Annotated in this window: 56 protein-coding genes (1 of these 56 running past the window's edge); all 56 read left to right on the top strand. The window is 40.3% G+C overall.

What is annotated here, in order from left to right:
- Window positions 1–735: the 3' portion of a flagellar assembly protein FliH gene (gene fliH, locus HF078_RS17715; RefSeq protein WP_169292345.1), read on the top strand. Its footprint begins 36 nt before the window's first position; the window shows 735 of its 771 coding nt (coding positions 37–771); its start codon lies beyond the left edge, outside the window; its stop codon occupies window positions 733–735.
- A 2-nt stretch (window positions 736–737) separates the two neighbouring features.
- Entirely contained in the window at window positions 738–2,051 is a 1,314-nt protein-coding gene (gene fliI, locus HF078_RS17710) for a flagellar protein export ATPase FliI (protein WP_481748029.1), read from the top strand.
- Window positions 2,052–2,060: 9 nt separating this feature from the next.
- Window positions 2,061–2,510 (top strand): flagellar export protein FliJ, encoded by a 450-nt coding sequence (gene fliJ / locus HF078_RS17705; RefSeq protein WP_169292344.1) that lies wholly within the window; start codon window positions 2,061–2,063, stop codon window positions 2,508–2,510.
- 7 nt (window positions 2,511–2,517) lie between these two features.
- Window positions 2,518–3,093, top strand: coding sequence for a MotE family protein (locus tag HF078_RS17700; protein ID WP_169292343.1), 576 nt, complete (start codon window positions 2,518–2,520; stop codon window positions 3,091–3,093).
- A 23-nt stretch (window positions 3,094–3,116) separates the two neighbouring features.
- Entirely contained in the window at window positions 3,117–4,313 is a 1,197-nt protein-coding gene (locus HF078_RS21225) for a flagellar hook-length control protein FliK (protein ID WP_169292342.1), read from the top strand.
- Window positions 4,310–4,963 carry a flagellar hook assembly protein FlgD gene (gene flgD / locus HF078_RS17690; RefSeq protein ID WP_169292341.1) on the top strand — a complete coding sequence of 218 codons (654 nt, stop codon included), beginning with the start codon at window positions 4,310–4,312 and terminating at the stop codon, window positions 4,961–4,963. The genes HF078_RS21225 and flgD overlap by 4 nt, the downstream gene beginning before the upstream one ends.
- Before the next feature lie 42 nt (window positions 4,964–5,005).
- The gene (locus tag HF078_RS17685) at window positions 5,006–6,487 is read left to right on the top strand and encodes a flagellar hook-basal body complex protein (protein WP_169292340.1); all 1,482 of its coding nucleotides are present in this window, start codon (window positions 5,006–5,008) and stop codon (window positions 6,485–6,487) included.
- Window positions 6,488–6,527: 40 nt separating this feature from the next.
- Complete coding sequence (locus tag HF078_RS17680; protein WP_169292339.1) at window positions 6,528–6,746, top strand: flagellar FlbD family protein; 219 nt, start codon at window positions 6,528–6,530, stop codon at window positions 6,744–6,746.
- Complete coding sequence (gene fliL, locus HF078_RS17675) at window positions 6,733–7,164, top strand: flagellar basal body-associated protein FliL (RefSeq protein WP_169292338.1); 432 nt, start codon at window positions 6,733–6,735, stop codon at window positions 7,162–7,164. The genes HF078_RS17680 and fliL overlap by 14 nt, the downstream gene beginning before the upstream one ends.
- 37 nt (window positions 7,165–7,201) lie before the next feature.
- Window positions 7,202–8,200 carry a flagellar motor switch protein FliM gene (gene fliM, locus HF078_RS17670; protein ID WP_169292337.1) on the top strand — a complete coding sequence of 333 codons (999 nt, stop codon included), beginning with the start codon at window positions 7,202–7,204 and terminating at the stop codon, window positions 8,198–8,200.
- Window positions 8,190–9,422 (top strand): flagellar motor switch phosphatase FliY, encoded by a 1,233-nt coding sequence (fliY, locus tag HF078_RS17665; RefSeq protein WP_169292336.1) that lies wholly within the window; start codon window positions 8,190–8,192, stop codon window positions 9,420–9,422. Before fliM ends, fliY begins: the two co-directional genes overlap by 11 nt.
- A gap of 18 nt (window positions 9,423–9,440) precedes the next feature.
- Window positions 9,441–9,803 (top strand): response regulator, encoded by a 363-nt coding sequence (locus tag HF078_RS17660; protein ID WP_169292335.1) that lies wholly within the window; start codon window positions 9,441–9,443, stop codon window positions 9,801–9,803.
- Window positions 9,804–9,814: 11 nt separating this feature from the next.
- Window positions 9,815–10,486, top strand: a complete 672-nt coding sequence (locus tag HF078_RS17655) for a flagellar biosynthetic protein FliO (RefSeq protein ID WP_169292334.1) — start codon at window positions 9,815–9,817, stop codon at window positions 10,484–10,486.
- A complete protein-coding gene (gene fliP / locus HF078_RS17650) occupies window positions 10,483–11,148 on the top strand; it encodes a flagellar type III secretion system pore protein FliP (protein WP_169292333.1) in 666 nt (221 codons plus the stop codon). The genes HF078_RS17655 and fliP overlap by 4 nt, the downstream gene beginning before the upstream one ends.
- Before the next feature lie 13 nt (window positions 11,149–11,161).
- A complete protein-coding gene (gene fliQ / locus HF078_RS17645) occupies window positions 11,162–11,431 on the top strand; it encodes a flagellar biosynthesis protein FliQ (RefSeq protein ID WP_010193366.1) in 270 nt (89 codons plus the stop codon).
- Window positions 11,432–11,435: 4 nt separating this feature from the next.
- Complete coding sequence (fliR, locus tag HF078_RS17640; protein WP_169292332.1) at window positions 11,436–12,212, top strand: flagellar biosynthetic protein FliR; 777 nt, start codon at window positions 11,436–11,438, stop codon at window positions 12,210–12,212.
- On the top strand, window positions 12,213–13,301 hold the full coding sequence (flhB, locus tag HF078_RS17635) for a flagellar biosynthesis protein FlhB (protein ID WP_169292331.1): 1,089 nt from the start codon (window positions 12,213–12,215) through the stop codon (window positions 13,299–13,301).
- A 30-nt stretch (window positions 13,302–13,331) separates the two neighbouring features.
- Entirely contained in the window at window positions 13,332–15,371 is a 2,040-nt protein-coding gene (gene flhA, locus HF078_RS17630) for a flagellar biosynthesis protein FlhA (RefSeq protein ID WP_169292330.1), read from the top strand.
- Entirely contained in the window at window positions 15,368–16,513 is a 1,146-nt protein-coding gene (gene flhF, locus HF078_RS17625) for a flagellar biosynthesis GTPase FlhF (protein WP_169292329.1), read from the top strand. The genes flhA and flhF overlap by 4 nt, the downstream gene beginning before the upstream one ends.
- The gene (locus HF078_RS17620; protein WP_169292328.1) at window positions 16,510–17,391 is read left to right on the top strand and encodes a MinD/ParA family protein; all 882 of its coding nucleotides are present in this window, start codon (window positions 16,510–16,512) and stop codon (window positions 17,389–17,391) included. The genes flhF and HF078_RS17620 overlap by 4 nt, the downstream gene beginning before the upstream one ends.
- Window positions 17,392–17,417: 26 nt before the next feature.
- On the top strand, window positions 17,418–18,500 hold the full coding sequence (locus HF078_RS17615) for a protein-glutamate methylesterase/protein-glutamine glutaminase (RefSeq protein WP_169292327.1): 1,083 nt from the start codon (window positions 17,418–17,420) through the stop codon (window positions 18,498–18,500).
- A gap of 11 nt (window positions 18,501–18,511) precedes the next feature.
- Complete coding sequence (locus tag HF078_RS17610; RefSeq protein WP_169292326.1) at window positions 18,512–20,545, top strand: chemotaxis protein CheA; 2,034 nt, start codon at window positions 18,512–18,514, stop codon at window positions 20,543–20,545.
- A gap of 240 nt (window positions 20,546–20,785) precedes the next feature.
- Window positions 20,786–21,235 carry a chemotaxis protein CheW gene (locus tag HF078_RS17605; RefSeq protein WP_169292325.1) on the top strand — a complete coding sequence of 150 codons (450 nt, stop codon included), beginning with the start codon at window positions 20,786–20,788 and terminating at the stop codon, window positions 21,233–21,235.
- 10 nt (window positions 21,236–21,245) lie between these two features.
- The gene (locus HF078_RS17600) at window positions 21,246–21,863 is read left to right on the top strand and encodes a chemotaxis protein CheC (protein ID WP_169292324.1); all 618 of its coding nucleotides are present in this window, start codon (window positions 21,246–21,248) and stop codon (window positions 21,861–21,863) included.
- A complete protein-coding gene (locus HF078_RS17595; RefSeq protein WP_169292323.1) occupies window positions 21,863–22,363 on the top strand; it encodes a chemotaxis protein CheD in 501 nt (166 codons plus the stop codon). Before HF078_RS17600 ends, HF078_RS17595 begins: the two co-directional genes overlap by 1 nt.
- Before the next feature lie 37 nt (window positions 22,364–22,400).
- Window positions 22,401–23,165 (top strand): FliA/WhiG family RNA polymerase sigma factor, encoded by a 765-nt coding sequence (locus HF078_RS17590; protein ID WP_169292322.1) that lies wholly within the window; start codon window positions 22,401–22,403, stop codon window positions 23,163–23,165.
- A gap of 64 nt (window positions 23,166–23,229) precedes the next feature.
- A complete protein-coding gene (locus tag HF078_RS17585) occupies window positions 23,230–23,706 on the top strand; it encodes a hypothetical protein (RefSeq protein WP_169292321.1) in 477 nt (158 codons plus the stop codon).
- A 158-nt stretch (window positions 23,707–23,864) separates the two neighbouring features.
- Window positions 23,865–24,572, top strand: coding sequence for a 30S ribosomal protein S2 (rpsB, locus tag HF078_RS17580; protein WP_060665922.1), 708 nt, complete (start codon window positions 23,865–23,867; stop codon window positions 24,570–24,572).
- Between the two features lie 109 nt (window positions 24,573–24,681).
- On the top strand, window positions 24,682–25,563 hold the full coding sequence (tsf, locus tag HF078_RS17575; RefSeq protein ID WP_169292320.1) for a translation elongation factor Ts: 882 nt from the start codon (window positions 24,682–24,684) through the stop codon (window positions 25,561–25,563).
- 281 nt (window positions 25,564–25,844) lie between these two features.
- On the top strand, window positions 25,845–26,567 hold the full coding sequence (gene pyrH, locus HF078_RS17570) for a UMP kinase (protein WP_169292319.1): 723 nt from the start codon (window positions 25,845–25,847) through the stop codon (window positions 26,565–26,567).
- A gap of 2 nt (window positions 26,568–26,569) precedes the next feature.
- Window positions 26,570–27,127, top strand: coding sequence for a ribosome recycling factor (gene frr / locus HF078_RS17565; protein ID WP_060665925.1), 558 nt, complete (start codon window positions 26,570–26,572; stop codon window positions 27,125–27,127).
- Between the two features lie 129 nt (window positions 27,128–27,256).
- Window positions 27,257–28,030, top strand: coding sequence for an isoprenyl transferase (locus HF078_RS17560; protein ID WP_169292318.1), 774 nt, complete (start codon window positions 27,257–27,259; stop codon window positions 28,028–28,030).
- A gap of 18 nt (window positions 28,031–28,048) precedes the next feature.
- A complete protein-coding gene (locus HF078_RS17555; RefSeq protein WP_169292317.1) occupies window positions 28,049–28,840 on the top strand; it encodes a phosphatidate cytidylyltransferase in 792 nt (263 codons plus the stop codon).
- Between the two features lie 38 nt (window positions 28,841–28,878).
- Complete coding sequence (gene dxr / locus HF078_RS17550; RefSeq protein WP_169292316.1) at window positions 28,879–30,030, top strand: 1-deoxy-D-xylulose-5-phosphate reductoisomerase; 1,152 nt, start codon at window positions 28,879–28,881, stop codon at window positions 30,028–30,030.
- 13 nt (window positions 30,031–30,043) lie between these two features.
- The gene (gene rseP / locus HF078_RS17545) at window positions 30,044–31,303 is read left to right on the top strand and encodes an RIP metalloprotease RseP (RefSeq protein WP_169292315.1); all 1,260 of its coding nucleotides are present in this window, start codon (window positions 30,044–30,046) and stop codon (window positions 31,301–31,303) included.
- Window positions 31,304–31,962: 659 nt separating this feature from the next.
- Entirely contained in the window at window positions 31,963–33,648 is a 1,686-nt protein-coding gene (locus tag HF078_RS17540; protein ID WP_169292314.1) for a proline--tRNA ligase, read from the top strand.
- Between the two features lie 133 nt (window positions 33,649–33,781).
- Entirely contained in the window at window positions 33,782–38,083 is a 4,302-nt protein-coding gene (locus tag HF078_RS17535; protein ID WP_481748030.1) for a PolC-type DNA polymerase III, read from the top strand.
- 758 nt (window positions 38,084–38,841) lie between these two features.
- The gene (gene rimP, locus HF078_RS17530) at window positions 38,842–39,312 is read left to right on the top strand and encodes a ribosome maturation factor RimP (protein WP_010193320.1); all 471 of its coding nucleotides are present in this window, start codon (window positions 38,842–38,844) and stop codon (window positions 39,310–39,312) included.
- An 89-nt stretch (window positions 39,313–39,401) separates the two neighbouring features.
- Window positions 39,402–40,526 carry a transcription termination factor NusA gene (nusA, locus tag HF078_RS17525; RefSeq protein WP_168863763.1) on the top strand — a complete coding sequence of 375 codons (1,125 nt, stop codon included), beginning with the start codon at window positions 39,402–39,404 and terminating at the stop codon, window positions 40,524–40,526.
- Between the two features lie 22 nt (window positions 40,527–40,548).
- The gene (gene rnpM, locus HF078_RS17520; protein ID WP_010193317.1) at window positions 40,549–40,836 is read left to right on the top strand and encodes an RNase P modulator RnpM; all 288 of its coding nucleotides are present in this window, start codon (window positions 40,549–40,551) and stop codon (window positions 40,834–40,836) included.
- Window positions 40,829–41,128: a YlxQ family RNA-binding protein gene (locus HF078_RS17515; RefSeq protein WP_169292312.1), complete on the top strand. Its 300-nt coding sequence runs from the start codon at window positions 40,829–40,831 to the stop codon at window positions 41,126–41,128. The genes rnpM and HF078_RS17515 overlap by 8 nt, the downstream gene beginning before the upstream one ends.
- 17 nt (window positions 41,129–41,145) lie before the next feature.
- Window positions 41,146–43,296 carry a translation initiation factor IF-2 gene (infB, locus tag HF078_RS17510; protein WP_169292311.1) on the top strand — a complete coding sequence of 717 codons (2,151 nt, stop codon included), beginning with the start codon at window positions 41,146–41,148 and terminating at the stop codon, window positions 43,294–43,296.
- Complete coding sequence (locus HF078_RS17505; protein ID WP_060665935.1) at window positions 43,293–43,571, top strand: DUF503 domain-containing protein; 279 nt, start codon at window positions 43,293–43,295, stop codon at window positions 43,569–43,571. The genes infB and HF078_RS17505 overlap by 4 nt, the downstream gene beginning before the upstream one ends.
- A 13-nt stretch (window positions 43,572–43,584) precedes the next feature.
- The gene (rbfA, locus tag HF078_RS17500) at window positions 43,585–43,950 is read left to right on the top strand and encodes a 30S ribosome-binding factor RbfA (RefSeq protein WP_060665936.1); all 366 of its coding nucleotides are present in this window, start codon (window positions 43,585–43,587) and stop codon (window positions 43,948–43,950) included.
- A 295-nt stretch (window positions 43,951–44,245) separates the two neighbouring features.
- Entirely contained in the window at window positions 44,246–45,157 is a 912-nt protein-coding gene (truB, locus tag HF078_RS17495; protein ID WP_169292310.1) for a tRNA pseudouridine(55) synthase TruB, read from the top strand.
- A 49-nt stretch (window positions 45,158–45,206) separates the two neighbouring features.
- Window positions 45,207–46,178, top strand: a complete 972-nt coding sequence (gene ribF, locus HF078_RS17490; RefSeq protein WP_169292309.1) for a bifunctional riboflavin kinase/FAD synthetase — start codon at window positions 45,207–45,209, stop codon at window positions 46,176–46,178.
- A gap of 102 nt (window positions 46,179–46,280) precedes the next feature.
- The gene (gene rpsO, locus HF078_RS17485) at window positions 46,281–46,550 is read left to right on the top strand and encodes a 30S ribosomal protein S15 (protein WP_010193305.1); all 270 of its coding nucleotides are present in this window, start codon (window positions 46,281–46,283) and stop codon (window positions 46,548–46,550) included.
- 270 nt (window positions 46,551–46,820) lie between these two features.
- Window positions 46,821–48,938: a polyribonucleotide nucleotidyltransferase gene (pnp, locus tag HF078_RS17480; RefSeq protein ID WP_169292350.1), complete on the top strand. Its 2,118-nt coding sequence runs from the start codon at window positions 46,821–46,823 to the stop codon at window positions 48,936–48,938.
- Between the two features lie 145 nt (window positions 48,939–49,083).
- Window positions 49,084–50,049: a polysaccharide deacetylase family protein gene (locus HF078_RS17475; protein WP_169292308.1), complete on the top strand. Its 966-nt coding sequence runs from the start codon at window positions 49,084–49,086 to the stop codon at window positions 50,047–50,049.
- A 30-nt stretch (window positions 50,050–50,079) separates the two neighbouring features.
- Window positions 50,080–51,324, top strand: a complete 1,245-nt coding sequence (locus tag HF078_RS17470; protein ID WP_169292307.1) for a M16 family metallopeptidase — start codon at window positions 50,080–50,082, stop codon at window positions 51,322–51,324.
- 80 nt (window positions 51,325–51,404) lie between these two features.
- Window positions 51,405–51,650: a YlmC/YmxH family sporulation protein gene (locus HF078_RS17465; RefSeq protein WP_010193298.1), complete on the top strand. Its 246-nt coding sequence runs from the start codon at window positions 51,405–51,407 to the stop codon at window positions 51,648–51,650.
- 556 nt (window positions 51,651–52,206) lie between these two features.
- Window positions 52,207–53,103 (top strand): dipicolinic acid synthetase subunit A, encoded by an 897-nt coding sequence (dpaA, locus tag HF078_RS17460; RefSeq protein ID WP_169292306.1) that lies wholly within the window; start codon window positions 52,207–52,209, stop codon window positions 53,101–53,103.
- A 2-nt stretch (window positions 53,104–53,105) separates the two neighbouring features.
- Window positions 53,106–53,705, top strand: a complete 600-nt coding sequence (locus HF078_RS17455) for a dipicolinate synthase subunit B (protein ID WP_010193296.1) — start codon at window positions 53,106–53,108, stop codon at window positions 53,703–53,705.
- Window positions 53,706–53,857: 152 nt separating this feature from the next.
- Window positions 53,858–54,901, top strand: a complete 1,044-nt coding sequence (asd, locus tag HF078_RS17450) for an aspartate-semialdehyde dehydrogenase (protein ID WP_169292305.1) — start codon at window positions 53,858–53,860, stop codon at window positions 54,899–54,901.
- A gap of 165 nt (window positions 54,902–55,066) precedes the next feature.
- The gene (gene dapG, locus HF078_RS17445; protein ID WP_169292304.1) at window positions 55,067–56,338 is read left to right on the top strand and encodes an aspartate kinase; all 1,272 of its coding nucleotides are present in this window, start codon (window positions 55,067–55,069) and stop codon (window positions 56,336–56,338) included.
- The gene (dapA, locus tag HF078_RS17440) at window positions 56,331–57,203 is read left to right on the top strand and encodes a 4-hydroxy-tetrahydrodipicolinate synthase (RefSeq protein WP_169292303.1); all 873 of its coding nucleotides are present in this window, start codon (window positions 56,331–56,333) and stop codon (window positions 57,201–57,203) included. Before dapG ends, dapA begins: the two co-directional genes overlap by 8 nt.
- Window positions 57,204–57,671 lie beyond the last annotated feature (468 nt).

Raw genomic sequence — 57,671 nt, 5'->3', positions numbered from 1 at the left:
GGAAATACGGAATCTGTTTCTATAAAAGTTGCTCCTATTTTCAACAAAAAACAATCGGAAACGAAAGCGGAAACAGTACTTGGTCATAGTATAGAATCCATCAATCATGCCATAGAAAAAGCAAATCGGGAGGCCGCCTACATTTTGGAACAGGCAGCCTTAGAAAGACAAAAAGCCGTAAAGACAATTGAAGAGGATAAGAAAGCTTGGGAATCAGAGAAAGAGCTCTTTATGCAAAAAGCGTATAACGAAGGACATGAACAGGGATTTCAAGCAGGTGAAAAACAAGCACAAGCATTATATGAAGAGCGGCTTACTGAGGCTAACCGCATAATTGACCTGGCTAAATTGCAGTACCACGAAAAACTTGACAGCTCAATCGAGTCCATCGTCATGCTTAGTGTAAAAGTAGCAGAAAAAATTATTGGATCTTCCTTGAATTCAGATCCTTCCACTTTTACGAAATTGGTTCAGACAGCGCTTAAAGAAGTCAAAGAAAAAGAGGAAATAAAAATCTATGTAAGTCCTAGCCAATACCCAAATCTACTGATGAATAAACAAATATTGCAAAATATCATCAATAGCCAATATGAACTTATTATTTTTCCTGATGCGGAATTACAAGATGATGGATGCTGGATTGATTCTACTGCAGGACGAATTGATGTTTCTATTGATACGCAGTTGAAAGAAGTAAAAGAACATCTTTTGCAACTTGTGAGAGTGGAGTTGTAATCATGTTGACCGTAGAAGATTTGCTGAAAGAAATAGATACAATGAATACGTACAGGCGTTACGGAAAAGTAAAAAGAGTAATCGGTCTTATGATTGAATCTAAAGGGCCTGAAAGCTCCATTGGGGATGTATGCAATATCATCATCCATAAAAAGAAAAAAAGAATCGTTCAAGCAGAAGTTGTCGGCTTCAGGGACGACCACGTTATTTTAATGCCTTTTACAGATATTCAGGATATTGGGCCTGGGTGTATGGTGGAAGCGACAAATAACCCTTTAGAAATAAGAATCGGTGAAGAGTTAAGGGGCATGGTACTGGATGCAATGGGCAAACCATTAAATCCAGAAGAGGAATTACCTGTTGGCTTAGGTAAATACCCAACAGACCAGGCGCCACCAAATCCAATGACTCGGCCATCTATTACAGAAGAGTTGGAAGTGGGAGTAAAAGTCATAGACGGCCTGCTTACAGTCGGAAAAGGTCAGAGGGTAGGAATCTTTGCGGGTAGTGGGGTAGGAAAAAGTACACTTCTTGGCATGATTGCACGAAACACGCATGCAGACATTAATGTGATCGCACTCATTGGGGAACGAGGCAGAGAAGTTCGGGACTTTTTGGAACGTGACCTTGGGCCAGAAGGATTAAAAAGGTCCATTGTTATTGTAGCCACATCCGATCAACCAGCTCTTATGCGAATAAAAGGTGCATATACAGCAACCGCCATTTCAGAGTTTTTCCGAGATATGGGCTATAATGTCATGCTCATGATGGATTCTGTAACAAGGGTAGCAATGGCGCAGAGAGAGGTTGGCTTGGCTGTTGGAGAACCTCCGACTACCAAAGGTTATACCCCAAGCGTATTCTCCATGCTGCCTAAGTTGTTGGAAAGAACCGGTACAAACCAATTAGGCTCTATCACAGCATTTTATACTGTGTTAGTGGACGGTGATGACATGAATGAGCCAATAGCTGATACGGTGCGAGGTATTTTAGACGGCCATTTCGTATTAGATAGAGACCTAGCCAATAAGGGACAATATCCAGCTATTAACGTATTAAAAAGTGTGAGTCGAGTAATGAATCATATCGTCGATCATGAACATAAAAGAGCAGCCGAATCCATGCGGGAAAAGCTATCGAAATATTACCAAGCAGAAGATCTCATCAACATTGGTGCGTATAAGCGCGGCAGCTCCAGAGAAATTGATGATGCCATTCAAACCTACCCGGCCATCATTAACTATTTAAAACAAGAAGTTGATGACAGTTGGAAGTTTGCTGATACAAAAAAAGAACTAACAAACTTAATGAAGTAGGTGCTAGGCATGTCTGTTAGAAAAGGACGTTTAGAGAAACTGTTGGTAGTGAAAAAAGCCGAGAAAGATCAAGCGAGTTCTGAATATCAAACAGCCATTTCACAGTTTGAAACGGAAGGACAAGCCTTATACGAACTTTTAAAGAAAAAAGAGCAATTAGATGAATCACTTCAAGTCAGCCTTCAAAGCGGAATACCAATAGAAACACTTAAACAGCAACAATTTTTCATGGATAACTTGGAAAAAAACTTGCTACACCAACAAAAAAAAGTAAGTCATGCGAGAGCTTTCATGAATCTTAAAGAAGAAAAACTGAAAGAACAATCGGTGGAATGTAAAAAATATGAAGTGTTGGATACCAAAGAAAAACTTTACTGGAAGCAAAATGATCTTAAAGTGGAGGCAACATTTATAGACGAACTCTCCATTCTTCAATATTCGCAACACACGAATAGGTGAATAAACGATGAAAAAAGAAAAACAATCAGAAGAAGTAGAAGAAAAATATTCATTTCTGCAAAAGCTATTATACTTGTTTATCATTCCGCTCCTTTTCACTCTTGTCATTGTATTGGGTTATCTGACGTACGAAGGGAAAAATGTATTTGAAGTTGCCCAATCTTTTCTCCCAGCCAAGGAAGAAGTGATGACAACTGAGAAAGAAAAAAAGGAAGAAGAAGGGGCGTCACCAAAACAAAATGACAACTCCAATTCCTCTCAAGAAATCATTCTCTTAGAAAGGCAAGTAAGTGAAAAGGAGAGAGAGATTACAAAGCTTGTTGCAAGTCTTGAAGAAGCGAATAGTAGAATAGAAGATTTAGAGAAACAACAACAAGAAATAAAGTCTTCAACCAAAGAGCTGGCAAAGCTATATGAAGGTATGTCTACGAAAAAAGCGGCTCAAATCATGATGGAACTGGATGAAGAAATGGCACTTCTGATCTTAAATGAATTAAGCACATCGAAAACATCTTCTATATTAGGACAACTAGAACCAAAACAGGCAGCAAGATTTACGGAACTACTGGCCGATAATGAATAGGTTTTTAGAAAGGAATGAAAGAAGTGAACTTTTTTGTAACAGGTGAAGCTTCTGCTTCTGTCGGATCAAGCAATAAAATGACTATCGACGGAGTGAAAAAATCAGAGCAACTTACCGAAAACACATCGGACAGTTTCCGTTTTATTTTGTCTGAAAGTCTCCTTTCCACCATGTTGTCACTTTCAAAGCCTAATAGTGACATGGTAGAGGATGAAAATGCCACCATTGAGAAAATGATTAAAGAAATGGATGAAACCTTGACATTGCAGCTTGCGTTGCTAAATGAACTTCAAGAATGGCGAAATATGGAGTCAGATACACCTTATACAAAAGAACTTCCAAAAGAATACTTCCATCTATTAGAAGATGTAATGGCGATGATGTCACTCTTTGCTAATCTAGACGGTAATTCTCAAGGGAAAATAGATAAACAGTTGATTCAACCATTCACTCAAGTTTCAGAAAGAGTGATGATGTTTATAAAAAGCTACATGACGTCAGTTGATGAAAAGACAGAACTGCAATTAACTACTAAAGAACAGTCAAATGTACAGGATCTTTTAAAGGCAATAGACTCCAAATTGGGGAAGGTGGAACAGGTGATAAGGGCAACGCAACAAGCCTTACAACCAACCACATTTGATTCGTCTACTACCAAAACAGCTTTTGTGCCAAATAATGAAACGTTTCTACAAAACGGTCCTGTTACCATAAACATGTTGCAACAACCAAAACAGGCAACTATTCAATGGGTTGTAGATACAACAACAAATGAGGTTGCACGTGAACAGTTGATCCAAAAGCTAGAAGGTATTTTGTCTAAAACAACGACAAAACTAGTAAACGGTAACCAGTCGATGACAATAAGATTGGCCCCGGAACATCTTGGAACATTACATATTAAACTGCAAGAAACCCAAAACGGCTTAGTCACAAAATTGATTGTACATTCCAAGTCTGCTGCTTCGCTTCTTGAAAGTGGAATGACCAATTTAAAACAAACTCTTGCCCAAACGAATGCGAGTATTGACAGAATTGAAGTCGTGTTTTTAGATCATGATCAAAAACTAACTCAACAGCATAAAGGAACAAATGAAGAAAATGCTCAAGCTAAGCAATCTTTTAAGCAGGATAAGCAACAAGACGATTCCGATCAATCTTTTGAAGATGTCCTTTTAGAAGAATTAGAAATAATAATCCCTGAAGGTGAGAGAACATGACAAATACTATTTCATCTGATCTTTACATTCAGAACCGTCCGGTGGAATTATCCAAACAAAACAATGTAATGGGAAAAGACGATTTTCTTCGACTACTTATTGCCCAATTACAAAATCAAGATCCTTTAAATCCGATGGAAGACAGAGAATTTATAGCCCAGATGGCAAACTTCTCATCCCTTGAACAAATGGCGAACTTGAACAAGAGCATGGAAGGTTTTATAGATACCCAGAATAAAATGAACGTACTCTCCTTGCAACAGTATCTAGGGTCAGAGCTTACATGGCAGCACACATATATGGTGGAAGACGAACCATTTGTCGAAATGAAGAACGGTACGGTCACAAGTATCTCCATGCAAGATGGAAAAGCTAGATTAATTATGGACGATGGAAGTCAGATCACCGTAGAGCAAATCACAAAGGTGAATCAGTCTGGTGATGTTTCTCAAGGCGGAAACGCTTCTCTATTATCAGCAAGTCATCTGATAGGTAAAAAAGTTACCATAAGCTTAGGAGAAGAATCCTATGAAAACGTCTTGGTGAACTCTGTACTGACAAAGGATGGAAAAATCCATCTCACTGTCACTGATGAGCGCTTGTCAGATAAAAAGATACCTCTAGAAGCCATCCAACAAATTACACAATAAAGAATATTGGTAGAAAAGAAAGCAAAATAAGGGGGAAAAAACATGCTACGTTCCATGTATTCAAGTATCGGCGCACTAAGAAACTTTCAAACTAAATTAGATGTGATCGGAAACAACATCGCAAATGTAAATACCTACGGGTTTAAAAAAGGAAGAGCCACTTTTCAAGAGATGATGGTACAACAATTATCAGGTGCAAGTGGCCCAGCGGCAGGTAAAGGTGGAGTTAATGCGAAGCAAATCGGCTTAGGATCCATGATCAGTACAATAGATACTATCCAGACTCAAGGGTCTCTTCAAACTACTGCACGACCACTAGATTTGGCCTTATCCGGTGATGGTTTTTTTGCAGTAGCCTCCATTGCAGACGTGACAAGAGTGAATGTGGATAGCGATACTGCTTACGGGGACAACAAAATCTTAGGTGGGGCGATTAACAATGCAGTTGCTATGAACTATACAAGGTCAGGTAACTTCTACCTTGATAATAATGGCTACATCGTGAACGCTAACGGTATGTACATGATTGGCGAAACAGGGGAGAAGAGAATTCCAAATGATCAAATCATGGCTGCATCCAACGCTGCATTGAATTCTGGTGAGATTTTCTTCGATGAATACAGAGACTTCAGAAATGATACGAACAAATACCTTGATCTTGCAATGAAATTCCTGGAGGCACAAAGGACATTTGAAGATGCTGAAAAGGCGAATTTGGAATCTGGAGGTACTGATCCTCAGCTGGCAGCGGCCGCAACGGCAGCCGAAACTGCTAGAGATAATGCAGCAACCCAGTTCAATGATTTTAATAACGATATCTATGAAGGTCAAAGAGCCGCATTTACAATTTCAGCTCAAAACATGAACAATGGAATTGATAGTTTCATAGGTGCAACTGGCGAAATAGCATACAGAATGATAGACCCTGTTGTCCAGGATCCGACCATTCCAATTCCTAATGGGGCAACAGCCAATATCAATGACCTATCGAATCTCGTCAGCTATGCACAGTCTGTAAAAACCAGTCTTGACACAGCTTTCAAGACTTTCGAGAATTTCATCGCTAAAGCGGAAATGATCCAGCAACCTACATGGACAGATTCATTGAGCGGCAGTCCTGGGCTGATTCAAATTCCGCCTAATGCACGAAGCTTCAGTATTTCCGGTGATGGAAAAGTGAACTTTATCGATCAATTCGGAGACTTAAAAGTTGCAGGTCAGCTAATGTTAGCAAAGTTCCCAAATGATGCTGGATTAGAAAGAATCGGGGAAAACCTGTTTCAACAATCGAACAACTCAGGGACAATGGATAAAAACGGTGACGGAATTCAACTTGAAGAAATGTTCAGACCTGGTGACAATGGGGCTGCATCTATTATTTCCGGGACGCTCGAAATGTCCAATGTAGATTTATCTGAAGAATTCACGGAGATGATTACAGCTCAAAGAGGGTTCCAAGCGAACACGAGAATCATCACGACATCAGATGAAATACTTCAAGAGCTCGTCAACCTGAAACGATAAAGGGGGAAGGGCTAAGTGGGAATAACTTGGCCCGATAGATATGATAAAGCTAACTAAACTCAATGGTCGTCCATTTGCGGTCAATGTTTGGTTGATTGAACAGGTTGAAGAAACACCAGATACGATGATTACCTTAAATAACGGTAAAAAAGTGATAGTGAAAGAGAGTATGGAAGAAGTGATTCTGTATTGCAAGGAGTTCTATGCTCACATGCATCATGGAACACATTTGGAGGGTAAAAAAGATGTTTCGCAATAAATTACTAAATATCATGATCATTATCCTTCTTGGTATATCACTTATTGGAGTAGTTGCACTCGTTACAGTGGATAAATTTTATGCGGATAAATCAACAGAAGATCCCACCATTGATGAAATCATTAAATACTCCGTTGATTTTGAAGAAATAACAACAAATTTACAAAGTGGCGGCTATGTACGTTTGAAAATGAAAGTCCAAACGGATAGCAAAAAAGCAACGGAAGAACTATTGAAAAGAGATTTCCAGGTGCAAAACATCGTAATACACGAAATTGCCAACAAGACAGCTTCAGATTTTGAAGGTGGAAAAGGTCTGACTATACTGGAAGAGGAAATTCAACTAAAAATAAATGAAGTGATGCAGGACGGAGAAATCGTGAAAGTCTATACAACCTCCTTTCTTCTTCAAAACTAATCACCAAGAGAACGATGTAAATTAGGAGGTGATGGATATGTCGACAGAAGTGATGTCACAAAGTGAAATTGATGCGCTTCTTTCAGCCTTATCAACAGGGGAAATGAACGCCGAGGAGCTAAAAAAGGAAAATCAGGAGAAAAAGGTTAAAGTTTATGACTTTAAAAGGGCACTTCGTTTTTCCAAGGATCAAATCCGTAATTTAACGAGAATACATGAAAACTTTGCTCGATTATTAACGACCTACTTTTCTGCACAACTTAGAACTTACATACAAATCAGTGTTGCATCTGTTGATCAACTACCGTATGAAGAGTTCATTCGTTCGATACCTAAAATGACGATTCTGAATGTATTTGAAGTAGCTCCACTTGAAGGAAGGGTAGTCCTTGAAATAAACCCAACCATCACCTATGCAATGCTTGACAGGCAACTTGGGGGAAAAGGGACAGGAGTTAACAAAGTGGACAGTTTAACAGAAATAGAAACAAGACTTATGACAACCCTTTTTGAGGGAGCCATTGAGAATTTCGGCGAGGCTTGGGATACAGTAGCCGAAATACAGCCGTTTCTCTCGGATCTAGAAGTGAACCCACAGTTTTTGCAATTAGTTTCTCCGAATGAAACGGTAATAGTCATATCTATGAATATTACCATCGGTGAAGTAACCGGGATGATTAATATCTGTATTCCACATGTCGTTTTGGAACCGGTGATTCCGAAATTATCTGCTCACTATTGGATGGAAGAAAAAAATAAAGTGAGGCAAGATCACGAGATAGCAACTCTCGAAAAAGCAATCCGGGCAACCTCATTAACGATAACGACTGAATTGGGAAATTCAGAGATATCATTTTCTGATTTATTAAATATAACCATTGGCGATGTACTCCCATTACAACAGAAAATAGATGAGCCTATCATTGTCAAAGTGGACAATAAACCTAGTTTTTATGCACAGGTTGGTCAGGTAAAGAAAAACATGGCCGTACAAATATTAGAAAAAATCAAGGAGGGATATGAGGATGATGAGTGATGGAATGTTATCTCAAGATGAGATAGATGCGTTGCTTCGAGGAACAGATAACAACAATGAAGAACCCCTCTTTGTTGATCTAAATATTGAAGAATATCTATCTACAATGGAACAGGATGCGCTTGGTGAAATTGGAAATATATCATTTGGCAGTTCGGCAACCGCTTTATCTACTTTATTAAATCAAAAAGTCCAAATAACCACCCCAAAGGTGTCGCTGATAGAGAAAAGCAGCTTGGAAAGTGAATTTCCCGACCCATATGTAGCCATAAAAGTGAGTTATACAGAAGGTTTTTCAGGTTCTAATATACTAGTAGTAGAACAAAGAGACGCTGCAATCATCGCAGATCTAATGCTTGGAGGGACAGGTGAAAACCCCCAAAGTGACTTTGATGAAATTCATCTGAGTGCCGTTCATGAAGCGATGAATCAAATGATGGGGTCTGCAGCAACTTCCATGTCGACAGTATTCGCAAAAAAAATTGACATATCACCACCATCTGTTATGTTGATTGATTTTAAAGCTGGAGATGGAACTGCGGAGATGCCGGAGGATGAACTATTAATCAAAGTGGCATTTTCCATTAAGATTGGCAAATTAATTGATTCATCCATTATGCAAATACTTCCTTATCCTTTTGCAAAAAAGTTAGTGGAAGAGCTGTTACACCGTGATGATGACACGAATCAATCTCCACAAGTTAATCAGCAAGCAGAAACAGGAACAAATCAAGCGAGCGGAACCTCCTATGAACAGCGTGATCAATCAACAACGTCTGCTACAGCAGATTATTTTCATAAGGAGGAAGAACCCTACGTTGCAGCAACTCCACAAAGAGAACATGCATATGCAGGTGGGCATGAAAGACCTAGCAGTCCTGCACCAAGACCGCAGCCAGCTGTTAATGTGCAACCTGCAGTCTTCACTAGTTTTGAGACCACAGCTGTGGAGGAATCTGAACCTAATAACTTAAATATGCTACTGGATATACCTCTTCAGGTTACGGTTGAATTAGGAAGAACGAAGCGTTCTGTCAAAGACATCCTTGAATTGTCAACAGGCTCCATTATCGAACTGGATAAGCTTGCAGGGGAACCGGTGGACATCCTTGTCAATAATAAACTTATCGCGCAAGGTGAAGTGGTCGTGATAGATGAAAGTTTTGGAGTAAGAGTAACAGATATTGTAAGTCAATCAGATAGAATCAGAAAACTTCGATAGAATCTAGGGGGAAATAACATGAGTAAAAGAATTTTAATAGTTGATGATGCAGCATTTATGAGAATGATGATAAAGGATATCCTGACTAAAAATGGCTATGATGTTGTCGGTGAAGCGGCTGATGGAATGCAAGCTGTAGAAAAGTACAAAGAACACCACCCAGATTTAGTGACAATGGATATCACCATGCCAGAAATGGATGGTATTACTGCACTTAAGGAAATTAAATCGATCAATCCGAATGCAAAAGTCATCATGTGTTCTGCAATGGGGCAACAAGCAATGGTCATTGATGCAATCCAGGCGGGTGCGAAAGACTTCATCGTAAAACCTTTCCAAGCGGATCGAGTGATTGAAGCCATCCACAAAACTCTTTCCTAGAGGTGTCTGTTTTGTATGCCAACAAGATTTTACGTAGTTTACTAGTTGTGGTTTTTCTCTTCTTACAACCGATGTCAGTATTTGCAGAAGGAGAAGAAGGTCTGAAGAACAGTGTGTATGACCAGTTACAAGACCAAAAACCACATACTGATGAAACAGAAGGAGACCCAAAAGCTCCTTCTTCAAATCAACAAGAATTACTGGAACAAAAGCCGCCATCCGTTTCTATGTTTGATTTTATCCAAATGATATTCGCCCTGCTATTTGTACTGGCATTGCTTTATGGAGCTTTGAAACTAATCAATAACAGAAATAGGTTAGATAGTGGTCGTTCGGTTGAAAATATTGGTGGGACAAACCTCGGAAACAACAAATCTCTTCAACTTGTAAAAGTAGGAAACAGCGTGTTGGTTGTCGGGGTTGGAGACTCCATTAATCTTTTAAAAGAAATTACAGATGAACAAGAACGTGAACAACTGATTCAGTCCTATCGTGATCGCTCAGAGAATCTCGCAATTAATACCGATAGGCTATCAAGTTTGGTGGAAAAGCTTAAAGGAATGAAGAAAACTAAAAGTAAATCGAGTTTTTCATCAGTTTTACAAGATCAATTAGGGCAATTATCTAAAGATCGGAAAACGAAGTTGACGGAAATGGATGATAAGAAGGAGTATGGACAATGACGGAATTCGTGGAACTATTTAGTGGAAATGAAGCGTCGACCGTCTCCACATCCGTGCAACTATTATTATTACTGACTGTTTTCTCTTTAGCACCAGCGATACTTATACTGATGACGAGTTTCACGAGAATCATCATTGTATTATCGTTTGTCCGAACATCCCTTGCAACCCAATCGATGCCGCCAAACCAAGTCTTAATAGGCCTTGCTTTATTTTTGACGTTTTTTATTATGGCACCAACCTTTTCACAAGTGAATGATCAGGCACTTCAGCCTCTTTTCAACGAAGAAATTACGCTCGATGAAGCATATGAGAAAGCGAGTATCCCTTTAAAGGAATTCATGAGTAAACACACAAGACAAAAGGACCTGGCATTATTTATCGATTATGCAGGAATGGAAAGACCAGAAACTATTGAAGATATACCTCTTACCGTTCTAGTCCCTGCGTTTGCTATTAGTGAATTGAAAACCGCCTTTCAAATTGGCTTTATGATTTTTATTCCCTTTCTTGTGATCGACATGGTTGTCGCAAGTGTTTTAATGAGTATGGGGATGATGATGTTGCCTCCAGTTATGATTTCATTGCCGTTTAAAATTTTATTATTCGTCCTTGTTGATGGTTGGTATTTAATTGTTAAATCTTTATTGCAAACATTTTGAATGAGGTGTAAAAATGAGCCCGGAATTTGTAATATCTATGGCAGAGCGGGGAGTATATACGATTCTATTAATTAGCGCTCCTCTTCTGATACTGGCTTTAGTCGTGGGCTTGATTGTAAGTATTTTTCAAGCAACTACCCAAATCCAAGAACAGACGCTAGCATTTATACCTAAAATTGTAGCGGTATTGGTGGGATTGGTTGTTTTTGGTCCGTGGATGCTGTCCAATATGCTTTCCTATGCATTGGAAATTTTTAATAATATTCACAGGTATGTGAGTTAGTCCCATGCTAGAATGGGTGAACTATTTTCCGGCATTTTTATTAGTTTTAACAAGAGTGACAGCATTTTTTGTTACGCTTCCTCTCTTTTCTTATCGGAACGTTCCTTCTACTTTTAAAGTGGGTCTTGGATTTTTCTTTGCACTCGTCATGTCCTTTTCCATAGACCTTCCGATTGTCGGTATTGATGGAACGTATATTTTGCTGGTCATAAAAGAGTTGATGGTAGGTTTGCTGATAGGCCTGGTAGCTTATATGGTTTTATCTGCTATTCAAATAGCAGGTGGTTTTATCGACTTCCAAATGGGCTTTGCGATTGCCAATGTTATAGACCCGCAAACAGGCGTACAAAGTCCAATCATGGGACAGTTTTTCTATATTTTTGCCCTGCTGCTCCTTTTATCAGTAAACGGGCACCACTTAATGATGGATGGGATATTTTACAGCTATGAATTAATAGAGATCACGCAACCATGGATACCTCTTGGGGAATCACAAGTGTTTGAGTTTATCTTAAAAACAATTAACACGATGTTTGTCATTGCGCTTCAACTTGCCATTCCAATCGTCGGCGTTCTATTTCTCGTGGATGTGGCACTTGGGATCGTTGCTAGGACAGTTCCGCAACTTAACGTTTTCGTGGTGGGTCTTCCTTTAAAGATTGGAGTAAGTTTTATCACGATTATATTTTCTCTCACCATACTTTTCACACTGTTTTATAAGCTCTTTGAACTCATGCTTCATACGATGAGAGGCTTAATGGAATTGCTTGGGGGTTTTTAGATGACTAAATGGGTCAGGTTAGACCTGCAATATTTCAGTGGTGAAAAGACCGAGAAAGCTACACCGAAAAAGAAGCAGGATACAAGAAAAAAAGGACAGGTTGCTAAAAGTGCCGATGTGAATACTTCCTTCGTTTTAATTTCAGTCTTCCTCTGTCTGTTGGCTATTGGCCCATGGATGAAGGTAGAGATCTTAAAACTTTTTGAACATTCCTTCCGAGTTTATTTGCTTGAGGAAGTGACTGTCCAAAAAGTTCATATGATATTTTTGGAATTGATCATGCAATTGGTTTGGATCATCGGGCCGGTTATGCTTGCTGCTTTCCTTGGGGCTGTTATTGCTAATTATCTACAAGTTGGTCCTTTATTCTCAACAGAAGCAATTCATATGAAACTAAATAAGCTAGATCCTATTCAAGGTTTTAAACGGATCTATTCTGTACGGGCCATCGTCGAATTTGTTAAGTCTATGTTGAAAATAGTTTTTGTTGGGGTCATCACTTTTTCTATTTTGTGGATGAGTTTAGAAGAAGTGCTGATACTTTCCCAAAAGAATTTACATGAGGCGTTTTCCTTTTTAGGGAGCTTGACCGTACGAATGGGGTTATTTGCTGGAGGAGCTTTACTGTTTTTATCCATTTTCGATTATTTGTATCAAAAATATGATTATGAAAAGAACATCCGAATGTCCAAACATGATGTGAAGGATGAATATAAAAAAGCGGAAGGTGATCCGCTTATCAAATCTAAAATCAAGCAAAAACAACGGGAAATGGCGATGCAAAGGATGATGCAGGACGTTCCTCAGGCAGATGTTATCATTACAAATCCAACCCACTACGCTATTGCATTGAGATACGATGAAACTAAAGGAGATGCTCCAATCGTTCTTGCTAAAGGAGTAGACTTTGTCGCCAAAAAGATTAAAGAGAAAGCAAAAGAACATAACATTGCCACAGTAGAAAATAAACCGCTAGCAAGGTCTCTTTATGCACAAGTTGAAATAGGAGATGCCATTCCAGAAGAATTCTTTCAGGCGGTTGCAGAGATTCTGGCATATGTTTACCGATTACAAAATCAAGTGAAATGATGGTTGGAAGAAAAGGAGAGATAGAAGTCTATGTCAGCTAGAGATTTATCCGTATTACTTAGTGTCATTCTAATTATTGCCATGTTAATTATTCCTTTTTATCCATGGATGCTAAGTATTTTTATCATTATTAATATCTCCCTTGCTCTGATTGTTCTCTTAACAACCATGAATATCCAAGAGCCGTTGCAATTTTCGATATTTCCTTCCTTACTTTTACTACTAACACTGTACAGGTTAGGTCTAAACGTTTCTACGACAAGATCCATTCTGAGTGAAGGTACTGCGGGTACTGTTGTAGAAACGTTTGGAACATTCGTTGTAGGTGGCAATGTCGTCGTCGGACTTGTTGTTTTCATTATTTTGGTGGTCATACAGTTTGTGGTTATTACGAAAGGCGCAGAACGTGTCTCCGAGGTCGCTGCACGTTTTACGTTGGATGCAATGCCTGGTAAGCAGATGAGTATAGATGCAGACCTGAACGCAGGAATGATTTCGGAACAAGTTGCCAAAGAAAGACGTGAAAAAATTGCAAAAGAAGCGGACTTCTACGGAGCGATGGACGGAGCCAGTAAGTTTGTGAAGGGAGACGCCATTGCAGGGATCATCATCGTATTCATCAATGTTATCTTCGGTATTGTTATCGGTATGGCGCAGATGGGATTAAGTTTTGCAGAATCTGCCCAAAAGTTTACTCTTCTTACAGTCGGTGATGGAATTGTCTCTCAGATTCCTGCCCTTTTAATAGCAACTGCTACTGGTATCGTGGTGACAAGGGCAGCATCAGAGGGGAATCTTGGTGGAGATATTACTAAACAATTGTTTGCCTACCCGCAGATGCTTTATGTGGCTGGTACCACCATTCTTCTGCTGGGAATTGCCACTCCTATAGGGCCGTTGCTAACCGCACCAATTGCTTCTCTTATCATTGTTGGCGCATACATGATTAGTAAAAAGCAAAAAGAAGATATTGTGGTGGAAGAGGAAACAGAAGAGGAAGTTGTGACAGATGAGCTGAGAAGTCCAGACAGCGTAGTCAATCTTTTATCTGTCGACCCGGTTGAATTTGAATTCGGGTATGGGCTGATCCCATTAGCTGACTCCAAGCAGGGAGGAGACTTGTTGGATAGGATCGTCATGATAAGACGGCAACTAGCTCTTGAGCTGGGGTTAGTCATACCTGTTGTTCGCATAAGGGACAATATTCAGTTACAACCCAACGAGTATCGTTTGAAAATAAAAGGGAATGAAGTTGCTAAAGGCGAGCTATTGCTTGATCACTACCTTGCAATGAGCCCCGGAATGGACGATGACAGTATTGAAGGGATTGATACGATAGAACCCTCCTTTGGTCTTCCTGCTAAATGGATAAGCGAAGATATGAAAGATGAAGCAGAAATGTACGGCTACACCGTTGTTGATCCTCCTTCTGTGGTATCAACCCATATTACAGAAAAAATGAAACAACATGCCTATGAGCTACTTGGAAGGCAAGAAACAAAACAACTTGTCGACCATTTGAAGGAAAGCACCCCAATTTTAGTGGAAGAGGTAACACCATCACCACTTTCCATTGGGGACGTACAGAAAGTTCTTGCCAAACTATTGAAAGAAAATGTGTCGATCAGGAACCTGCCTATTATTTTTGAAACGTTGGCAGACTACGGAAAAATGTCAGCAGACACTGACCTTTTAACTGAGTATGTAAGACAAGCACTAAGTAAACAGATAACCAATCAATATGTTGTAGGAAATGAGACGTTTAAAGTCGTTACATTGGCAGGCAGGGTGGAAAAACTTATTGCTGATCACATACAACAAACAGAACATGGAAACTTCTTATCACTTGATCCAAACGTATCAATGGAAATTGTCCAAAAAGTGGGAGAGCAGATGGAACAGTTCTCTGTTTATGAGCAGTCGCCAATCCTTTTATGCTCGCCGGCTGTCAGAATGTATGTGAAGCAAATGTTAGATCGATATTTGCCGCAATTACCTGTTCTATCTTATAACGAGTTGGAAGCAAGCATAGAAGTACAAAGCATCGGGGTGGTGAATGTGGAAGGATGAAAGTAAAAAAATATAAAGCTGAGAATATGCAACAGGCAATGCAACTGGTTCGTCTTGAATTAGGAGATGATGCAGTCATCCTTAATTCAAAAGCAGTCAAAACATCAAGATTTTTTGGGCTCCTTTCCAAAAAAGGAGTGGAAGTGATTGCTGCAGTGGATGAAGAACCATCAAACCAAATGGTGAAAACTAAGAATGCAACCATGCGACCAAAGACGGAAATGCGCGATTCCAAGGAAACCATTTCTTCTCCAACATCAAAGGTAGAGCAGGATAAACTTTTTGACAGTATACAGGAAATGAAGAAGATGATGAAAAGCTTAACGAAAGAAAAGCAGAGGGATCCTTTGCTGCCAGACTTCTTCTTCCAATTGGAAGAAAAACTCTTAAAAACTGATATTAACGTAGTACAGGTTGAAGAGATAATGGATAGATTGCACGAGAAGTGGTTGGAAAATAGAACATTGTCTTATAAATCTATGTTGGAGCTAGTAGAAGCGGAAGTGTTTCAGTCATTGGAAGAGGTATCGTTTGACCATAATCCTTACAAAAAGAAATTCATCTGCCTCGTAGGCCCAACAGGTGTAGGAAAAACAACGACATTAGCCAAATTGGCTGCTAACGCTGCCCTTAAAAAAGGAAAATCCATCGGCTTCATTACAACAGATACATACCGTATCGCAGCAATTGAACAATTGAAAACATACGCTAGCATATTAGAAGCACCCATTGAAGTCTGTTATTCTGCAGAAGACTTTTCAGCTGCCAAAAACAAGCTATCCCATTTGGATGTCGTCTTCATAGATACAGCCGGAAGAAACTTTTTAAACGAACGTTTTGTAGAGGAATTGAAGGAAGTACTCCATTTTAAAGAAGAAATGACCACATTTTTGGTTTTATCTCTTACTTCTAAATTGTCTGATATGAAAAAAATAACGGATCAGTTTTGGAATGTAGGAATCCACCAATTTATTTTTACAAAAAAGGATGAAACAACCTCTGTAAGTTCCATGTATGAGATTTCTAGGGTTTATAAAAAAGGGGCTGCGTTTGTAACAGACGGCCAAAATGTTCCTGAAGACCTTATTCCATTCACAAAAGAACTGATGGTTCGCTCCATCATGGAGGAAATTCAAGAATGAACGATCAGGCAAGAGCATTAAGGGAACAAGTAAAAAAATCAAAGAGACAGCCTGAAGAAGAAATCTCGATAAAAAAAGAAACAAGAGCCATTGCAGTGATGAGCGGAAAAGGTGGGGTGGGCAAGTCGAACTTCTCTTTGAACTTTTCCTTAACCCTTCAGAAAAAAGGCTATAAGGTATTACTTTTTGACATGGACATAGGTATGGCCAACATAGACATACTGCTGGGAGTAACTCAAAGATATAGTATTCTGCACCTTTTTGAACGTAACCTTTCTCTAGAAGAAATTGTTCAGGAAGGTCCAGAAGGATTATCTTATATTGCCGGTGGTTCCGGCTTAAAGGAAATTTTCCATTTTGATGAACAAAAACGAAACCATTTTCTCTCTCAACTGCAACGATTGTCCTTTCAATTTGATTACATTATTTTTGATATGGGTGCAGGAATTACAAGTGAAAGTTTACAGTTAATCTTGGCATGTAATGAAATAATCCTGATTTCAACATGTGAACCTACTGCTATGACGGATGCTTACTCTGCCATGAAATTTATTCACAACCACGATCAAAGTATACCTTTTCAATTGGTTGTCAATCGTTCAGTAAGTCCTAAACATGCGATAAGTACCGCTCTAAGGCTACAATCTGTCACTCAACAATTCTTAAACAGAAACCTTTCCCATTTGGGGTCGTTGCCTGACGATAAATATGTGACGTTAGCTGTAATGGAACAAACTCCATTTGTATTAAGATTTCCCAACAGTCATGTAAGTCGTGCCGTCCGTGACATTGCGGTCAACTACTTACATGGACGTGATACAACTGTCATCAAGAATACGAACACATTTATACATAAGCTTCGACGACTGTTCGGTTAGGTTTATGGGAGAGGAAGGGTTGTAACATGAAAAAAGTGAGAGTACTTATTACAGATGACTCCATATTTATGAGAAAGCTGTTATCCGATCTGCTAGAGAAACATCCCGAGATAGAGGTAGTAGCTACCGCTAAAAACGGAAAAGAAGCTATTAAGAAAATAAAAGAGTATTCTCCAGATGTTGTCACCCTGGATGTAGAGATGCCCCAAATGAATGGCTTGCAAGCATTAGAGGTCATTATGAGGGAACATCCGGTTCCTACAATAATGCTATCAAGTACAACATCGGAGGGTTCCTTAAATACAATCATTGCAATGGAACAAGGCGCAGTTGATTTTGTTGCTAAACCATCCGGTGCCATTTCGCTAGATATACACAAAGTGAAAGAAGAACTCATCAACAAAATACTGTTGGCGTCCAAATCAAACCTGACACTTTTCAAGCAACCTATTAAAAAAGAGAAGGAAATACTTTCCTCCCATAATATTTATAGTAAAATAGACCTATTAGGAAGACAACGTAAGGTTGGGGATGCATTGGTCTGTATCGGGACCTCCACTGGTGGACCTCGGGCGTTGCAAACACTCCTTTCGACGCTTCCAAAATCTTTTCCAGCACCGCTTTTTATTGTGCAGCACATGCCAAGACATTTTACCAAGTCACTTGCTGATAGACTTAACACCATGTGCAATATCACAGTACTTGAAGCCGTACATAATCAAAAAGTAGAAATGGGAACCGCCTATATCGCACCTGGAGATTTTCATATGGAAGTGATAAAGCGTGCTGGAAGCCTCTTTATTCACCTTCATGATGCTCCGCCTAAAAGAGGTCATCGTCCTTCTGTAGACATGTTATTCCAATCTATTAGCACACTGGAAAACTACCAAAAAATTGCCGTGATACTTACAGGAATGGGGAATGATGGGACAGACGGATTAAAGCAGATAAAGGAAAGAGGGGCTACAGAAACTTTGGTACTTGCTGAGTCTGAAGAATCATGCATCGTATATGGTATGCCAAGGGCCGCAATACTATCAGGTATGGTAGATGAAGTACATCATTTGAAAGATATGTCAAAGAGAATTAACCAATATATTTTGTCATAGGGGTGCAATGAATGGACTTAAACCAATATTTAGATATTTTTCTAGAAGAGAGCAAAGAACATTTGCAAACTATTAATAATCAGCTATTAGAGTTGGAGAAACACCCAGCAAACATAGAGATTGTTAACGAGATATTCAGATCTGCTCATACTCTTAAAGGTATGTCTGCAACAATGGGGTATGAGGATCTGGCCAGTTTGACTCATCAAATGGAAAACGTACTTGATCTTATCCGTAATGAAAAATTGAACGTCACCACCAACCTGTTAGACATCGTATTTCGTTCCGTTGAATACTTAGAGGAGATGGTGCTTTCTATTTCAGAAGGCGGAGACGGTAAAAAAGATGTCAGTGAAGTGGTTTCCCTTCTTGTAAAAATTGAGAAGGGGGAAGCATTCTCCTTGCCAACAAAGTCTGCTGCTCAAACAACTTCAGAACATTCATATGATTCTTATGAAGTTACCATCTTGCAACAATCCGAGGACCAGGGATACACCCCATATGAAGTAACGATAACTTTAAGACCAGATTGTCTATTAAAAGCCGCAAGAGTGTTTATGGTTTTTGAAGTGGTAGAGGGTATGGGAGAAGTAATCAAATCTTACCCTTCCGTCGATCTTCTAGAGGAAGAGAAATTTGAAGAAAGCTTCCAAATTACAATGGTAACAAAAGAAGAAGTAAGTACTATAAAAGAAAAGATAATGAAGGTATCGGAGCTTGAAAAGGTAACGGTTAATAAGCTAGATACGCAACTTCTTGCCGCGTTCGACTCTGCAAGCTCAGTAGAAGTTGCAGTGGAAGAAGTGACAACAGCACAAGTAGAAGTGGCTGCAACAACAGCTGTATTGGAAAAAAAGGAAGACAAGCCGACACCAGTCAAGGCAACACCAGGATCCAATAAAACAATTCGAGTCAGTATTGACCGATTAGACGGATTAATGAATTTGTTTGAGGAACTTGTAATAGACAGAGGTAGATTAGAACAAATCTCTAAAGATCTGAATGAACCTGAATTAATTGAAACAGTGGAGAGAATGTCCCGAATCTCTAATGATTTACAAAATATTATCTTAAACATGCGTATGGTTCCAATAGAAACAGTCTTTAACCGTTTCCCTAGAATGGTAAGACAATTGGCGAGAGACCTTGGGAAAAAGGTAGACATTAATATTATTGGAGCGGAAACAGAACTTGATAGAACAGTGATGGATGAAATAGGAGATCCACTTGTTCATTTATTACGCAACGCAATTGACCATGGCATTGAGACACCTGAGGTTAGAAACCGTAATGGAAAGCCAGAAGAAGGAAAAATAACGCTCAAAGCATATCATAGCGGAAATCATGTTTTTATTGAAATCATGGACAATGGTGCCGGTATCTCGAAAGAAAAAGTTCTTAATAAAGCTATCAGTAAAGGGGTCATTTCTCAACAAGAAGGGGAAAGGTTAACCGAACAAGAAGTATATCAACTTATCCTTTCTTCTGGTTTTTCCACCGCAGAAGTAATTTCTGATATATCAGGTCGCGGCGTTGGACTTGATGTTGTGAAAAACACGATAGAGTCATTAGGCGGAAAAATCACCATTGATTCTCTTGAAGGTGTAGGCACAACATTTTCCATCCAGCTCCCGTTAACGCTCTCCATCATTTCCGTTTTATTAACGGAAATAGAGAATGAAAAATATGCAATTCCTTTATCTTCTATTATAGAGACTGCCATCATTAAAAAGGATGAGATCCTAACAGCACATAATCAGGAAGTCATTGACTTCAGAGGGAAAATCGTACCTGTCGTCTACTTAGAAAAAGTCTTCCAAGTGCCAAAAGAGCAAGTAGAACGTCCAGATTTTTATTCACTTGTTTTAGTGAAAAAAGGCGAAAAAATAGCCGCGCTAGTGGTTGATTCCTTCATCGGACAACAAGAAGTTGTACTGAAGGGTCTAGGACAATACCTAAACTCAACCTTCGCAATCAGCGGAGCAACCATCCTTGGCGACGGCCAAGTAGCCCTAATCGTAGACTGTAACGCCTTAATTAAATAAAAACCCTAGCTGTTGATTGGAGCAAATGGCGAAGACTCCTCGAAAATGCTACGCATTTTCTTCGTGCGAAGAATCGCTGTCGAAGCCTTCCTTGTCCTGCGGGAGAGAAGCGGCAATGTTGAGACCCCTGAAGCGTTGTGAGGAGTCTCAAGGTCGCCCCGCGGAAAGCGAAGCCATTTTCGGAAATCAACAGCGGTATTAAACGATACCATTTAATAAAATGAACAGGAGGCAACACTGATGGAGGCAACCGAAAAGAAATTAAAGCTAATCGTATTCGAACTCCAAAAAGAAGAATACGCAATACCAGTCCAACAAGTACGTTCCATTGAAAAACTTTTGCCAATCACACGTGTTCCCAACGTCCCTCCCCATATAAAAGGAGTCATTAACCTAAGGGGCGTCATCACTCCAATAGTGGACTTGCGCACAAGATTCAACCTTGAGGAAAAACTGGAAACAGATGCTTCTCGCATCATCATCACCGTAGTAGATGAGCATGAAGTAGGATTTATTGTAGATGCTGCCAATGACGTAGTGGATATCACAGAGGAGGCAATCGAACCTGCACCCGAAGTGGTAGGCTCTGTAGAAAATAAATACGTTCAAGGTGTAGTGAAAATCGACAAAAGACTATTCGTATGTCTAGATCTAAATGAAATACTGCAACTAGATCAACTCAAAGTTTGAGGCCGTATAGATGAATAAATTTAACGAATTAGATCTTTTAAAAGAGTTAGGAAATATAGGTGCAGGCAATGCAGCAACCGCATTATCCCAACTGCTTAATAAAGAGATAAATATGAATGTCCCCTTAGCAAAAATTGTTTCTTTTAATGAGATGATGGAATTGATGGGTGGATCAGACAGACCTGTAGCTGCAGTCTTTTTAAGGATGGAGGGCGAATTATCTGGAAGCTTGTTCTTTGTTTTATCTTTGGAAGATGCGACAAAACTGATAAACCAACTGATACCTGAGAAACAGATAAGTGTTGATGAACTTTCTTCACATGAACTCGGCCTTTCCGCTTTGCAAGAGTTGGGAAATATAGTATCTGCACATTATTTGACTGCGTTATCTGAGTGCATCGGGCTTAGTGTTACACCTTCTGTCCCAGAAGTCACCATTGATATGGTTGGAGCAATTGTCGTAACTGGACTTTTGGAAATCTCCCAAGTCAGTGACCATTCCATTTTTATTGATACAGAATTGACGGAAACAACAGATAGCCAAGTCGATAAGACGAAAGGCCATTTTTTCCTCATTCCTTATCCGGATTCATTTGAAAAAATAGTGGCAGCGTTGGGTGAAGGATAATGATGAGTGTAGAAGCAGTCATCAAAGTTGGTATTGCAGAAATGGGAATAGTGAAAGCTCCTCAACTAATTCGAACTGCCGGCCTTGGGTCATGTGTAGGAGTTGTGATATATGACACCACCACAAAGATTGCCGGAATGGTCCATATCATGCTTCCCGATTCAAATCTGACAAGACAGACACCTATCAATGCAGATAAATATGCAGATACAGGGATCTTGCATCTAGTTGAAACTCTTCTTCTCAAAGGTATCAAGTCCTACAGCATGAAAGCCAAGATTGCAGGCGGAGCTCAGATGTTCCAGTTTAGCAGTGCGAGCGCTGACATGATGAGAATTGGACCGAGAAATGTAGAAGCGGTAAAGGAGAAGCTAGCCGCCTTACATATTCCATTGATTAGTGAGGACTGTGGAGGAAACAATGGAAGAACCATTGAATTTAATCCTGAAAACGGGAAGTTAATGATAAAAACCGTTAATAAAGGAGTATGTTACATTTAACCGCTTTCGGTCTTAGGAGTATATTAGGAGGAAAGCCATGTCTACTTCAACTTCAAACAAAGATTCCCTCTATTGGGATCTTTGGAAAACAAAAAAAGATCCTGACGCAGGGGACTATTTAGTAAAAAAATATATGCCTCTTGTACATTATCATGTTCAGCGGATCTCAACAGGACTGCCTAAAAGTGTGAAAAGGGAAGAATTGAAAAGCTTGGCATTTGTAGGTTTATTTGATGCCATTGAAAAATTTGACCCGTCTCGCGATTTGAAATTTGATACGTATGCTTCTTTTAGAATCAGAGGATCAATTATAGACGGTTTACGAAAAGAGGACTGGCTCCCAAGAAGTGTAAGAGAGAAAGCAAAAAGAATTGAGTCTACTCTAGAAAAACTAGAACAGAAACTGATGAGAAATGCTACCTTGGAGGAAGTTGCAACACACCTGGGCATGCCGGAAGAAGAAGTCTCCACCGTTATGCATGAAGTCTTTTATTCAAACATACTGTCGATGGATGAGATGCCAAAGGAAAATGATGACCAATCCCATGGAGCATATGTTCTTAAAGATGAAAAGGTTATATCTCCAGAAGAAGAATTAATCAAATCAGAACTAGTCCATCTACTAGGTGAACAGATTGAGAATCTAACGGAAAACGAACAAATAGTGATTAGTTTATTCTACAAAGAAGAACTAACTTTAACAGAGATTGGACAAGTGTTGGGACTTACAACATCCCGGATATCCCAAATACACTCCAAGGCTATCTTTAAATTAAGAAAACAATTAAATCCTATACTGTAACATTTTTTTGGTCGCCTGTTGTCCAATCAGGGCAGCAGGCAAATGATAAAAGGGTTGTGAAGACATGTTAATAATTTTTACTATTGTAAATTTCGCACTTATACTTCTTGCGATTTTTTTTATTATTTTACTTTTTATCAAAATCTCCAAAGTTCAACAACTTGAACAAGAATACCGTACCTTGTTACAAGAAGCAGAAGATACCATCACGAGCTACGTATTGGAATTAAAAGAAGAAAACAACTCCTTTCTGCAAAAACTGTCTAAAAGCAATCCTGAAAAACCCCAATTAGACAAACAAGAAAACTTTGATACTAGGGAAGATGAGATTACAGAGGCAGATCTGAAGGACTTATTAACACAAGAGAACGTCAGAGAAGATGACATAGAAACTTTAAATGCAGAGAGACCATTTGAGGAATGGAACTACAAAGATCAGGTAAAGCATTTAAGCGAAAAAGGGCTTTCTTCATCTGAAATTGCCAAAAAACTTAATAAAGGGAAAACAGAAATAGAATTGTTGTTGAAATTTCGACAATGAAACCTATTTAAAACTTGATTGTCAAAAATGATTATGATATATTTATTTTCGGTGTTATAAATTCACACGTTTGCCGATCTGAGCATTGGTGCTGATTCGTCAGTTTTGCTTGGAGATGACGTTGACGGAGGAAAAAAAACCATTAGGAGGAATATAACATGTCAGTAATTTCTATGAAACAATTATTAGAAGCTGGTGTACACTTCGGTCACCAAACTCGTCGCTGGAACCCAAAAATGAAGAGATACATCTTCACTGAGCGTAACGGCATCTACATCATCGACCTTCAAAAAACTGTTAAAAAGGTTGAAGAAGCTTACAACTTCGTTAAAGAACTTGCAGGTAACGGCGGAACAGTATTATTCGTTGGTACTAAAAAGCAAGCTCAAGATTCTGTGAAGGAAGAAGCAGAACGTTCTGGAATGTACTATGTTAACCAACGTTGGTTAGGTGGAACTTTAACTAACTTTGAAACAATCCAAAAGCGTATCTCCCGTCTTAAAGCAATCGAAAAAATGCAAGAAGACGGTACTTTCGAAGTACTTCCTAAGAAAGAAGTTGTAATGTTGAAGAAAGAGCTTGAGCGTCTTGAGAAATTCTTAGGCGGAATCAAGGACATGAAAGGTCTTCCTGATGCATTGTTCATCATCGACCCTCGCAAAGAGCGTATCGCTGTTGCAGAAGCAAGAAAATTAAACATCCCTATCGTTGGTATCGTTGACACTAACTGTGATCCAGACGAAATCGATGTTGTAATCCCTGCAAACGATGATGCTATTCGCGCGGTTAAACTATTAACTGGTAAAATGGCAGACGCTATCTTAGAAGCTAAACAAGGCGAAGAGACAGCTACAACTACTGCATAATTTGATTGAAGAAAAGGTGATAAGAGGGGAAAGCCTTTTATCACTTTTTTTTGGAAAATATGACATTCGTAATAAAAAATACTTACATATCCTAAGGAGGAAATGAACAATGGCTGTTACTGCTCAAATGGTAAAAGAATTACGTGAAAAAACTGGCGCTGGCATGATGGATTGCAAAAAAGCGTTAACGGAAACAAACGGAGACATGGAAAAAGCAATCGATTTCTTGCGTGAAAAAGGTATTGCTAAAGCTGCTAAGAAAACAGACCGTATCGCTGCTGAAGGTCTAACTGCTATCGTAACGAAAGGAAACGAAGCGGTAATTCTTGAAGTAAACTCCGAGACAGACTTCGTTGCGAAAAACGAAGGCTTCAAAACACTTGTAAACGAACTAGGTGAATTCCTTATCTCCCACAAGCCTGAGTCTGTAGAAGCTGCTCTTGAAGCTAAAATGGACAACGGTGTTGCAGTTTCTGAACACATCAACTCTGCAATTGCTAAAATCGGTGAGAAATTAACTCTTCGTCGCTACACTATCGTTACAAAAACAGACGCTGACGCATTCGGTGCATACTTGCACATGGGCGGACGTATCGGAGTATTGACTCTTCTTGAAGGTACTACTGATGAAGCTACTGCAAAAGACGTTGCTATGCACATCGCTGCTATCAACCCTAAATACATCTCTCGTGACGAAGTTTCTCAAGAAGAAGCAGACCGCGAGCGCAAAGTATTAACTGAACAAGCTCTAAACGAAGGTAAGCCAGAGAACATCGTAGCTAAAATGGTAGAAGGCCGTCTTGGTAAGTACTTCGAAGATATCTGCCTACTTGACCAAACTTTCGTTAAGAACCCTGACATGAAAGTACGTCAATTCGTAGAAAGCAAAGGCGCTACTGTAAAATCCTTCATCCGTTACGAAGTTGGAGAAGGAATCGAAAAACGCCAAGACAACTTTGCTGAAGAAGTAATGAGCCAAGTTAAAAAATAAGAGGAACAACATATATAAAAGGGGAACACTTATGTGTTCCTCTTTTTAGGAAAATATTTTAAAATGATTCTGTTAAAGTTTAAGTATTAGTTCTTTAAATATCCTAGCTGTTGATTGGAGCAAAAGGCGAAGACTCCTAAGGGAGATAGCGCTAGGTGGAGACCCCGCAGGCTTGCCGAGGAGGCTCCAGCAGCGCCCCTAGGAAAGCGAGGCCATTTGCGTAAATCAACAGCGGCGTTTAACAGATTCCGAATTAAACCCTTTTATTAATGGAGGTTACTATGGCTCAAGCTAAATATCAACGTATCGTACTAAAACTAAGCGGAGAAGCCCTTGCAGGTGAACAAGGCTTCGGTATCAACCCTACTGTCATCAAATCTGTATCTCAACAAGTAAAAGAACTAACCGAACTAGGTGTAGAAGTAGCGGTTGTCGTAGGCGGCGGTAACATCTGGAGAGGAAAAGTCGGCAGCGAAATGGGGATGGACCGTGCATCAGCAGATTACATGGGCATGCTTGCAACTGTTATGAACTCCTTAGCACTTCAAGATAGTTTAGAGAACTCCGGTGTGCAAACACGAGTTCAAACATCTATTGAAATGCGTCAAGTTGCTGAACCTTACATTAGAAGAAAAGCAATTCGTCACTTAGAGAAAAAACGTGTAGTCATTTTCGCAGCAGGAACAGGAAACCCATACTTCTCCACAGATACAACTGCAGCCTTGCGTGCAGCAGAAATCGAAGCAGATGTCATCTTGATGGCGAAGAACAATGTGGATGGAGTGTACAGTGCAGATCCTACTATCGACGCGACTGCAACAAAGTATGATACATTATCTTACCTAGACGTATTACGTGAAGGACTAGCTGTTATGGACTCTACTGCGTCTTCATTATGTATGGACAATGATATCCCTATTATCGTTTTCTCCATCATGGAAGAAGGCAACATTAAGCGAGTAGTATTAGGTGAAAATATCGGAACGATTGTGAGGGGGAAATAATTATGGCAAATCAAGTTATTACTCAAACAAAAGACAGAATGGAAAAAGCGGTACAAGCTTACTCTAGAGAATTGGCAACAATCCGTGCAGGTCGCGCAAGTGCAGCTTTACTTGATAAAGTGACAGTTGACTACTATGGTGCACCGACTCCGGTAAACCAATTGGCTTCTTTAAATGTACCTGAAGCAAGACTGCTTGTGGTACAACCTTACGATAAAACATCATTAGGTGATATCGAAAAAGCAATCATCAAAGCAGACCTTGGATTAAACCCTTCCAATGATGGTACAGTAATTCGTATCTCTATTCCTGCATTGACAGAAGAGCGCCGTAAAGATCTAGTAAAACAAATCAAGAAAATTTCCGAAGAAGCGAAAGTAGGTATCCGCAATATTCGCCGTGATGGAAATGATGATTTGAAGAAACTAGAAAAGAACGGAGAAATCACGGAAGACGAGTTACGCGGCTATACGGATGACATCCAAAAGCAGACTGACGCGTTCATCGCCAAAGTTGATTCCGTTACAAAAGAAAAAGAAAAAGAAATCATGGAAGTATAAGCGATTTACATGTAAAATAGAAAGATGGAAAGACCCTCTAATGTTTACAGGGGGTTTTTTTGTTAATACTGTTACTATAAATGGATAGACCCTATAGGTACGTCTGTTTATTTTTAATGGAGGATTTTTATGCTGAAGAAAATACAAGAGTGGAGAGGCAAAGAAACCTCTAAATCGCTTAGCTTAAAAGAAGAAATAATGAACCATCCCATCCCAGAGCATATCGCCATTATCATGGACGGCAATGGAAGATGGGCCAAAAAACGTGCAATGCCGAGAATAGCGGGACATCACGAAGGAATGAAAACCGTAAGAAAAATCACCAAGGCTGCCAATAGCCTGGGGGTAAAAGTTCTGACTATGTATGCTTTCTCAACTGAAAATTGGAAACGACCAAAACTCGAAGTCGATTTTCTAATGAAATTGCCAGAAGAGTTCCTCGGTACATTCCTGCCAGAATTAATGGAAGAGAATGTACAAGTACGACTTATGGGGAATAAGTCTGATCTACCCGAACATACCCTTAGAGCTGTTAACAATGCAATGGAGAAAACGAAGGATAACACTGGACTTATTCTTAACTTTGCTTTAAATTATGGGGGACGCGATGAAATCCTCCGTGCTGTAAAGGATGTAGCGGCAGATATCAATGATAACGCACTTACAACCGATCAATTAACAGAAGAGATGTTCTCAGAATATCTTTTCAGCAATTTATTACCGGATCCAGATCTTTTAATTCGTACAAGTGGTGAAATACGATTAAGCAATTTTATGCTGTGGCAATTGGCGTATGCAGAATTTTATTTTACAGATGTACTATGGCCTGACTTTGAAGAAAATGATTTATATGAGGCAATTAATAGTTTTCAAATGCGCGGGAGAAGATTTGGTGGTATATAAGAAGGTGTTGGACATACAATGAAACAAAGAATTATTACAGCTGTTATTGCAGCAGCAGTTTTTTTACCAATCGTTATATACGGAAAGCTCCCATTTGTTGTCTTTATTTATTTTCTGGCGACAGTTGGACTATTTGAAGCAATGAGAATGAAGCGTATGTCTTTGGCAAGTGTACCAGGAGTGTTGGCATTGTTACTTCTATGGTTTCTGATGATACCTTCAAACATGTATGAGGCAGATTCGCTAATACTCTCGAAAATGGATTTTATCCTGCTTATCGTCCTTTTGCTATTATCGTACACGGTCCTATCTAAGAACAAGTTTACGTTCGATGATGTTGGATTCCTATTGATTTCGACTATCTATGTAGGTTTAGGCTTTTATTATTTCATAGAAATTAGAGAACTAGCGTTAGCGTTCGTGTTCTTTGCTTTATTCGTTATTTGGACGACAGATTCAGGAGCATATTTTATCGGCAAGTCAATGGGGAAGACCAAATTATGGCCTGAAATAAGTCCAAATAAAACAGTAGAGGGATCTCTTGGTGGGGTAGTATGTGCAATTGTCGTAGGAATAATTTTTCACTTTGTTGTGGATTTCGACCACACGCTCTTCATCACCATCTTAATTGCCATCCTATTATCGATTTTTGGACAAATTGGCGATTTGGTGGAATCTGCACTTAAAAGACATTACAAAATTAAGGATTCAGGTTCTATTTTACCTGGTCATGGTGGGATATTAGACCGCTTTGACAGCCTTCTTTTCGTATTACCGCTATTGCATTTTATACATATCTTTCTTTTCTGACACATTGTAGGAGAAGGCTTTTGGAGAGGTGAGTGTTGGTGAGGAAAATAAGTCTATTGGGAGCATCAGGCTCAATAGGAATACAAACAATAGAAGTAATTAGGCAACATAGCGACCAATTTCAGCTACTAGCTTTCAGTGTGGGTGGAAATATCAAAGTCGCACAAGAATTGATACAGGAATTTAATCCGCTAGTGGTCTCGGTGCAAACAAAAGAAGATTGTGAAGTGTTAAAAAGTCAATTCGCTTCCACAGATATTCGCTTTGTTTTTGGAGAGGATGGGTTAATTGAAGTGGCAACCCTCCACGAAGCAGATGTGTTGGTTAATGCAGTGATGGGGAGCGTAGGACTCGTCCCTACTTTGCATGCCATTGAAAATAAAAAGGTGATTGCACTTGCTAACAAGGAAACCCTCGTCACTGCTGGTCATATCGTGATGGAGGCAGCTAGAAAGCATCAAGTCCCTATACTTCCGGTAGACAGCGAGCATTCTGCGATTTACCAATGTCTTCAAGGGGAAAAAGAAAAAAACATTGAAACCATCATTCTCACAGCATCAGGAGGAAGCTTTCGCGACCGAACGAGACAACAGCTGGAAGGCGTAACAAGGGAAGATGCACTCAATCATCCAAACTGGTCGATGGGCGCCAAAATAACCATTGATTCTGCTACCATGATGAACAAGGGATTGGAAGTAATAGAAGCTCATTGGCTGTTTGATATTCCATATGAAGATATACAAGTTGTTTTGCACAGGGAAAGTGTCATCCATTCTATGGTAGAATTTCATGATACCAGTATCATCGCTCAGCTTGGAACACCAGATATGAGGGTACCCATCCAGTACGCACTGACATACCCGGATAGATTGCCTCATCCAACAGGCAAAAGGTTGAACTTTATGGATATTGGAAAGCTCCATTTCGAAAAAATGGACTTTGATCGTTTTCGATGTTTACAGTATGCATTTGATGCAGGAAAAGCAGGGGGGACCATGCCTACAGTGTTAAATGCAGCAAATGAGATTGCTGTCGATGCGTTCCTAAATGGAAAAATAGATTTCCTTGCCATCGAAACATTTATTGAAAAGGCTATGTCCAAGCATACCATACAGTTAAATCCTGATTTACAGACCATTAGGGAAGTGGATTTAGAAACTAGAAACTATGTTCGTTCACTAATAGATTAGAGGTGGATATCTAGTGAATACCGTAATCGCGTTTATTATTATTTTTGGAGTACTTGTTTTTGTCCATGAACTTGGACATCTTGTATTCGCCAAAAGAGCCGGTATACTTTGTAGAGAATTTGCAATAGGTTTTGGTCCAAAGGTGTTTTCTTTCAAGAAAAATGAAACAGTGTATACAATAAGGCTACTTCCTATTGGCGGATTTGTTCGTATGGCTGGTGAAGATCCCGAAACCATTGAAATCAAACCAGGCTATCATATTGGCCTCTTGTTCAACTCTATGGGAGAAGTCAACAAAGTAGTAGTCAATAATAAAGATAAACACCCTGATGCAAAAGTTATCGAGGTTGAATATGCAGACCTGGAGAAGGAACTTGTCATCAGAGGATATGAAATGAATGAAGAAGAAGTCTTAAAGGAATACAAAGTAAGCGAGGAATCGTATTTTGTCATGGACGGGCAGGAAATACAAAACGCCCCTTATAACAGGCAATTCGGATCCAAGACACTAGGTCAGCGTACGATGGCAATATTTGCCGGACCTATGATGAACTTTGTACTGGCATTTTTCATCTTCACATTCCTTGGGATGGTTCAAGGATACCCAATCAATGAGTCCGTTATCGGTGAATTAACTCCTGATGGAGCTGCACAGGCTGCTGGTCTGCAACAAGGTGATAAAGTGGTTGCAATTAACGATACAGAAGTTTCGACGTGGGAAGAAGTAGTCAAAATCATTCAAGTGAATCCTGGCGAGGAACTTGATTTCTTGATCGAAAGAGAAGGCCAATCCGAAACGATCGCAGTTACTCCTAAAGCAGAAACTATAGAAGGGGAAACTCGCGGAATTATCGGTGTTTACATGCCTATGGAACAGTCTTTCTGGGGATCTTTCCCGAAAGCTGCCTCTGAGACCTATAACTGGTCGAAAGAGATCGTAGTAGGATTGGGTAAATTGATCACGGGTCAATTCTCCCTAGACATGTTATCTGGTCCTGTAGGTATTTATAAATCGACAGAGGTTGTCGCAGAATCTGGCGTTTTCCTTTTAATGAGATGGGCTGCGGTCCTTAGCATCAATTTAGGTATCATCAACCTTCTGCCAATTCCGGCATTGGACGGTGGAAGATTGATGTTCTTCGCAGCAGAAGCAGTCAGAGGGAAACCGGTTGATCGCCATAAAGAAGGACTTGTCCACTTTATCGGCTTTGCACTGTTAATGCTGTTAATGCTTGTTGTAACATGGAATGACATTCAAAAGTTCTTCCTGTAAAATAGAAACATAAGCACATGGACTTGCATCATGAAATGTGGTGCAAGTTTTCTTTCATTTTAGGTTATGTTATACACCGCTGTTGATTTCCTCACAGGACTTCGCTTTCCGCGAGGCGCTTGTGGAGCCTCCTCGGCAAGCCTGCGGGGTCTCCCCAAAGCGCTACCTCCCGCAGGAGTCTTCGCCCTGTGCTCCAATCAACAGCTACGGTATCATCTTACTAGATAGTTTAATGTGAAAATTAATATTTATCAGTTTTTACCCTGTTGACTGAAGTGCAAGGTGTGAGACTCCTGCGTGGGGGTTTGAGACCCCACTAGGCCACTGAAAAGCTAAATTTTTATGTTCTAGTAATCTTTAGCTGTGGATTGGAGCAAAAGGCGAAGACTCCTGAGGGAGATAGCGGTAGGTTGAGACCCCGAAGCGGAGTGAGGAGGCTCAAGCACCGCCCCTAGGAAAGCGAAGCCATTTGCGGAAATCAACAGCGGTTTTCCAATCAGCAACCTTAATTCAGATAATTTTTCAGTAGCCTCTAACGAAGTGAGGAGGCTCAAGCATCGTCCCGCGGAAAGCGAACACCTGGAACGAAAGGAAACAGGGAGTTAAGTGTTATTCCAAAAATTACATAAATTTTATAGAAAAGGTTATGGGGTGCAAAAATGAAACAAAGTAACATGCTAATTCCAACACTAAGAGAAGTCCCAGCAGACGCGGAAGTTAAAAGCCACCAACTACTGCTAAGAGCCGGATACATCCGACAAAACACAAGCGGTATCTACAGCTTTCTGCCACTTGGGAAAAAAGTGTTAAAGAAAGTAGAAGACATCGTAAGAGAAGAAATGGAAAACGCAGGTGCAGTGGAATTACTAATGCCAGCAATGCAAGCTGCTGAACTATGGCAAGAATCAGGTAGATGGTACTCCTACGGTCCAGAATTAATGAGGCTAAATGACCGTCATAACCGTGAATTCGCCCTTGGAGCTACCCACGAAGAAATAATAACAACACTTGTCAGAGATGAAGTGAAATCTTATAAAAAGCTTCCGTTATCACTTTATCAAATTCAAACAAAATTCCGTGATGAAAAACGCCCGCGCTTCGGACTATTAAGAGGGCGAGAATTCCTTATGAAGGATGCGTATTCGTTTCATGCAAATGCAGAATCACTAGATGAAACATACGAAAAAATGTTCACTGCTTATTCCAACATCTTTACAAGGCTTGGACTAAACTTCCGTGCTGTAATTGCAGACTCAGGAGCGATGGGTGGAAAGGATACACATGAGTTTATGGTGCTATCTGAGATTGGTGAAGATACCATTGCTTATTCTACGGAATCTTCCTTTGCAGCAAATATTGAAATGGCTCCTGTCGTTGCAAATTATGAAAAGAAAACAGAAGCTGCACGTGAAATGGAAAAGGTGAATACTCCGGACCAAAAAACGATTGAAGAAGTGGCAAGCTACCTGCAAATGGAGAAATCTGACTTGATTAAATCCATCGTCTTTAAAGTAGATGAGAAATTTGTTCTTGTATTAGCAAGAGGTGACCACGAAATCAATGACGTAAAGGTCAAAAACTTCTATCAGGCTTCTGTCGTGGAGACGGCAACTGCTGAAGAAGTTCAAAAGGTGATGGGATGTGCTATAGGTTCACTAGGTCCAATAGGGGTACCTGAAAGTGTTGAAATCATTGCAGATACAGCTGTTGAGTATTTAGTTAACGCTGTAACAGGCGCCAATGAAGAAGGCGTTCATAACATCAACGTTAACCCAGGTAGGGACTTTAGCGCACAATATATGGACCTGCGATTTATTGAGGAAGGAGACCTGTCTCCTGATGGACAAGGCGTCATTAAATTTGCAAAAGGCATTGAAGTAGGTCACATTTTCAAACTTGGTACCCGTTACAGCGAAGCAATGGGAGCCAACTTCCTTGATGAAAACGGAAGAAACCAACCAATGATCATGGGTTGCTATGGTATTGGAGTATCACGTGTGCTTGCTGCAATCGTAGAGCAGTATCATGATGAAAACGGAATTGTTTGGCCAAAAGCGGTAACCCCGTTCGATGTTCACGTCATTCCTGTAAATGCAAAAAATGAAGCTCAATCTTCTTTGGCAGATGAAATCTACTCTGAACTAAAGAATTCCGGAATGGCTGTGCTGTTGGATGACCGCCAAGAACGACCTGGTGTTAAATTCACTGACGCAGACTTGATTGGACTTCCTGTCCGAGTGACAGTTGGTAAAAAAGCAGAGGAAAGAATCGTGGAAGTCAAGTGGAGAGAAACAGGGGAAATGGAAGAACTATCTATAGAAGAATTAATACAAAAACTACGTTAGAATATAGTACAATAGGTCATGTATTTTAAAAAGAAGGTACCCCATATTGGTGGTACCTTCCATTATGTCTTAACAGAATAAATAACAAAGATAGACTATGCAAGGGAAAGGGGACAGAATTTTGCTTGACCAGATGTCTCAAGAAAAAAAAGATAGATTGCGGCTATTGCTACAACAGCTCGAAATGACAAGTGATGATATATTTCCTTACTTTGCAGAAGCTGGAATTGAAAAACTTACTGTAGAAAAAACAACAAAACGATGGCACTTTCATTTCGTTTTGGAAAAGATCTTACCTGCGAAAGTGTATATGCTGTTTTATGAAAAATTGACTAAAAGCTTTGCGCACATCGCAAATGTATCCTTCACTTTGACAGTGCAAGACCGCTCGTTTGAAGATTCCTATATCGCTGATTATTGGCCGATTTGCTTAAAGGAATTACAAGGCGGTTCTCCACCTCTCATGATGTTGCTGAACGGACAAACACCTGCCCTGCAAGGCAACAAGCTTATGTTAAAAGCAAGAAATGAAGCGGAAGCAATTGCTGTTAAGAAGAAATTGAGCTCAACCATATGCTCGATCTATGAAGGGTTTGGCTTCCCTACTTTCATATTAGACACAACTCTTTCTCATTCTGAGGAAGAATATCAGCAGTTTGTCGAACAAAAACAACAAGAAGATAAACAAAAAGCATTGGCTGCTGTCACAGAAATGCAGAAAAAAGAAACTTCTAAAGACGAAGGTTCCGTAAGTGGACCGGTTATGATCGGGTACACGATTAAAGACGATGCAGAAATTAAGACATTGGCGGAAATCGTGGAAGAAGAAAGACGTGTAGCAGTTCAGGGATACGTTTTTGATGCGGAAACAAAAGAGCTCCGCAGCGGAAGAACATTACTGACTTTTAAAATTACTGACTACACAAATTCTATCATGGTCAAGATGTTTTCACGTGATAAAGAAGATGTGCCTCTATTACAAGCGGTCAAAAAGGGAATGTGGCTGAAAGTAAGAGGAAGCATCCAAAATGATACATTTGTACGTGACCTTGTCATGATGGCAAATGATATCAATGAATTTCATGGAAAAGAAATATTGGATACAGCCCCTGAAGGTGAGAAAAGGGTAGAACTACATTTACACACTCCGATGAGTACCATGGATGCAGTTAGCTCCATATCCTCACTGGTGGCGCAAGCAAAAAAATGGGGACATGAAGCTATAGCGGTTACAGACCATGCAGTAGCCCAAGCTTATCCAGAAGCATATGCAGCAGGGAAAAAGAATGGTGTCAAAATACTGTACGGACTTGAGGCCAATCTTGTAGATGATGGTGTGCCGATCGCCTATAATCCTGCTCATCGTAATCTTGCAGATGAAACCTATGTGGTCTTTGACGTGGAAACGACAGGGTTGTCAGCCATGTATGATACTATTATCGAGCTTGCGGCAGTAAAGGTAAGAGGAGGCGAAATTATTGACCGCTTTGAATCTTTTGCCAACCCGCACCATGCTCTCTCAGCAACTACGATCAACCTAACAGGTATTACGGACGACATGGTACAAGACGCACCGGAAGTTGGGGATGTGTTAAAACGATTTTCCCATTGGATGGAAGATGACATTCTTGTAGCACATAATGCAAGCTTTGATATGGGCTTTTTGAATATTGGTTTCCAACGGATAGGATTAGGAAAAGCAAAGAATCCTGTCATTGACACGTTGGAATTGGGACGCCTTCTGTTCCCATCATTAAAAAATCACCGTCTAAATACATTATGTAAAAAGTTTGATATTGAATTGACCCAGCATCACCGTGCCATATATGATGCCGAGGCAACAGGTTATTTGCTAGTCAAGATGCTAAAAGATGCGTTGGAAAAAGGGATAACATTTCATGACGAATTGAATGAGCATTCCGGTACAACAGATGCCTACAAACGAGCGAGGCCCTCTCATGTCACTTTGCTTGCAGTCAATGATATAGGACTGAAGAATATATTTAAAATAGTATCCATTTCACATATGAACTATTTTTTCCGTGTTCCAAGAATTCCAAGGTCACAGTTGCAAAAGCTACGTGAAGGAATTATTGTCGGAACAGCATGCGATAAGGGGGAAGTCTTTGAAGGCATGATGCAAAAATCCCCAGATGAAGTGGAGGGTATTGCGGAATTCTACGACTATATCGAAGTACAGCCACCAAGCAATTATGCTCACTTGTTGGAGCTGGAATTAGTCAGGGATGAAAAAGCGTTAAAAGAGATCATTACCAACATTGTTAAGCTAGGTGAAAAACTTGAAAAACCTGTTGTGGCAACAGGTAATGTTCATTACTTAAAAGAAACGGATAAAATACACCGAGAGATTTTGGTTCGTTCTCAATCAGGTGCAAATCCTTTGAACAGGCATCAATTGCCAGACGTTCACTTTAAGACAACAGATGAAATGCTTGCTGCCTTCTCTTTTCTTGGCGAAGAAAAAGCAAAAGAAATTGTTGTAACCAACACCCAAAAAGTAGCGGGAATGATTGAGGAAATCAAGCCGATCAAAGATGATCTGTATACTCCTAAAATCGAAGGTGCAGATGAAGAAATCCGGGAGATGAGCTACTCCAGGGCGAGAAGTATCTACGGCGAGGATCTACCAGAGCTTGTCGAGAAGCGGATTGAAAAGGAATTAAAAAGTATTATCGGTCACGGATTTGCTGTTATCTATTTGATTTCTCATAAGCTAGTTAAAAAATCCCTAGACGATGGATACCTAGTAGGTTCCCGTGGTTCTGTCGGATCGTCCTTTGTCGCAACCATGACCGAAATCACAGAGGTAAATCCATTGCCTCCTCATTATGTATGTCCGTCATGTAAAAAATCAGAGTTCTTTGATGACGGATCAGTAGGTTCTGGTTTTGATTTGCCAAACAAAGACTGTCCAAATTGTGGCGAGGCCTACACAAAAGATGGCCATGATATCCCTTTCGAAACCTTCCTTGGCTTTAAAGGAGACAAGGTACCCGATATCGATTTGAACTTTTCGGGTGAATACCAGCCGAGAGCCCATAACTATACAAAGGTGCTGTTTGGAGAGGATTATGTATTCAGAGCGGGAACCATAGGTACAGTTGCCGACAAAACGGCCTATGGATATGTAAAAGGATATGCAAACGACCGCAATTTAATCTTGCGTGGAGCCGAAGTGGACAGACTGTCATCAGGTTGTACAGGGGTAAGAAGATCGACTGGGCAGCATCCAGGCGGGATAATCGTTGTTCCGGATTATATGGATATCTTTGATTTCTCCCCAATCCAATATCCCGCAGATGACCAGTCATCAGAATGGAAAACGACACATTTTGATTTCCACTCAATTCACGATAACTTGCTCAAGCTTGATATCCTTGGACACGATGACCCGACCGTAATCAGGATGCTTCAGGACCTTAGCGGAATTGATCCGAAGACCATTCCGACAGACGATCCGTATGTCATGAAGATTTTCAGTGGAACGGAATCACTTGGTGTTACAGAAGAACAGATTATGTGTAAAACAGGAACCCTAGGGATACCTGAGTTTGGTACTAGGTTTGTTAGACAGATGCTTGAAGATACAAAACCGTCGACATTCTCTGAGTTAGTACAGATCTCTGGTTTGTCCCATGGTACCGACGTTTGGCTTGGGAATGCTCAAGAGCTCATTCATAATAAGACTTGTACTCTAAGTGAAGTAATCGGTTGCCGTGATGACATCATGGTTTACCTTATCTATAAAGGGCTTGAACCTTCCATGGCCTTTAAAATCATGGAGTCCGTCCGTAAAGGAAAAGGGCTGTCAGACGAGTTTAAAGAGGAAATGATTAAAAACGATGTGCCAGCATGGTATATTGACTCCTGCTTGAAAATAAAATACATGTTCCCGAAAGCCCATGCTGCTGCTTATGTACTTATGGCAGTGCGTATTGCATATTTCAAAGTGCACTTCCCGCTAATGTATTATGCAGCGTATTTCACAGTCCGCGCAGATGACTTTGATATCGATACGATGGTGAAGGGATCTGCAGCCATCCGTAAGGTAGTAGAAGAAATCAATGCAAAGGGCTTAGAAGCATCGCCAAAAGAAAAGTCCTTACTCACTGTTATGGAACTGGCATTGGAAATGAGTGAACGTGGATACTCGTTCAAAAAGGTGGACTTATATAAATCAAGCGCCACTGATTTCCTTATTGAGGGAGATTCGCTTATCCCTCCATTTAACTCCATTCCGGGACTTGGAACAAACGCAGCAATCAACATCGTGAACTCAAGGGCAGACGGAGAGTTCTTATCCAAAGAAGACCTGCAACAAAGGGGCAGAATCTCCAAAACAATCCTAGAGTACCTAGACAATCACGGCTGCCTAACCGGCCTACCAGACCAAAACCAACTATCATTATTCTAATGTTCATGAAAAATGTCTGGTTCATTCAATCCACCCTGTTAACTGTAGTGCAAGGTGTGAGACTCCTGAGGGAGATAGCGGTAGGTCAAGCCCCCGAAACGAAGGCGGCCACTGGAAAAATGATATGATATAGTACTTGGTAATTTCCAGCTGTTGATTGGAGCAAAAGGCGAAGACTCCTCGAAAATGCTACGCATTTTCTTCGTGCGATGTTTCTCTGTCGAAGCCTTCCTTGTCCTGAGGGAGATAGTGCTAGGTGGAGACCCCGCAGGCGAAGCCGAGGAGGCTCCAGCACCGCCCCTAGGAAAGCGAAGCCATTTGCGGAAATACACAGCGGTGTTTAACAACTTCTAAAATCTAAGACTTTTTCAGTGACTTCCAACGCAGCGAGGAGGCTCCAGCACCGCCCCTAGGAAAGCGAACACCTGGAACGGAAGTTAACAGGGAGTTAAAAGCGGAAAGCGCCGTAACCCCCTGAAAACACTAGAAAGATTTGCATATTCCATACGGATATGATATATTTACATTGGAAATGCTATATACAGGTAATTAGCAGAGAGTGGGGAAACCCACTCTTTCGTATTGTATTCCCGTTTTTTCTGGCAACCTTGTTTTTTCATGACATTGAGAAAAAAGGGAATGTTAGATTTTCGTATCAGCTTTACATAAGCTTGCTTGTTTACGGTTCCCTGCTTATCGGCAGGGTCTTTTGTTCAGATTTTAAAGACATCGTCTCGCGCTTGCGAAGGAGGAAAATGATGAGCAAAAATGTTACAGAAACGGTGGAAGAACTAGCTCTTCCCATCGTAAAAGAAATGAATGTAGAATTAGTGGATATTGAGTATGTAAAAGAAGGGTCCTCTTGGTTTTTACGTGTATTCGTCGATAAAGAAGGCGGCATAGACATCGAGGATTGCGGAACTGTAAGTGAAAAGTTAAGTGAAAAACTTGATGAATTAGATCCTATTCCTCATAACTATTTCCTGGAAGTTTCCTCTCCTGGTGCTGAACGCCCTCTAAAGAAGAAGGAAGACATCGAAAAATCGGTTGGTAAATATGTCAACATTAAAACGTATGAACCTATCGACGGCTTAAAGTCCTTTGAAGGTGATCTTCTGGATTTTGATGGAGAAACAATCAAACTCTCCATGACTATAAAAACACGTAAAAAGGAAGTTTCCATTCCATATCCAAAAGTAGCGAAAGCACGTTTGGCAGTCAGGTTCTAGAAAGAACCAGACAAACCGATTACACCAGTGTAAACGTAATGGGTTAAAAATATTATGAATGATAGGTATATTAAGGGGGACATGGTTGTATGAGCAGCGAGTTATTTGATGCTTTAACCCTGATGGAAAAGGAAAAGGGCATTAGCAAAGATGTAATTATTGAAGCGATTGAGGCTGCACTTATATCTGCTTACAAAAGAAACTTTAATCAAGCACAAAATGTACGAGTAGATATGAACCTGGAAACAGGAACAATGCGCGTATTTGCAAGAAAAGATGTAGTAGATGAGGTTTTTGATTCTCGTCTTGAGATCTCTGTTCAAGAAGCGCGTCAAATCAATCCAAACTACCAAGAAAATGATGTACTTGAGATTGAAGTTACACCAAAAGACTTCGGTCGTATTGCAGCGCAAACAGCAAAGCAAGTAGTAACGCAGCGAGTAAGAGAAGCAGAACGAGGAGTCATCTACTCTGAATATATCGAACGTGAAGAAGATATCATGACAGGGATTGTTCAGCGCCTAGACTCTAAATTTATTTATGTGAGTCTTGGAAAAATTGAGGCATTGTTGCCAGTTAATGAGCAAATGCCTAATGAACATTACAAACCTCATGATAGAATTAAAGTGTTCCTAACTAAAGTGGAAAAAACCACAAAAGGGCCACAAATTTTTGTTTCCCGTTCTCATCCAGGTCTTTTAAAACGCCTTTTTGAACTTGAAGTTCCAGAAATTTATGATGGCACTGTAGAAATTAAATCCGTTGCACGTGAAGCAGGAGACCGTTCAAAGATTTCTGTTCACTGTGATAATCCGGAAATCGATCCGGTAGGAGCTTGTGTTGGACCGAAAGGACAGAGGGTGCAAGCGATTGTGAACGAATTAAAAGGAGAGAAAATTGACATTGTTAGATGGTCAAAAGATCCTGTAGAGTTCGTTGCTAATGCATTAAGTCCTTCTAAGGTACTGGAAGTTCAAGTTAATGAAGAAGAAAAGGCAACAACAGTCATCGTACCTGATTACCAACTATCTTTGGCAATTGGTAAACGAGGACAAAACGCGAGACTTGCTGCTAAGTTAACAGGTTGGAAAATCGACATTAAGAGTGAGTCTGAAGCGGAAGAACTAGGAATTTACCCAAATCTTTCTTTATCAAAAAATGATACAGAAGATATGGATAATGAATTCTACGACGATGACAATTTTGAAGACTGATTTTTAAAAGAAGGTGAATCAGGTGAACAATCGCAAAAAAGTCCCTATGCGGAAATGTGTGGCAAGTCAAGAACTAAAGCCTAAAAAGGAATTGATTCGTATCGTCCGTTCAAAAGAAGGCGAAGTTTCAATTGACCCTACAGGGAAAAAGTCAGGCCGAGGGGCATATCTTGCGAGAAACAAGGAGAGCATCCTCCTTGCCAAAAAGAAAAACATCCTAGCCCGTCACCTGGAAGTAGCGATTGATGATTCATTGTATGATGAATTACTTCAGCTGGTAGAAACGGAGAATAACTCAACACATGAATAATCAATGGCTATCCATTGTCGGTCTTGCAACTAGAGCAAGAAAGACCATAACAGGGGAAGAACTTGTCATTAAAGAAGTGAGGGCAGGCAAGGCGAAGTTGGTGCTATTGGCTAGCGATGCTTCTGCCAACACGATGAAAAAATTACAAGATAAATGTAAGTACTATAACGTACCGATTAGAACGGTAGACGATCGGTATGAGTTAGGTCGAGCGATAGGAAAAGATGCGAGAGTTTCGGTCGCCATTCTTGATGAAGGGTTCGCCAACAAACTACTCACCATGCTCGATTAATCTTTGGGGGTGAATGTATGACGAAATTACGCGTGTACGAATACGCTAAACAAAAGAACGTATCAAGTAAAGATGTCATTACAAAACTAAAAGAAATGAATATTGAGGTATCAAACCATATGGCAACATTAGACGACGACACGATCCAAAAACTGAACGGCACAAATAAAACGGAAGCACCAAAGAAAGCAGCAACACAAAACACTGCTTCTGCACCTAAGAAACAAAATAACAACCAATCTCAAGGTGGTAACCAAGGCGGAAAAGGCAAAAACACCTCTTCAGCTAAAAAGCCATTTAACAACAGCAATAACAATAACTCCTCTAAAGGGAAAAAGAAACAAAACAGTAAACAAAACCAAAACCGCGGACAACATCAAGCTCCGCCACAACCAGTAAAGAAAAAAGAAACTCCTTCCAAAATTACCTTCACAGGTTCCTTAACAGTTGGAGAACTAGCGAACAAACTGAACAAAGAGCCATCTGAAATTATCAAAAAGCTCTTAATGCTTGGTGTTATGGCGACTATCAACCAGGATTTAGATAAAGATTCCATTGAGTTGATCGCAGGCGAGTACAATGTGGAAGTGGAAGAGGAAATCATCTTTGAAGTAACGGATTTTGAGGGATACGATTCTGAAGATACAGAAGAAGTAATGGAAGAGCGTCCTCCAGTCGTTACGATTATGGGTCACGTTGACCACGGTAAAACAACGCTTCTTGACTCCATCCGTAATACAAAGGTAACTGCAGGTGAAGCGGGTGGTATCACTCAGCACATCGGTGCGTACCAAGTAGAAGTGGAACAAGGGAAAAAAATCACGTTCCTTGATACTCCTGGACATGCTGCGTTCACAACTATGCGTTCCCGTGGAGCACAAGTGACAGATATCACAATCCTTGTTGTGGCAGCAGATGACGGTGTAATGCCTCAAACAGTGGAAGCAATCAACCATGCTAAAGCTGCAGAAGTACCAATTATCGTTGCTGTAAACAAAATGGATAAAGAAGCTGCCAATCCTGACCGTGTTATGCAGGAATTAACAGAGCATGGCCTTGTGTCAGAAGCTTGGGGTGGAGATACTATCTTTGTACCACTTTCCGCTTTAAGTGGAGAAGGCATTGATACATTGCTTGAAATGATCCTACTTGTTTCTGAAGTAGAAGAATATAAAGCTAACTCTAAACGTGCTGCACAGGGTACAGTTATTGAAGCTCAGCTTGATAAAGGAAGAGGTTCTGTCGCTACCCTTCTAGTTCAAAAAGGTACGCTACGTGTCGGAGATCCAATCGTAGTAGGTAACACGTTCGGTCGTGTTCGTGCAATGGTTAATGATCTTGGACGCCGCGTAAAGGAAGCTGGTCCATCTACACCAGTTGAAATCACTGGACTAAATGAAGTACCACAAGCTGGAGACAACTTCATGGTCTTTGCTGATGAGAAAACAGCTCGTAACGTAGGGGAAGCGCGTGCTCAAAAGCAACTTCAAGAACAACGCAGCGAAAAGACACGTGTAACACTTGATGACTTGTTCGAACAAATCAAACAAGGTGAAATGAAAGAAATCAACTTGATTGTGAAAGCGGACGTTCAAGGTTCTGTAGAAGCAATGGCTGCGTCCCTACAGAAGATTGATGTAGAAGGCGCTAAAGTGAAAATCATTCACACGGGCGTTGGAGCCATCACAGAATCTGATATTATCCTTGCTTCTGCATCCAATGCGATTGTCATTGGTTTCAACGTTCGCCCTGATGCAGGTGCGAAACGTACAGCTGATGCTGAGAGTGTTGACATCCGTCTGCACCGTATCATCTATAAAGCGATTGAAGAAATTGAAGCGGCAATGAAAGGTATGCTTGATCCAGAATTTGAAGAAAAAGTCATCGGTCAAGTAGAAGTACGCCAGACATTTAAAGTTTCAAAAGTTGGAACGATCGCTGGTGCATACGTAACAGAAGGTAAGATCACGCGTGATTCCAGCATTCGTCTAATCCGTGACGGAATTGTTATTTTTGAAGGGGAACTTGATACACTCAAGCGTTTCAAAGATGATGTGAAAGAAGTTGCGACAAACTACGAATGTGGTGTAACAATCAAGAACTTTAACGACATTAAAGAAGGCGACATCATCGAAGCGTACGTAATGCAAGAAATTGAAAGAAAATGATTGGATATATAGAGTGTGACTGTATGATCTATGATGCTCAATCTTTGAAGGAAAAAAGAGCAGTCCTTCAGCGTGTAATGACAAGGCTGAAGCAAAAGTTCAACATTTCTATCTCAGAGATTGATCATCAAGACGTATGGCAACGGACGAAGATTGGCATAGTATCCATCTCTTCTTCTAAATCCATCACCGAAAAAGAATTGCAAAAAGTACTCGACTACCTGGATTCTTTTCCAGAGATAGAACGGGCAGAAACTTCGCTTGATTGGCTTTAAAGGGGTGAAAGGTATGACACTCAGATCAAACAGAGTTGGAGAGCAAATGAAAAAAGAGCTTTCTGATATCATTGGTCGTAAAATCAAAGACCCTCGTGTAGGCTTTGTAACAGTAACGGATGTACAGGTTACTGGAGATCTTCAACAAGCCAAGGTTTTCATCTCTGTACTTGGAGACGATGAAAAAAGACAAGACACTTTGATTGGCTTGGCAAAAGCAAAAGGCTTCATCCGCAGTGAAATTGGACGCAGAATTCGCCTAAGAAAAACTCCAGAGCTTTTCTTCGAGTTTGACGAATCCATCGCTTACGGAAACCACATCGAAAGCCTGATCCATGAATTGAATAAAAGAGACTCTGATTCTGATGATGAAGAGTAAAAGAAAAGGATAGGCAGCAGTTGTCTATCCTTTTTGTTGACTCTAATGATATTTCGTATTGACTCATTGACTCCCTGTTGATTTCCGTTCCAGGTGTTCGCTTTCCGCGGGACGATGCTTGAGCCTCCTCACTTCGTTGCGGGGTCTCAACCTACCGTTACCCCCCGCAGGACAAGGAAAGCTTCGGCAGCAATTCATCGCACGAAGAAAATGCATTAGCATTTTCGAGGAGTCTCACACCTTGCACTTCAATCTACAGGGGATTACTTATTATAAAATGAAAGGAGTGTCCTATATGGATGGCATTCTTATTCTAAACAAACCAAAAGGGTTCACTTCGCATGACTGCGTATTTAAAGTGAGAAAAATTTTGAAAACAAAAAAAGTCGGCCACACAGGTACACTAGATCCAGAAGTGACAGGAGTGCTACCTATCTGCATCGGCAGGGCAACCAAAGTGGTAGAATTCCTGACGGCAGAACAAAAAACATACGTGGCTGAAGTCACAATTGGCACCGCAACAACAACAGAAGACCAGACAGGAGAAGTAGTGGAAGAAAAACGGGTGGACAACCCTATACCAAAAGAAAAAATACTTTCCGTCCTTCAACAGCTAAAAGGAGAAATTGAACAAACACCTCCAATGTATTCCGCTGTAAAAATTAACGGAAAAAAACTTTATGAATATGCAAGAGAAGGAAAGGTCATTGACAGGCCATCTAGAAAAGTAACCATTCATGATATTTTTCTGACAAGCGATATTACTTATGAAGAAGAAAAGGGCCAAGTTCGTTTCTCCTTTCAAGTAAACTGTAGTAAAGGTACTTATGTCAGAACCCTTGCTGTACAAATAGGAGAGCTGCTCGGATATCCTGCACATATGTCCTATTTGACCCGTATAACTTCAGGTAACTTTACCATCGACCATGCAATTACCCTAGAACAGCTAAGTGAGTTGGCTGAGCAGGGAGCTGTAGAAGAACATTTGCTGCCAATGGAAGAAGCACTAAGTTCATTGCCTAAGTTGGAAATTAGTGATAAAGTAGCAGAGAAAGTGTATAATGGTGCGGTTTTACCATATCCGGATAATATCAGTGATACAAATGAATACTTTAGTGTTTTCTACGATAATAAATGCTTGGCCATTTATATGAAACATCCTTCAAAGCCAGGGCTGATGAAGCCGAAAAAAGTTTTTCACGGCTGATTGGCGTAAATTGGCCTTGCATGATTAATTGAGATTTAGGTGATAATTGATGAAAGTTACGTATTTGGAGCATCCCCATTCTCTTACAAAAGAAGAGTGTATCCCTGCGACAGTCGCTCTCGGTTTTTTCGATGGTATTCATCTTGGACATCAAAAAGTCATTAAGAGTGCGCTGGCAAAAGCGAAAGAACTAGGAACTGCAAGCGCAGTAATGACGTTGGATCCGCATCCATCAGTCGTTTTAAGAAGAACGGTCCAGCATGTCCGTTACATAACCCCTCTTTCCGAAAAGATAAGACTTCTTGAATCATTAGGGGTGGACATTCTTTATGTGGTTAAATTTGACATGTCCTTTGCATCGCTTGTACCCCAGGACTTTGTAGATCAATATATTATTGGGCTCAATATCAAACATGTAGTAGCTGGATTTGATTATTCCTACGGCAGTCTTGGAAAAGGCACAATGGAGACACTGCCGTTTCATTCCAGACAACAATTTGATCAGACTGTTGTGGAGAAATATACAACAAATGACTTGAAAGTAAGTTCCACCTTCATAAGAGAACAGTTGAAGGAAGGAAAAGTTAATGAATTGCCGGATACTTTGGGAAGGTTTTATCAAGTACGAGGAAAAGTCGGACACGGAGAAAAACGGGGCAGGACCATTGGATTCCCTACTGCCAATGTTGTGCTTGACGATGACTATGTTATTCCCAGAACCGGTGTCTACACCGTGCGAATGTATGTGAATGATCAATGGGTGAATGGCGTGTGCAATGTCGGCTATAAACCGACTTTCCACAAGCAAGAGAAAGAAAGCCTTCCTTCCATTGAAGTACATCTGTTAAATTTTGATCAGCAGATCTATGGAACTGAAGTAATAATAGAATGGCATAATTGTATAAGGGAAGAAAAGAAGTTTTCGGGTATTGATGAACTTGTTGCTCAGATTAGAAAAGACAAGGGAATTGCGGAAGACTATTTTCAAAAAAACCTACACGATACTTGCTTTTTGACTTAAAAAGAGGTATGCTATTAAACGTACTAAAACCATTGCTTGGCAAGTCGAATCACCAACGCTTGCTCGGTAATAGGGGTTTTTACTATTAAGGAGGTGAATAGGATGGCTATTACACAAGAGCGTAAGCAAGAACTTATCAACGAGTTCAGAACTCACGAATCTGACACTGGATCTCCAGAAGTTCAGATCGCTGTCCTAACAGAACAGATCAACAACCTGAACGAGCATTTACGTACTCACAAGAAAGATCACCACTCACGTCGTGGTCTATTGAAAATGGTTGGTAAGCGTCGTAACTTACTTACTTACCTACGTAACAAAGATGTAACTCGTTACCGTGAACTAATCAACAAATTAGGTTTACGTCGATAAGTTTGTCAGAAAAAGCGGGAGAATTCCCGCTTTTTTATTAGTATTTTAGAAGTTATTTTCAAAAATTGCTTATAATCCTATAAAAAAGCGATTTTTTTCCTATACATGCTGGAATTCTATTGATATGTAGTAGTTATTTCGTTCATACTATACATAATACTAAAACTTATTTTCACATAGACTGTCCTACTAATAACATTCCGTTGAATGGATGCAGGTAGGAGAAGAAGGTCAATACATATGAAAGCTAGAGAGGGGTTAAACGAACTCATGGGACAAGATAAACAAGTCTTTTCTATCGACTGGGCTGGAAGAAACCTGACGGTAGAAGTAGGACAATTAGCAAAGCAAGCAAACGGAGCAGTAATGGTCCGCTACGGAGATACGGCTGTGCTTAGCACTGCAACCGCTTCAAAAGAACCGAAGAAATTAGATTTCTTTCCATTAACAGTTAACTATGAAGAAAGATTATACGCAGTAGGTAAAATTCCAGGTGGATTCATCAAAAGAGAAGGGCGTCCAAGTGAAAAAGCTGTATTGGCTAGCCGCTTGATTGACCGTCCAATTCGTCCGCTTTTTGCTGATGGTTTCCGTAACGAAGTACAAGTTATCAGCATCGTGATGAGTGTGGATCAGAACTGTTCATCCGAGATGGCAGCGATGTTCGGTTCTTCTTTGGCGCTTTCTGTTTCCGATATTCCTTTCCAAGGTCCGATCGCAGGTGTAACAGTAGGAAGAATCAACGACGAGTTCGTTATTAACCCTAATGTTGAACAACTTGAAAAGAGTGATATCAACTTGGTTGTAGCTGGAACGAAGGATGCAATTAACATGGTGGAAGCTGGTGCTGATGAAGTTCCGGAAGAAGTAATGTTAGAAGCAATCATGTTTGGTCATAACGAAATCAAACGTTTAATTGCCTTCCAAGAAGAAATTGTACAAGCAGTAGGTAAAGAAAAAACAGAAGTTACTCTTTATGAAGTAGATAAAAACCTTGAACATGAAATTCGTGCGCTTGCTGAAGAGAAGATGACAAAAGCTGTTCAAGTCTTTGAAAAACACGCACGTGAAGCTGCTATCAAAGAAGTAAAAGCAGAAGTTCTTGTACGCTATGAAGAGCAAGAAGTAGAAGCTGATGTGCTGAAGCAGGTTAACGAAATCTTAAGCATGCTAGTAAAAGAAGAAGTAAGAAGGCTTATTACGGAAGATAAAGTACGCCCAGATGGACGTAAGAGTGACGAGATCCGTCCGCTTGCTTCTGAAGTTGGTCTGTTGCCACGTACTCACGGTTCCGGCCTGTTTACACGTGGTCAAACTCAAGCCTTAAGTATCTGTACACTTGGAGCACTTGGTGATGTTCAGATTCTTGACGGATTGGGAATTGAAGAAGAAAAACGCTTTATGCACCACTATAACTTCCCATTATTCAGTGTTGGAGAAACAGGACCTTCGAGAGGACCTGGACGTCGTGAAATCGGACATGGTGCACTTGGGGAACGCGCACTTGAACCAGTAATTCCTTCCGAGAAAGACTTCCCTTATACTGTACGTCTTGTCTCAGAAGTTCTTGAGTCTAATGGTTCCACTTCTCAAGCTAGTATCTGTGCAAGTACACTTGCGATGATGGATGCTGGTGTACCTATTAAAGCTCCTGTAGCGGGTATCGCAATGGGATTAATTAAAAAAGGCGAGCATTATACGGTTCTTTCCGATATCCAAGGGATGGAAGATCACCTTGGAGATATGGACTTTAAAGTTGCTGGTACTGCTAAGGGTGTAACAGCACTGCAAATGGACATCAAAATTGAAGGTCTTTCCCGTGCTATTCTAGAAGAAGCGCTTCAGCAAGCTAAAATTGGGCGTATGCATATACTTGATTCTATGCTTGCTACAATTGATGAGTCTCGTAAAGAGCTTTCTCCTTATGCACCAAAGATCTTGATGATGAGCATCAACCCAGATAAGATTCGCGATGTTATTGGACCAAGCGGTAAACAAATCAATAAGATTATTGAAGAAACCGGTGTGAAAATTGACATTGAACAAGATGGAACAGTATTTATCTCTTCTATTAATATGGAGATGAATGATAAAGCGAAAAAAATCATTGAAGATATCGTACGCGAAGTCCAAGTAGGCGAGATCTACATGGGTAAAGTAAAACGTATTGAAAAATTCGGTGCATTCGTTGAGCTATTCAGTGGTAAAGACGGACTAGTCCACATTTCCGAACTTGCAGAAGAACGCGTGAAACAAGTTGAAGATGTTGTGAAACTTGGGGAAGAAGTTCTTGTAAAAGTAATGGAAATTGACAAGCAGGGAAGAGTAAATCTTTCTAGAAAAGTCCTTCTGAAAGAGCAAAAAGAAAAAAACGAACAAATGTCCTAATATAGGAGCCTGGTTTGACCACCGGGCTTTTTGCAGTACCTCCCCCATTTAAAATTTATTTATTGGGGGATGGTATGAAGCATGCTTTATTTGTTCTACCTTGTCCACTTCCTACATAAATTTTAAGTAGGAAGGAGTGGGTAGAATGAAAAGAAGTACGTTTCAACTGTTGGCATTTGTTATTATTGCATTTTTTACATATAACACGGTGAGTCAACCGTTTCAGGGTGATATAGCTTCTGTCCTTTCTAACGATATTGCAGAAGTTGCCAAGAAAAAGGATGCACTCTATGTGGAGATTGAAGAAAAGGCGGCTGCTTATGAAGTTGCCCCACAAGATGCTAAGATAGATAAGATCTGGAAGGCTCAACCGGGACTTAACGGATTAAAAGTAGACCTCGAAGCATCATATAAGAACATGAAAAAGAGCGGTGAATTTGACGAGAAAAAGCTTGTCATGAAGCAAATACCGCCGAAGATTCATCTCTCTGATTTACCACCATCTCCGATTTATCGGGGACACCCTGAAAAGCCAATGGTTTCGTTCCTGATAAATGTCGCTTGGGGAAATGAGCATATTCCAGGGATGCTAGAAACATTGAAAAATCATGGGGTAAAAGCAACCTTTTTTCTTGAAGGAAGATGGGTTAAAGAAAACCCTTCGATGGCTAAAATGATTATAGATGCTGGGCATGAAGTAGGGAATCATTCCTACACTCATCCTAATATGAAAACATTAGGAAGTACCGCAGTCAGGGAACAGCTTTTAAAAACAAATGAAGTTATTGAGGCAATCTCTGGCAGTAAAGTTACTTGGTTTGCACCTCCTAGTGGAAGCTACCGTGACGAGGTAGTAAACATCGCCCATGACATGAAACTAGGGACCATCATGTGGAGCGTAGACACGATTGATTGGCAGAAGCCAGAGCCTAATGTTCTCATTAATCGAGTGATGGGCAAGATCCATCCAGGAGCAATGGTTCTTATGCATCCTACGCCATCAACAGCAAACAGTTTGGAAACTCTTATTACATCCATAAAAGATAAAGGGCTTGAACTAGGAACGGTTTCTACTCTTTTAAGCGAAGAAAGAATTGTTCATCTCAACTAGATTTGGCAAACTTGAATAGGAGGATTATCGTTGCTTACTAAACATACATGTTCAAACGGAGTTAGAATCGTTTTAGAAAATATTCCACATGTCCGCTCGGTTGCGATTGGCGTATGGATTGGTACAGGTTCACGGAATGAAGATAACGTTAACAATGGTGTATCGCATTTCCTTGAGCATATGTTTTTTAAAGGAACAGAAACAAAAAATGCCCGTGAAATTGCTGAGGCTTTCGATTCAATCGGAGGGCAGGTTAATGCATTCACTTCAAAGGAATACACATGTTATTATGCAAAAGTAATGGATGAACATTCTTCCTATGCACTTGGCGTTTTAGCAGATATGTTTTTCCATTCAATCTTTGATGAAGAAGAATTGAAAAAAGAAAAAAATGTTGTGTACGAAGAAATCAAAATGTATGAAGATGCACCAGATGATATCGTTCATGACGTATTGGCAAGGGCATCCTACGGAAATCATCCTTTAGGTTATCCTATATTAGGAACGGAAGAAACGTTATCTGCCTTTAACGGCGATACATTGCGTGAATATATGAAGGAAACCTATACTCCAGACAATGTGGTCATTTCAGTAGCTGGTAATATTGATGAGTCTTTTGTCAAAGAGATTGAAAACCTATTTGGAAGTTATGAAACTGGTCACTCTAAGCGTGAGTATGTAAAACCTTCCTTTGAAACCGGACGAATCGCAAAAAAGAAAACGACTGAACAGGCTCATCTCTGTATCGGTTACGACGGGCTTCAAATTGGGGATAAAGATATTTACAATTTGATTGTATTGAACAATGTCCTTGGAGGCAGTATGAGCAGTCGTCTTTTCCAGGATGTAAGGGAGGAACGCGGACTTGCATATTCCGTCTATTCCTACCACTCCACCTTCCAAGACAACGGAATGCTTACCATTTATGGTGGTACTGGCAGCAACCAATTAGATCTGTTGTTTGAAACCATACAACAAACACTTAACACGCTTAAACGCGACGGGATTACAAAAAAAGAGCTGGTTAACAGTAAAGAGCAAATTAAAGGCAGTCTAATGTTGAGTCTTGAGAGAACAAATAGTCGGATGAGCAGAAACGGAAAGAATGAGCTTCTCCTCGGAAGACATCGCTCCCTTGATGATATATTAGAAAGAATCAATAGTATTACAGAGGAATCTGTCAATAACTTGGCAACCAAGATTTTTACAGATGAATACTCGGTTGCTTTGATCAGTCCTAGCGGGGAAATGCCTAAATCAATTCAAGAAAAATAATATGATGCCTGCCATTTTCTAATGGCAGGTTTTTTTTTGGACGTCTTCTAATATAGATAATATAGGAGGTGTTTTTTAATATGAGGTTAAGTGAAATGAGCGGAAAGGAAATAGTCGATGTGAAACGGGCAGAACGTCTAGGCATACTCGGTCATACAGATCTTGAGATCAACGAAAATACCGGTGAAATACGTTCTCTCATTATTCCTTCATTGAAATGGTTTGGATTGAAGAAAGAAGGCAGTGATATTCGTGTACCGTGGAATCACATTAAAAAGATTGGTACAGATATGATTATTATTGATATTCCTGAAGAGGAAGAGTAAAATGACTCGGCGCGAGCTGGGTCTTTTTTGTTTTTAGAGTTCTATAAGCCCCGAAAGCAAGTATCACACGGCTTTCGGTAGTATAGAAGTGCTCTATATGCCCGAAAGATAAGGAGCTCAAGATCTTCGGTAGTATAGAAGCGCTCTATAAGCCCGAACGGCAAGGATTTCAAGAGCTTCGGTAATATAGAAGCGTTCTATAAGCCCGAACGGCAAGGATTTCAGGAGCTTCGGTAGTATAGAAGCGTTCTATAAGCCCGAACGGCAGGGTTTACGTGGATTTTGGTAGTATAGAAGCCCTCTATAAGCCCGAACGGCAGGGTTTACATGGATTTCGGTAGTATAGAAGCGTTCTATCTGCACCCAAATTATAAATCATGCCAATAGTTCAACAACCTCCATTCAAACTTCTCACTAAAGAACCCCCACTAGCAAACTCTTCCCTTTCTCCTTTGATTCAAGCACAGATTTTCCATAGGTTACATAAGATGTGGAAGTAAGAAAAACTTGAGCCAGATTTACAAACTTTCACGAAGTAGAAGAAGGTGAACGATATATGCTGACCGGTTTGCACATAGCTGTCATTGGCGGTGATGCAAGGCAGCTGGAAGTGATACGTAAGCTTATTGAGCTAGACGCGAAGCTTTCGCTTGTAGGATTTGACCAATTAGATCACGGCTTTACTGGTGCTTCAAAGGAGCAGATGAATGAAGTAGATTTTTCGACTGTCAATGCCATTATCCTTCCTGTACCCGGCACAAATTTAGAGGGGCAGGTTGATACAATTTTCTCAAACGAAAAAATTGTGCTGACGGAGGAAATAGTCAAAAATACACCTGATCACTGTACCATTTATTCAGGAATCACCAATCCGTATTTGAATCAACTGGTTGCAAGTACAAATAGGAAGTTGGTTCAATTGTTTGATCGTGATGATGTTGCCATCTATAATGCGATTCCGACTGTGGAAGGTACCATCATGATGGTGATTCAACATACAGATATTACGATCCATAACTCCAATGTAGCGGTGCTGGGATTAGGGAGAGTAGGAATGAGTGTAGCACGAACCTTTGCCGCACTCGGTGCCAATGTACGTGTAGGCGCTAGAAAGTCAGAACATATTGCCCGTATATTTGAGATGGGCGTGACTCCTTTTTATCTAAACGACTTGGCTGAGAATGTCACAGATGTCGATGTCTGTATAAATACTATTCCACACCAAATCGTTACATCGGATGTAATCTCTAAAATGCCTGCTCATACTCTCATTATCGATTTGGCATCCAAACCAGGAGGTACTGATTTCCGGTATGCAGAAAAAAGAGGAATTAAAGCATTATTAGCTCCAGGTCTTCCAGGAATTGTTGCTCCGAAAACTGCGGGGCAGATCGTGGCGAATGTTTTGTCACAATTACTTAAAGAAGAAATGGAAGGGAGAAAGGGGAATTAACCATGCAATTAAAAGGAAAACGGCTAGGTTTTGGTTTAACGGGGTCTCATTGTACGTATGATGCAGTTATACCGGAAATACAAAAACTACTTGATGCTGGTGCTGAAGTGAGGCCAGTAGTTACTTCGACCGTTCAACATACAAACACAAGATTCGGTCAAGGGGAAGATTGGATTAAATTGATTGAAGACATGACAGGATTTAAAGTGATAGATTCCATTGTAAAAGCAGAACCGCTTGGACCGAAGATTCCATTGGATTGTATGATCATTGCCCCTTTAACCGGGAACTCAATGAGTAAATTGGCTAATGCGCTAACAGATTCACCTGTACTAATGGCTGCAAAGGCAACACTGCGGAATCATAACCCTGTAGTCTTAGGGATATCAACCAATGATGCCCTTGGATTAAACGGATTAAATTTGATGAGATTAATGGCTACCAAAAATATATACTTTATTCCTTATGGGCAAGATGCGCCGGACAAAAAACCAAATTCCATGGTTGCAAGAATGAGCATGCTCATGCCAACAGTAGAGCATGCATTAGAGCATAAACAAATACAACCAGTCATCGTGGAAAGGTATAAAGACGATTTATAATAAAATTTGTTCAGAAGAGAAGAAAAGTAAGAATTTCTTCTCTTCTTTATTTCAGTAATATGATAAAATTAGAAACTATATATGAATATTTATTCTGAAAGCTCAGTGAAATATTAATAGAGCTATTTTTAAAATGGAGAGGTGCTTAATAGATGAGTGGTTTACATGTAGCAGTTGTAGGCGCAACAGGAGCAGTAGGACAGCAAATGCTTCATACATTAGAAGAGAGAAATTTCCCGGTTAAGAAGCTTACGCTATTATCTTCGGAGCGCTCTGCAGGTAAAAAAGTACTATTTAAAGGGGAAGAAGTGACAATTGAAGTTGCGACACCTGATAAATTTGAGGGTGTTCATATAGCATTGTTCAGTGCAGGAGGAAGTGTTTCCAAGGAGCTTGCGCCTGAAGCGGCGAAGCGTGGAGCAATAGTGGTTGATAACACTAGTTTCTTCCGTATGGATCCGAATGTACCATTAGTAGTTCCAGAAGTAAATGAAGAAGACATCAAATCCCATAATGGAATCATTGCCAACCCAAATTGCTCTACTATTCAAATGGTGGTTGCACTAGAGCCAATCAGGAAGTCATTTGGTCTAACTAAGGTTATTGTCAGCACTTATCAAGCAGTATCGGGAGCAGGTGCGGCGGCAATTGAAGAACTTGAATCCCAATCTCAGGCCATTTTAAATAATGAAGCATTCACACCAAGCATTCTACCTGTAAAAGGTGACAAGAAACATTATCAAATCGCGTTCAATGCCATTCCACAGATTGATAAGTTTGAAGAGAATGGTTTTACTTTTGAAGAATTAAAAATGATAAACGAAACGAAAAAAATTATGCACGACCAAAACTTACAGGTTGCAGCTACTTGTGTACGTCTTCCGGTTGTAACAGGACATTCTGAGTCTGTATATATTGAAGTAGAAGACGAAAATGTGACTGTTCAAGACTTAAAGGCGTTGCTTGAAAAAGCTCCTGGCGTTGTACTGCAAGACAATCCTGCAGAACAAGTTTACCCGATGCCTGCTGATTGTGTAGGTTCTAACGACGTGTTTGTCGGACGAATCAGGAAGGACTTAGATAACAAAAAAGGCTTCCATTTATGGATTGTATCTGACAACTTGTTAAAAGGTGCAGCTTGGAATTCCGTACAAATAGCAGAGAGCTTAGTGAAACTCGGCGTAATCAAACAATAACAAGATAAAGAAAAGGTCTTTAAGAGACCTTTTCTTTTCGGAAGAAAGTCCGGTTTCCACCCATCGCTATTCTTGAACAGTGTGCGCCTTCTTGGAAGGTACTATTTTCATCACATCTTTCGTATGTATTAAGGATGTTTCAAAACCGCGATGAGGTGTCAATATATGAAAATAATAGTTCAAAAGTTTGGTGGAACGTCAGTAAGGGATGAAGCCAGTAGACATGCTGCAGTCAACCATATAAAAAAGGCAGTGAACGATGGATACAAAGTGGTCGTCGTCGTATCCGCCATGGGAAGAAAAGGGGAGCCCTACGCAACTGACACCCTTTTAAACCTTGTGGAACCAGGTAAGAACAACGTGTCAAAGCGTGAAATAGATATGCTATTATCTTGTGGAGAAATTATCTCTTCCATTGTATTCAGTAGCCTGTTGCAAAAGGAAGGAATTTCTGCAACTGCATTAAACGGTCCACAGGCTGGGTTTCGAACCAATAACGACCACACAAATGCCCGTATCATTGAAATGAAATGTGAGAGACTTCTTGAAATGCTAGAATTGCACCAAGTGGTAGTTGTGGCAGGATTCCAAGGGGAAACGAAGAACGGAGATATTTCCACCATTGGGCGTGGAGGAAGTGATACTTCAGCTGCCGCATTAGGTGCAGCCCTTCATGCAGAATGGATTGATATTTTTACAGATGTGGAAGGGGTCATGACAGCAGATCCGCGCATTGTAAAAGATGCTTCTCCATTACCTGTTGTCACCTATAACGAAATATGTAACATGGCATACCAAGGGGCTAAAGTGATTCATCCGCGTGCCGTGGAAATTGCAATGCAAGCAAAGATTCCAATTCGTATAAGGTCTACTTATTCCAACTCAACTGGTACATTAGTGACCTCGCTAGATAGAATGGGAAAAGGTGCAGATGTAAAGGACCGCTTAATCACGGGAATAGCCCATGTACCTAATGTCACACAAATAAAGGTCTTTGCAAAAGAGGGCAATTATGGCATTCAAACCGAAGTCTTTCGCGCAATGGCCAATGAACAAATTAGCGTCGACTTTTTCAATATCTCACCTACTAGTGTGGTTTATACCGTTACTGATGAAATGAGTGAAAAAGCGATAAATGTACTGCAGAAATTGGGGTATGAACCAAAAGTAAATCGCCACTGTGCAAAAGTTGCAACAGTTGGAGCGGGGATGACAGGTGTACCAGGGGTAACGTCGAAAATAGTAACAGCACTCTCGGAACTCGGGATACAAATTCTTCAATCCGCAGATAGCCATACCACAATCTGGGTACTTGTAAAACAAGAAGATATGATTAAAGCGGTGAATGCTTTACACAAGGCTTTCAATTTAGCAAGAAAACAAATAACGATTATACATCCAACCGCTGAAGAAGGAGAGAAAACAGTTCATGATTAACTTTGGTAAAGTTTCAACAGCTATGGTGACTCCATTTGATAATAAAGGAAACATAGATTTCGAGAAAACAACACAATTGATCAACTATCTTATAAAAAACGGTACGGATTCCGTTGTTGTTGCCGGAACAACAGGAGAATCTCCTACACTATCAACAGAAGAAAAGCTTGCCCTTTTCGCTCATGTTGTAAAGGTTGTCGACGGTAGAATCCCAGTAATTGCAGGCACGGGAAGCAATAACACCAGAGCATCCATTGACCTTACCAAAAAAGCGGAGGCAGCAGGTGTTGATGCCATCATGTTAGTAGCACCATACTACAATAAGCCAAGTCAAGAAGGGCTATATCAACATTTTAGTACCATAGCATCTGAAACTTCACTGCCTGTGATGTTATACAATATACCTGGTAGGTCAGTTGTTAATATGTCGGTTGAAACGATTGTTCGCCTTTCTGAGATTGATAACATCGTTGCTGTTAAAGAAGCAAGCGGAAATCTAGATGCTATGACGGAAATCATTGCAAATACACCGGATGAATTTGTCCTGTACAGTGGTGATGACGGCTTAACATTGCCGGTGCTTTCGATCGGAGGAAATGGTGTAGTATCTGTAGCGTCACATGTGTTAGGAAATGAAATGCAAGAGATGATTCGTTCTTTTGAGGCAGGAGAACTTGCGAGTGCTGCGAAACAGCATCAAACGTTGTTACCTGTCATGAAGGGATTATTCAGTGCACCAAGCCCTTCCCCTGTAAAAACAGCCCTTCAATTAAAAGGAATGGATGTCGGCGGTGTCAGACTTCCATTGGTGCCGTTAACAGAACAGGAAAGAAATACGTTAACCAAACTTATAGAAACTATCTAATATGCAAAAAAACCAAGGCTTAATAGGAAGCTTTGGTTTTTTTTTGAGAAAAATTTTGATAACTGTTGATTTCCGTTCCAGGCTCTTCGCTTGCCTGCGGGCGGTCCGTGAGCCTCCTCACTCCGTTGAGGGGTCTCACCTGTCCCTTCCTCCCGCGGGCGTCTACGCGCCTTCCACTACAATCAACTTGGCTACTGCATTTACCTAAAGGTTTATGAAGACTATGTACCTGAGTAAACTCAAAAAGCAGTAACGTTTCGTCATAGCAATCTATAGCTGTTGATTGGAGCAAAAGGCGGAGACTCCTGAGGGAGATAGTGCTAGGTGGAGACCCCGCAGGCGTACTCTGCACCCCTATTGTTGGACACACCATCTAACAATAGGAGGTGTAGTCCAAATGACTATATTCACCAAGGAGGAAAAACTCCTTGCCGCAAGACGTTACTTGGATGATTTATATAGTTACCG

Source organism: Bacillus sp. RO2 (assembly GCF_012911845.1).
In the GTDB taxonomy this organism is placed as follows: domain Bacteria; phylum Bacillota; class Bacilli; order Bacillales; family Bacillaceae_I; genus Sutcliffiella_A.
This window is presented reverse-complemented; position numbering and strand designations above follow the sequence as displayed.

Excerpts from the sequence above, each read along its gene's own strand:
- HF078_RS17515 (WP_169292312.1), top strand. The coding sequence starts at position 40,829 with ATGAATAATCAATGGCTATCCATTGTCGGTCTTGCAACTAGAGCAAGA.
- HF078_RS17595 (WP_169292323.1), top strand. The coding sequence starts at position 21,863 with ATGATGAGTGTAGAAGCAGTCATCAAAGTTGGTATTGCAGAAATGGGA.
- rimP (WP_010193320.1), top strand. The coding sequence starts at position 38,842 with ATGAGCAAAAATGTTACAGAAACGGTGGAAGAACTAGCTCTTCCCATC.
- HF078_RS17600 (WP_169292324.1), top strand. The coding sequence starts at position 21,246 with ATGAATAAATTTAACGAATTAGATCTTTTAAAAGAGTTAGGAAATATA.
- HF078_RS17585 (WP_169292321.1), top strand. The coding sequence starts at position 23,230 with ATGTTAATAATTTTTACTATTGTAAATTTCGCACTTATACTTCTTGCG.
- flhF (WP_169292329.1), top strand. The coding sequence starts at position 15,368 with ATGAAAGTAAAAAAATATAAAGCTGAGAATATGCAACAGGCAATGCAA.
- HF078_RS17540 (WP_169292314.1), top strand. The coding sequence starts at position 31,963 with ATGAAACAAAGTAACATGCTAATTCCAACACTAAGAGAAGTCCCAGCA.
- HF078_RS17475 (WP_169292308.1), top strand. The coding sequence starts at position 49,084 with ATGAAAAGAAGTACGTTTCAACTGTTGGCATTTGTTATTATTGCATTT.
- ribF (WP_169292309.1), top strand. The coding sequence starts at position 45,207 with ATGAAAGTTACGTATTTGGAGCATCCCCATTCTCTTACAAAAGAAGAG.
- HF078_RS17535 (WP_481748030.1), top strand. The coding sequence starts at position 33,782 with ATGTCTCAAGAAAAAAAAGATAGATTGCGGCTATTGCTACAACAGCTC.
- HF078_RS17700 (WP_169292343.1), top strand. The coding sequence starts at position 2,518 with ATGAAAAAAGAAAAACAATCAGAAGAAGTAGAAGAAAAATATTCATTT.
- HF078_RS17605 (WP_169292325.1), top strand. The coding sequence starts at position 20,786 with ATGGAGGCAACCGAAAAGAAATTAAAGCTAATCGTATTCGAACTCCAA.
- HF078_RS17615 (WP_169292327.1), top strand. The coding sequence starts at position 17,418 with ATGAAAAAAGTGAGAGTACTTATTACAGATGACTCCATATTTATGAGA.
- fliJ (WP_169292344.1), top strand. The coding sequence starts at position 2,061 with ATGTCTGTTAGAAAAGGACGTTTAGAGAAACTGTTGGTAGTGAAAAAA.
- fliL (WP_169292338.1), top strand. The coding sequence starts at position 6,733 with ATGTTTCGCAATAAATTACTAAATATCATGATCATTATCCTTCTTGGT.
- fliP (WP_169292333.1), top strand. The coding sequence starts at position 10,483 with ATGACGGAATTCGTGGAACTATTTAGTGGAAATGAAGCGTCGACCGTC.
- fliM (WP_169292337.1), top strand. The coding sequence starts at position 7,202 with ATGTCGACAGAAGTGATGTCACAAAGTGAAATTGATGCGCTTCTTTCA.
- fliI (WP_481748029.1), top strand. The coding sequence starts at position 738 with ATGTTGACCGTAGAAGATTTGCTGAAAGAAATAGATACAATGAATACG.
- HF078_RS17620 (WP_169292328.1), top strand. The coding sequence starts at position 16,510 with ATGAACGATCAGGCAAGAGCATTAAGGGAACAAGTAAAAAAATCAAAG.
- HF078_RS17505 (WP_060665935.1), top strand. The coding sequence starts at position 43,293 with ATGATTGGATATATAGAGTGTGACTGTATGATCTATGATGCTCAATCT.
- flhB (WP_169292331.1), top strand. The coding sequence starts at position 12,213 with ATGACTAAATGGGTCAGGTTAGACCTGCAATATTTCAGTGGTGAAAAG.
- HF078_RS17660 (WP_169292335.1), top strand. The coding sequence starts at position 9,441 with ATGAGTAAAAGAATTTTAATAGTTGATGATGCAGCATTTATGAGAATG.
- infB (WP_169292311.1), top strand. The coding sequence starts at position 41,146 with ATGACGAAATTACGCGTGTACGAATACGCTAAACAAAAGAACGTATCA.
- nusA (WP_168863763.1), top strand. The coding sequence starts at position 39,402 with ATGAGCAGCGAGTTATTTGATGCTTTAACCCTGATGGAAAAGGAAAAG.
- dapA (WP_169292303.1), top strand. The coding sequence starts at position 56,331 with ATGATTAACTTTGGTAAAGTTTCAACAGCTATGGTGACTCCATTTGAT.
- fliY (WP_169292336.1), top strand. The coding sequence starts at position 8,190 with ATGATGAGTGATGGAATGTTATCTCAAGATGAGATAGATGCGTTGCTT.
- fliR (WP_169292332.1), top strand. The coding sequence starts at position 11,436 with ATGCTAGAATGGGTGAACTATTTTCCGGCATTTTTATTAGTTTTAACA.
- HF078_RS17455 (WP_010193296.1), top strand. The coding sequence starts at position 53,106 with ATGCAATTAAAAGGAAAACGGCTAGGTTTTGGTTTAACGGGGTCTCAT.
- rbfA (WP_060665936.1), top strand. The coding sequence starts at position 43,585 with ATGACACTCAGATCAAACAGAGTTGGAGAGCAAATGAAAAAAGAGCTT.
- asd (WP_169292305.1), top strand. The coding sequence starts at position 53,858 with ATGAGTGGTTTACATGTAGCAGTTGTAGGCGCAACAGGAGCAGTAGGA.
- HF078_RS17680 (WP_169292339.1), top strand. The coding sequence starts at position 6,528 with ATGATAAAGCTAACTAAACTCAATGGTCGTCCATTTGCGGTCAATGTT.
- HF078_RS17465 (WP_010193298.1), top strand. The coding sequence starts at position 51,405 with ATGAGGTTAAGTGAAATGAGCGGAAAGGAAATAGTCGATGTGAAACGG.
- rpsO (WP_010193305.1), top strand. The coding sequence starts at position 46,281 with ATGGCTATTACACAAGAGCGTAAGCAAGAACTTATCAACGAGTTCAGA.
- dpaA (WP_169292306.1), top strand. The coding sequence starts at position 52,207 with ATGCTGACCGGTTTGCACATAGCTGTCATTGGCGGTGATGCAAGGCAG.
- dapG (WP_169292304.1), top strand. The coding sequence starts at position 55,067 with ATGAAAATAATAGTTCAAAAGTTTGGTGGAACGTCAGTAAGGGATGAA.
- flgD (WP_169292341.1), top strand. The coding sequence starts at position 4,310 with ATGACAAATACTATTTCATCTGATCTTTACATTCAGAACCGTCCGGTG.
- frr (WP_060665925.1), top strand. The coding sequence starts at position 26,570 with ATGGCAAATCAAGTTATTACTCAAACAAAAGACAGAATGGAAAAAGCG.
- truB (WP_169292310.1), top strand. The coding sequence starts at position 44,246 with ATGGATGGCATTCTTATTCTAAACAAACCAAAAGGGTTCACTTCGCAT.
- HF078_RS17610 (WP_169292326.1), top strand. The coding sequence starts at position 18,512 with ATGGACTTAAACCAATATTTAGATATTTTTCTAGAAGAGAGCAAAGAA.
- pyrH (WP_169292319.1), top strand. The coding sequence starts at position 25,845 with ATGGCTCAAGCTAAATATCAACGTATCGTACTAAAACTAAGCGGAGAA.
- flhA (WP_169292330.1), top strand. The coding sequence starts at position 13,332 with ATGTCAGCTAGAGATTTATCCGTATTACTTAGTGTCATTCTAATTATT.
- pnp (WP_169292350.1), top strand. The coding sequence starts at position 46,821 with ATGGGACAAGATAAACAAGTCTTTTCTATCGACTGGGCTGGAAGAAAC.
- HF078_RS17555 (WP_169292317.1), top strand. The coding sequence starts at position 28,049 with ATGAAACAAAGAATTATTACAGCTGTTATTGCAGCAGCAGTTTTTTTA.
- fliQ (WP_010193366.1), top strand. The coding sequence starts at position 11,162 with ATGAGCCCGGAATTTGTAATATCTATGGCAGAGCGGGGAGTATATACG.
- HF078_RS17590 (WP_169292322.1), top strand. The coding sequence starts at position 22,401 with ATGTCTACTTCAACTTCAAACAAAGATTCCCTCTATTGGGATCTTTGG.
- rpsB (WP_060665922.1), top strand. The coding sequence starts at position 23,865 with ATGTCAGTAATTTCTATGAAACAATTATTAGAAGCTGGTGTACACTTC.
- HF078_RS17685 (WP_169292340.1), top strand. The coding sequence starts at position 5,006 with ATGCTACGTTCCATGTATTCAAGTATCGGCGCACTAAGAAACTTTCAA.
- HF078_RS17560 (WP_169292318.1), top strand. The coding sequence starts at position 27,257 with ATGCTGAAGAAAATACAAGAGTGGAGAGGCAAAGAAACCTCTAAATCG.
- tsf (WP_169292320.1), top strand. The coding sequence starts at position 24,682 with ATGGCTGTTACTGCTCAAATGGTAAAAGAATTACGTGAAAAAACTGGC.